Source organism: Leyella stercorea, from assembly GCF_019052365.1.
GTDB lineage: Bacteria > Bacteroidota > Bacteroidia > Bacteroidales > Bacteroidaceae > Prevotella.
Map to the genome: position 1 here is coordinate 1 of NZ_JAHQUY010000010.1, position 55,056 is coordinate 55,056.

Below are 55,056 nucleotides of genomic sequence, written 5' to 3' on the forward strand. Positions count from 1 at the left end.
AAAGGACTTCGGGCAGGTTTTTTATGCTCTTTGGAGTTTTAGCGGACAGCAATATATAAAAGTTAAGAATCGTGCAAACGTTCTTCTTTCAGCGCATTTAGATGAACTTTAGAACAATTTGGAATGTTCTGCAAATATTTGGCGTGTTCTGCAATATCGGTGTACATCATGCAAAAACATAGTATGATGTACACTTATTAATGCAAATTAAAATAATGTTAAAATAAAAGACAACCGTTGGAAGATTTTTTCGCATACGCTATATTAATAACAAAAAAGGGTGCAGCAAACTATTGTCTGCTACACCCCCCATAAAGTTTATGGATGTGGAAATTGGTTTAGAATTCAGCACTCTTCGGAGTACGCGGGAACGGAATCACGTCGCGGATGTTCTGCATACCTGTTACGAAGAGTATGAGGCGCTCGAAGCCGAGGCCGAAGCCAGCGTGCGGACATGAACCGTACTTGCGTGTGTCGAGGTACCATGTCATATCCTTCATCGGGATGTTGCGCTCCTCAATCTCGTTCATTAGCTTGTCGTAGCTCTCCTCGCGTACAGAACCGCCGATGATCTCGCCGATCTGCGGGAAGAGAACGTCGGTGCCCTGAACGGTCTGACCGCTCTTGCCGCCGAAGCCGCTCTCCTCAGCGTCTATCTTCATGTAGAACGCCTTGATAGCCTTCGGATAGTTGGTCATGATAACCGGCTTCTTGAAGTGCTCCTCAACGAGGAAACGCTCGTGCTCAGAAGCCAAGTCGTCGCCCCACTCGCATGGGAACTCGAACTTCTTGCCGTTCTGTATAGCCTCCTGCAGGATGCGGATGCCCTCGGTGTAAGGCAGACGAACGAACTCGGAGTTGAGCACGCCCTCAAGACGTGCGATGAGGCCCTTGTCGATCATCTTGTTGAGGAACTCGAGGTCGTCCTTGCAGTGGTCGAGCGCCCAACGGATGCAATACTTGATGAAGTCTTCCTCAAGGTCCATGAGTCCGGCGAGGTCGAGGAATGCCACCTCAGGCTCTACCATCCAGAACTCAGCCAAGTGGCGCGGAGTGTTAGAGTTCTCTGCACGGAATGTCGGACCGAAGGTATAGATGGCTCCGAGCGCTGTGGCTCCGAGCTCGCCTTCGAGCTGTCCAGACACGGTGAGCGAAGTCTGCTTGCCGAAGAAATCGTCAGAGTAGTCGATCTTGCCGTCCTCTGTCTTCTTCAGGTTGTAGAGGTTCTTGGTCGTAACCTGGAACATCTGACCTGCACCCTCGCAGTCGCTTGCGGTGATGAGCGGAGTGTTGAAGTAGAAGTAACCGTGCTCGTGGAAGTAGGTGTGGATAGCCATCGCCATGTTGTGGCGTATGCGCATCACTGCACCGAATGTGTTGGTGCGCAGACGCAGGTGAGCGTACTGACGCATGTATTCGAACGACTGTCCCTTCTTCTGCATCGGGTAGTCGCTGCCGCAGAGTCCGTACACTTCGAGGCTCTCGCACTGTATCTCAGATGTCTGACCCGCACCCTGGCTCTCTACGAGCGTACCTACTGCGCTGATGCAGGCACCGGTGGTGATCTGCTTCAGCATCTCGGCGTCGAACTTGGTGGGGTCTACCACGATCTGTATGTTCTTGATTGTAGAACCGTCGTTGAGCGCGATGAAGTCGACAGCCTTTGAACTGCGGTGAGTGCGCACCCAACCCTTTACGTTGATTTGGCTTCCGAAGTCGGTGCTACGGAGAGCGTCAATAACTTTTGTTCTTTCCATTATATTGTTTAAGTTAAAAGGGTTGACATGGTGGGATGTTGTGTACACCATCTCAACACCTCACCACTTCAACCTGTTTATGTTTTACTCGAATGCTCCCATGCGCAGCATCTCCACTTCCTTCTCTGTGAGGAAACGCCAGTCGCCGCGGCGGAGGTTCTTCTTGGTGAGTCCTGCGAACTGCACGCGGTCGAGCTTAACGACGCGGTAGCCGAGGTGCTCGAAGATGCGGCGTACGATGCGGTTCTTGCCGCTGTGGATCTCGATGCCTACCTGGCTCTTGTCTGTGTCGCTTGCGTACTCGATAGCGTCTGCATGTATCTCGCCGTCCTCCAGCTCGATGCCCTGAGCAATTTGCTGCATGTCGTGAGCCGTTACGTTCTTGTCGAGGTATACGTGGTATACCTTCTTCTTCAGGAACTTCGGGTGTGTGAGCTTAGAAGCGAGGTCGCCGTCGTTGGTGAGCAGGAGCACGCCGGTTGTGTTGCGGTCGAGGCGTCCTACCGGGTAGATGCGCTCCGGGCACACGTTCTTCACGAGGTCCATCACGGTCTTACGCTGCTGCGGGTCGTCGCTTGTTGTCACGCAGTCCTTCGGTTTGTTGAGCAGCACGTACACCTTCTTCTCGAGTGTTACGGGCTGGTCGTGGAATTTTATCTCGTCTGTGCGCTTGATCTTGGTGCCGAGCTCGGTCACTACCTCTCCGTTCACAGTAACCACGCCTGCCTGGATGAACTCGTCAGCCTCACGGCGCGAGCAGATACCTGCGTTGGCGAGGAACTTGTTCAGACGAAGCGGTTCGTTCGGATCGTAGTTCTCCTCCTTGTACTCAATGCGCTTTTTCATGCTATACTTTGCGTTGGGGTCGTAGCCCGGTGTGCGCTGACGCTGCTGGTAGCCACCCTGATTGTAGCCGCCCTGCTGTCCGTAGCCGCCGCGGTTGTAGCCGCCGCGCTGCTGACCGTAGCCGCCCTGCTGTCCGTAACCGCCGCGCTGCTGGTAGCCGCCCTGCTGTCCGTAGCCGCCGCGCTGCTGATAGCCGCCCTGCTGGCGCTGTCCGTAGCCGCCGCGCTGCTGGTAGCCGCCCTGCTGACGTGGCTGATAGCCACCCTGCTGCTGTTCGCCGTCCTGGTTGTAGCGCGGACGATAGCCGCCATGCTGACGTGGCTGGTAGCCGCCCTGCTGCTGCTCGCCGTCCTGGTTGTAGCGCGGACGATAGCCGCCCTGCTGACGTGGCTGGTAGCCGCCTTGCTGCTGCTCGCCGTCCTGATTGTAGCGCGGACGATAGCCGCCCTGCTGACGTGGCTGATAGCCGCCGCGCTGCTGATAACCGCCCTGACGTGGCTGGTATCCGCCCTGACGTGGCTGGTAGCCACCCTGCTGCTGAGCGCCGAGGCCAGATCCGAAACCTTCCGGACGGAAACCGCCGTCCTCGCTCTGTGTTGAAGCCGAAGCCGAGTGCTGTGTGTGAATACGCGGGCGACGTCCCGTCACGCTGCGATACTCTTTCTGATAGTTTCCTGCGGCACGGCCGTAGCTCTCGCTATTGCCAGTAGTCTGATCCGCTGTGTTCTGTTCCTGATTCTTTACGTTTTCTGAATCCATAATTGCTTATTTGGTTTTATTGTTTATGTATATAGCCTCACGGCTAATGTCTAATTATATCTTGTTGTATCTTGCTTAGATGCCGGTGTAGTTCATCGGCGTGATAGCCATCAGTTCCGCCTTCACAGCGTCGCTCACGTTGAGAGTCTGGATGAACTCGTGGATGGTCTCCTCGGTCATGTGCTTGTTGGTGCGTGTGAGCGCCTTCAGAGCCTCGTACGGATGCGGGTATGCCTCACGACGGAGGATGGTCTGGATGGCTTCTGCCACTACTGCCCATGTGTCGTTGAGGTCTTCCTTGAGCTTCTCCTCGTTGAGGATGAGCTTGCGCAGACCCTTGAGTGTGCTCTCGATAGCAATTACGCCGTGGCCGAACGGTACGCCTACGTTGCGCAGAACGGTAGAGTCGGTGAGGTCGCGCTGCAGACGGCTCACGGGGAGCTTCTGTGCGAGGAACTGCAGAACGGCGTTAGCCATGCCGAGGTTGCCCTCAGAGTTCTCGAAGTCGATGGGGTTCACCTTGTGCGGCATTGCCGACGAGCCTACTTCGCCTGCCTTGATCTTCTGCTTGAAGTACTCCATAGAGATGTACATCCAGAAGTCGCGGTCGAGGTCGATGATGATTGTGTTGATGCGGCGCATTGCGTCGAACACAGAACCGAGGCAGTCGTAGTTGGAGATCTGTGTAGTGAACTGCTCGCGCTCCAGTCCGAGCTTCTCGCTCACGAAGCGGTTGCCGAACGCCTTCCAGTCGTACTCGGGGTAGGCTACGTGGTGAGCGTTGTAGTTGCCGGTAGCACCGCCGAACTTAGCGGTGAGGCGGCACTCCTTCAGCTGGCGCAGCTGCTCCTCAAGACGGTATACGAACACCATCACCTCCTTGCCCAAACGTGTAGGCGAAGCGGGCTGTCCGTGTGTCTTTGCGAGCATAGGCACTGCTGCCCACTCCTCTGCATACTGGCGGAGCTGTGCGATGAGCTCCTCGCAGAGCGGGTAGTAGAACTGCTCGAGCGCCTCCTTGATAGAGAGGGGCACTGATGTATTGTTGATGTCCTGCGAAGTGAGTCCGAAGTGGATGAACTCCTTGTAAGCGTCGAGTCCGCCGATGCGGTCGAACTCCTCCTTTATGAAGTATTCCACAGCCTTCACGTCGTGGTTAGTTACTTTCTCGATGTCCTTCACGCGCTGTGCTTCCTCTTCGCCGAAGTTGCGGTAGATGTCGCGCAGCTGGTCGAAGAGCTGATGGTCGAACGAAGCGAGCTGCGGCAATGGCAACTCACAAAGCGTGATGAAGTATTCGATTTCCACACGTACGCGGTAGCGTATCAGTGCATACTCTGAGAAGTAGTCGGCAAGGCGCTCGGTCTTGCCACGATAACGGCCGTCAATCGGCGAGATGGCTGTCAGCAAATCAAGTTTCATAATTGGCTATTATATATAATTATGTGTAATTACGGGTGCAAAATTACAAATAAGTTTTTATTTGTGTGTTGTTTTTATGTGAAATTATGTGATTTTGTTTTCGCGTGTATACGATTTTTGTGTATAAACAAAAAAGCGAACAAGTTGAAAACCTGTTCGCTTTATGTGGGCGTTGACGGATTCGAACCGCCGACCCTCTGCTTGTAAGGCAGATGCTCTAAACCAGCTGAGCTAAACGCCCTTGCTTTGCAATTGCTTTGTTCTTGAAAGCGAGTGCAAAGTTATTGCATTTTTCTGTAACCGCAAAATGTTTTGCGGAGATTTTTTCGTTTTTGGTCGAAAAACGCTTGTTTTTAACGTTCTGTAACTAAAATCGGCGCTTTTAGTTGCGTTTCGAGGTGATGCCGCCGTTCTTGGTGAGCGTGAGCGTCGACTTCTGCAGCTGTCGCGAGTTATGGTCGAAGATGAGATTCGGGTTGAATCGGCGTCCTTTGAACACGGTTTCGAAGTGGAGGTGTTCGGTTGTGGCGCGTCCGGTGCGTCCGGTGAGACCTATCACCTGACCGGCTTTCACCTTGTCGCCCACCTTCACGAGGTTTTTCGACTGGTGAGAGTAGAGCGTCTCCAGTCCGTTGGCGTGCTTGACGACGATGCAGAGTCCGTAGCCGTAGTGAGAGTTGGAGCGTGTCACCACGCCGTCGAATGCTGCCACTATCTCGTCGTTCGGTTTCGTCTTTAGGTCTACGCCGCTGTGTCGGCGCTTGCCTCCGTAGGGGCTTATCACCTTGGCTCCAGGCAACGGATACGCCCAGCTGCCTTTCTTCATCTTCTCGAGGTTCCACTTGTAGGTTTGCTTCTTCTCGAACACGTCCTCGGTTGTGAAGTTGGGGTTCTCGTCGAGGTCTACCTTCTCGCCCACGGTCGACACGTTGATGTACGAGCTGTGCTTCTCGCAGAGCAGTGTGTGGCGGTGCAGTCGGTGGCTGTTTATGCTGAACACGGCAGCGGGGTTGATGCGCTTGCCGTCGATCATGATAGAGAAGTCGCAGTAGAACTTGCCGTCGCGGTGTCCGACGATGGCGATGGTCTGTCCGGCGCGTACGTGCTGTCCCACCTCAACCATGTTCTCGGCGTTGTTGGCGTATACGGTCTCCAGTCCGTTGCGGTGGCGTATCACTATCACGTAGCCCATGTCCTGGTGCTTGCGTGCGAGACGCACCGTTCCGTCGAACATCGCCTTTACGTTGTCGCCGTCCTTGGTGTCTATCTGCACTACGTCGTTCTTGCGCATCGTGGCTTTGCCCACGGGCAGCGGAAACGAGTATTCGTTGGGTTTGAGCAGACCGAGGTCGATGCTGAACGCATCGGAGCGGTTGAAGAGTCCGGGTGTTGATATGCTGATCTGCTGCTGTTCGGCAGCAGTGAACTGATGCTTTACGGGTGTTGCCGACACGAGGGTGAGTGTGGCTATGGCTAATAGTAGTTTCTTTATTCGCATTATTGTTTGTTTGATTAGTCTTCTTCAAAAGTTGCGTGCGCCGACCGGTGCGGATGTCCGTATCGTTCGGCGCGCGTGTCCGTATTGTTCGGCGCGGACTATAATATAATGCCCGAATAGATGCGTCCCGACTCGGTGCCGAGGCGTCGTGCCGAGAAGTATTCGTCTACGCTGTCGTATGTGCAGACGTCGCTTTCGAGGATATTCTCATCAGCCACGCCGGCGTGCTCGAGCAGCTGTCGGTTGGCGAGTTTCAGGTCGATGTGCCATTTCTTCTCGAACAGCTTAGACGGGTCTGCGGCGTCGGGGTTGCGCTTTATCTCCTGCTGTGCGAGCGTCGGCATGTCGAAGGCAGCCTCTTCGAAAGCGGCGTACACCTCGTCGCCAACTTCGAAGTTCTTCCTGGATATGCCCGGTCCGATTACGGCTTTCAGCTTCTTCGGGTCGGTCTTGTAGGCGATGCTCATGTCGGCTATCGCCTTGCCCACGATGCGTGCCAGCGTACCGCGCCATCCGGCGTGAACGGCTGCTGCGGCGTGGTGCTCCTCGTCGTAGAGCAGTACGGGTATGCAGTCGGCTGTCGACACTCCGATGCACACGCCCTTTACGTCGGTGAGCAGCGCGTCGACGCCTTCGAGCAGCTTCTGGCGTATCTGCTCGGGCTGGATGCAGAACTCCTTGCCTATGATGCGTGTCTCGGTGCCGTGTGTCTGGTGGGGCAGAATGATGCGGTCGGCGTCTACGCCCAGCTCCTCAGCCAGCAGCGTGCGGTTGGCAGCCACGTGCTCGGGCTTGTCGCCGCAGTAGGGGTTGATGTTCAGCGAGGCGTGGTTGCCCTCGCTGGTTCCGCCGTGGCGTGTGGTTGAAAAAGCGCACACGCCGTCGGCTATATTATAATATGTAAGGCGCAGCGCGGTGTTACTCATTGTCTGCCTCCTCTTCGTATTCAAAGTCGTCGAGGTCTTCCACGTCGTCAACGTCCTCGATGTCGTCGTCGTCGATGTAGATAATATCGTCCTCGCCCTCCGCCTTCATTTCTGCCATGAAGCGTGTCATGTCCTTGTCGCGGTGTACGAGTGTGTCCTCGGCTGTGATGTTCTGCAGCTTGTTGCTCTCCGAGTTGAGTTCCTGCCACAACGTGTCCTTCAGTTCCTGGATGCCGAGTCCGGTAACAGAGGAGATGAACACTACGGGGAGGTCGTCTGGCAGCGTCTCGCGCAGCATGTCCATGAGTTCGTCGTCGAGCAGGTCGCACTTCGTCACGGCCAATACGCGGTGCTTGTCGAGCATCTCGGGGTTGAACTTCTCAAGCTCGTTCTTCAGCAGTTCGTATTCGCGCTTGATGTCGTCGGTGTCGCCCGGCACCATGAAGAGCAGCAGCGAGTTGCGCTCGATGTGGCGCAGGAAGCGCAGACCGAGTCCCTTGCCTTCGCTTGCTCCCTCGATGATTCCCGGGATGTCTGCCATCACGAACGACTTGTGGTCGCGGTAGTCGACGATGCCGAGCGACGGTTCGAGTGTGGTGAACGGGTAGTTGGCAATCTTCGGGCGTGCGCTCGACACGGCTGAGAGCAGTGTCGACTTGCCTGCGTTTGGAAGGCCCACAAGACCTACGTCGGCGAGCAGCTTCAGCTCGAGGATGATGGTCATCTCCTCCATCGGTTCGCCCGGCTGAGCATAGCGCGGGCACTGGTTGGTAGCTGAGCGGAACTGGAAGTTGCCGAGTCCGCCTCTGCCGCCCTTGAGCAGCAGCACTTCCTGTCCGTCGTGCATCACGTCGCATACGTACTTGCCCGTCTCGGCGTCGTATACCACCGTTCCGCACGGCACGTCGATGTATATGTCCTGACCGTCCTTGCCGTGACACTTGTCGCGACCGCCGTTGCCTCCGTGCTCGGCGAAGACGTGGCGCTGGAACTTAAGGTGGAGCAGCGTCCAGTAGTTGTGGTTGCCGCGCAGGTAGATGCTGCCGCCGTGTCCGCCGTCGCCGCCGTCGGGTCCGCCGTTGGGGTTATACTTCACGTGACGGAGGTGCATAGAGCCTCTGCCGCCCTTGCCCGAGCGACAATATATCTTTACATAGTCTACGAAATTAGATTCTGCCATTGTCTGTATTTATGCTTTATAGATGAATAAAAAGGACAACTATCAATCAATCAATAGATTGACAACTTGCAAAGTTACGGAAAATATCGCAGAATAAGGCATACCTGCACCAAGTTTTTGCAGGTACGGCTGTATATAAATGAAGTTTTTATGAGTTTGGGGGCGAAATAGTAGCAACTTGTCAGCTTGAATCAATGGCAAGCTGACAAGTTGCAGAATGTCTTAAGCCGCACGCTTCATGGTATAGCGCAGAGCGTATACGAGCACGAAGGCGAAGCCTGCGAGCGGTATGAAGAACGGCAGCGTGAAGTTGTCGGTAGAGTCGGCGATGATGCCCATCAGAAGGAAACCGCAGCCGCCTACCGGTGTCATCATCAGTATCGACGAAGCGCTCTTGGTGAGTCCGCCGAGTCCGCGCAGCGTTAGGGCGAAGATGGTCGGGAACATGATAGCCTCGAAGAAATAGTTGGCTATGAGCGCCAGAACAGACACGTCGCGACCGAAGTCGAGCAGTAGAACGGCGATGCAGATCACGGTGCCGAGAGCGCATACGGCGAGATACTTCTCTGCCGCAATGTTGCTCATCACAGCCGCACCGATGAAGCGCGCCAGCATGAATACGCCCAGACCGATGGTGAGTATCGTAGAGCCCGTGGCTGCCTTCATCCAGCCCTGACCTGTCACGAAGTTGATGAAGTAGGAGTTTATCGAAATCTCCGCCACCTCGTATGCGAGTAGCGCAAGTAGTCCGAACACGAACCAGCGGTTGCGGAAGAGCATCTTCAGGTTGTGTGCGCCCTGCTTTGTGTCGTTGTCGTTGTCGTGAACTATCTCCGGCAGTTTCACTCGTGCGAAAACCACGGCTATAAGTAGCACGAACGCGCCCATTATGGTGTAAGGTATCACGGCGTCGCCGCCTGCGCTGCCGTCGGCGCCCTGAAAGAGGAAGCTTCCCACGACGAGTGTGGCGAACATTGAGCCTACGCCGTTGAACGACTGAGAGAAGTTAAGGCGCGACGTGGCTGTCTCCTTCGGACCGAGCTCCGTTACGTACGGATTGGCTGACGTCTCGAGGAACACGAGTCCGCAACCGATGATGAACAGCGCCACGAGATAGGTGTAGAACGTGCCCAGCATTGAGCAGGGAATGAACGCCAGCGAGCCTAAGCCGAACAGCAGGAGTCCGCTTACCACGCCGCGGCGGTAGCCCTGACGGTTGATGAACAGACCGGCGGGTATCGCCATGAGAAAGTAGCCGAGATAAGTGGTCACCTGAATCAGTGCCGACTGTGTGATGCTGATGTCGAGCGCATTCTGGAAATGCTTGTTGAGCACGTCGAGGATGGCGCGCGCAAAGCCCCACATGAAGAAGAGTGAGGTGATGAGGATGAACGGCACAGCATACTGCTTGCTGCTCAAAGATGCTTGATTTTGTTTCATGTGTGCAAAGTTACTGCAAACCGAAGACAATACAAAATATGCTCGCATATTTTTATTGTTGAGGTGCAGCGTAACTTATTTAAAGTTACTGCAAACCGAAGACAATACAAAATATGCTCGCAAATTTTTGTCATAGCTAAGCTACTTGCACTAACTTTCTGACACTTAACGATGCGTCTCGACAAAAAAAATCTGCAAGCAGTTTTTTTATGTGCAAGACTTTCAGTAACTTTGCACCTAATTATAAATATTGTACCCTATGAGCGTGATAAAAATAAAGGACAAGACCTTCAAGGTGTCAATCCCCGAAGCTGAGATTCTTCAAAAAGTAAAGGTCGTAGCCGATCGTATCAACAAGGACATGGCAGGCAAGAACCCGTTGTTGCTCGCCATGCTTAACGGATCGTTCGTGTTTGCTGCCGACCTCATGCGTATGATCAACGTGCCGTGCGAGATTTCGTTCGTCAAGATGTCGTCGTACGAGGGCACTGCGTCTACCGGAAAGGTGAAGCAGCTCATCGGTTTGAACGATGATATCAAGGGCCGCACCGTGATCATCGTTGAGGACATCATCGAGTCGGGACTCACTATGCAGACTCTGCTCGAGCAACTCAAGGAGAAGGAGCCGGAGTCGGTGCACATCTGTACTCTGCTGCTCAAGCCGGAGTGTCTGAAGGTGCCTCTCGACACAGAGTATGTAGCCATCGAGATACCAAACGACTTCATCCTCGGCTACGGACTCGACTACGACCAGCAGGGACGCAACCTGCGCGATATCTATACAGTGGTGGAGTAGGAGTAAACAATAACATTACATAATAAAGAATTCAGATGAAAAACATCGTAATTTTCGGTGCTCCTGGTTCAGGCAAGGGCACTCAGAGCGACCTGATGATTGAGAAGTATGGTTTCAACCACATCTCTACAGGCGACGTTCTTCGCAACGAGATCAAGAACGGAACAGAACTTGGCAAGACTGCCAAGGGTTTTATCGACAACGGACAGCTCATCCCCGACGAGTTGATGGTAAACATCCTCGCAAGTGTGTATGACAGCTTCGGCAAGGAGCACAAGGGCGTAATCTTCGACGGCTTCCCGCGCACAATCCCGCAGGCTGAGGCTCTGAAGAAGATGCTCGCAGAGCGCGGACACAAGGTGGCTGCCATGATTGAGCTCGACGTTCCGGAGGACGAGCTGATGACTCGTCTTATCAAGCGCGGTCAGGAGAGCGGACGCTCTGACGACAACGCTGAGACTATCAAGAAGCGCCTCGACGTTTATCACAACCAGACAGCTCCGCTTATCGAGTGGTACAAGGGCGAAGGCATTCACCACCACATCAACGGACTCGGCGAGTTGCCACGCATCTTCGGCGATATCTGCAGCGTGATCGACGCACTCTAATATATAAAAAAGTCCTCGAAAAATTTTTCGAGGACTTTTTTTTATTCGTTGCTTTCGATGAACACCGTGCTGTCCATTTCGTCGAGCGACTTCTTCTTCTTGTTCTCCTTCGCTCCAGCCTTCAGCAGACTCTTTGCAGCGGTGATGATGCTTCTGCCGCTTTCCGCCGTCGACACCTTCAGCTTAGCCATCTTCTCCACCGTGCTGTTCATGCTCGTCTCCACGTCGATGAAGCGCATGCCGAAGTCCTGCACACGCTCCACGACGATGTTCGCGGCGTCTATCATCGCCTGCTGGTTCTTCAGCTGGCGCACCTGCGTCCACATCATCTCCAGCACGCGAAGGTTCATGTACATGGTCTGCGGACCGAGAATCATGACGCCTTCGTCGTAAGCCTCGCGCCATAGCGTGGTGTCGTTAAGCAGCGCGAGGTTCAATGCGCCTTCTATAGGCACGTACATAATGGCGAAGTTGAGACGGTTGTAGCCCTCGGGCAGATACTTCGTATACTCCTTGCGCGCCAGTCGCTTCACCTGAGCACGCACGCTTGCTACGTGTGCCTTCAGATATTCCGACTTCTCGGGCGTGCCGTCTTCAGCGTTCATGTAGCGCTCGTAGTCGGTGAGCGACATCTTCGAGTCGACCACCACGTGGCGGTTGTTCGGGAAGTGTAGGATGAAATCGGGTATGAGTCCGCGTCCGTCGTCGCCCTTCGCCTGCTTGCCCGCCTTGTCGCGCAGCGTCTCCTGCGTGTCAAACTGCTCGCCCTCCTTCAGCTCGAGGTCTTCGAGCAGCTGCTTCAGCTTCAGCTCGCCGAAGTTGCCCTGCACCTTCACCTCTCCGGTGAGCGCACGTGTCAGCCGGTCGGCAGTTTCGCCCAGCGCCGCGCTTTTCTCCATGTTCACCTTTATCGTAGCGTCGAGACGCGTGAGCGCTTCGTTCTGCTGTTCCTTCGATTTGTCGAACGCCTCGCGCATGCTCTTCAGGCTTTGTGTGAGCGGGTCAATTATCTTCGACACCTGCTCCTTGTTGCGCTCGCCCAGCTCGTCCTGACGTCGCTTCAGAATCTCCTCCGACGTGGTCTGCATCTGCTCACGTATGAGCTTCATCTGACTCTCCACCTGCTCGCGGTTCATCTCTCTGAGTGCCTCTATCTGCTTCTGTTGACCCTCCTTCACCTGCTCGAGTTGCGCCGTCTGCGCCGCCTTCAGCTGTTCGAGCTGTGCTGTCTGCGCCTCTTTCAGTTCAGCAATCTGCTTCTCGTGCGCCTCTTTCAGTTCAGCGATTTGCTTGTTGTGCACATCCTTAAGGTCTGCTATTCTCTTGCTGTAAGAATACGCCACCACGCCGATGATGATGGCTGCCACTATTGCTACTATGATGCTTTCTATCATTATTATATAATTATATAGATTTCTTGTGTTTACGTTTCTTGCAAAAATAATAAAAGTATGAAGCATACTCAACACTTTCTTTCGAAAAGTTGAAAGTGTTGAGTATAATTAACAGAGACATTGACGTTAATCATGACCGTCGTTTTAAGAAGCAGTTCATGTTTCTCATCGTTTAAGAGCTTAAAATATATTGTTATTCTGTGTTGTTCGATAGTCGTTACGTTCTGCCGATGTCGTTTTACACTATGCAAAATAAAAAAAGAGGTATGCCTATTGTGGTCATACCTCTTGTGAAATGATGTTTTTTTGTTTTGAATTTGTACGATTCTGCTTTGTTGTGCGGCGTGTCTGTCCGCCTCACGCAGTTTTATCTAAGTGTGAAGCGTGCTTTTAAAGGTGTGTTGTCAGAGGCGTTTCCTATGAGAGCCTCAAACACGCCGTTCTCCGATTTCCATGCACTTGACGTTTCGTCGTAGAAAGAGAGAGCTGCATTGTCGATGGTGATGTCTACGTCCTGCTGTTCGCCGGGGTTGAGCCATACCTTCTTGAAGCCTTTCAGCTCCTTTACAGGACGGTCTACCGATGCTTTCACGTCCTTTATGTAGAGCTGTACGGTCTCTGCGCCACGCTTCGTGCCGGTGTTCTTGACGGTTACGGTGAACGTCAATTTGCCGTCGCGAGTCATTTCTTTTGCCGACTGTCGCAGGGCGCTGATGCTGAATGATGTGTAACTCAGTCCGTGTCCGAAAGCAAATGTCGGTTTGATGTGTTTCTTCTCCGTCCAGCGGTAGCCCACATATATGCCTTCCTTATATTCTTCGTCGATTACCTTGTCGAAACCAACTGTCTTGTCGTCGGTGGTTCGCCACGTGCCAGGATATGTTTTCAGAGCGTGAGCGCCACAGTCGTTGAGGCTTCCATACCATGTGAACGGCAGCTTGCCGCTCGGATTGGCGTCGCCTGTCAGCACGTCGGCGATGGCGTTGCCAGCTTCCGAACCTATGAACCAGCTCTGTACGATGGCTGCCACCTTGTCTCGCCAAGGCATTGCCACGGCGTTGCCCGACACGTTTACGTAGATGAGTCGGTCGGTTACCTTGGCAAGTGCTTCGATGAGGCGGTTCTGCGCGTATGGCAACTCATACTGCTTGCGGTCGTGTCCTTCGCAGTCCTGATAGTCCGACTTGTTCAGTCCGCCCACCATAATGACATAGTCGGCATCCTTAGCTTTCTCCACAGCCTCGGCAATGAGTTGGTCGGCGGAGCGGTCGTCCTTCAGGTTTTGTCCCGTTTCCACTCCGTTGTATTCGCCCGTCACGTCTCCGACGTATCCGCGTGCATAGTCAATCTCTGCCGTACCTCCAAGTTTTGCTCGCAGTCCGTCGAGTGGAAGTGTCTCGCGCTGCACCTTCAGCGATGACGAACCGCCGCCGACGGTCATCATCTTGATGGCATTCTCGCCCACAACGAGTATGCGCTTCGCCTTGTTGCGGTCGATAGGCAGCACGTTGTTGCGGTTCTGTAGTAGCACGATGCCCTCGTCAGCAATCTGGCGGGCAGCCTCGTAGTGCGATTCTGAACAGAGGAAGCCGTGCGGACGGTGACGGTTCATCGTCGTGCGGAAGAAGAGTCGCAGCACACGGCGCACCTTGTCGTCGAGTTCTCGGGTGGTGTATTTGCCGCTCTTTATACCATTGATATATGGTGTGGCAAGATAATAGTTGTCATAAGCGTTGCTTGTTCCTGCTGAAAGGCCGTTGGTCCATGTTCCGAACTCTATGTCCAGCCCGTTCTTCACCGCCTGGTCGGTGTCGTGACATCCGCCCCAGTCGCTCACCACCACGCCGTCAAACGCCCATTCGCCCTTCAGTATGCGGTTGAGCGTGTACTGGTTGTGGCAGTTGTGCTCGTTCTTGTAAAGGTTGTATGCACCCATAATGGCCCAAACCTTGCCTTGCTCCACGGCAGCCTTGAACGCCGGCAGATAGATCTCATGCAGAGCGCGGTCGCTTACTACGACGTTCACCTGGTTACGATATTCCTCTTCATTGTTCAGACAGTAATGCTTCACGCATGCCGAAACACCGTTCGACTGCAGACCCTGTATGTAAGGCACCACCATCGTAGCCGCCAGGTAAGGGTCTTCGCCCATATACTCGAAGTTGCGTCCGCCGAGCGGGGTGCGATAGATGTTGACGCCCGGTCCGAGAATCATGTCCTTGCCACGATAGAGGGCTTCTTCGCCAAGACTCTTGCCGTAGAGTGTGGCGAGGTCTGGGTTCCATGTGGCAGCGAGACAGGTCAACGCAGGGAACGCCACGCATGAGTCGTTGGTCTGTCCTGCCTGCTCCCATTCGTCCCACAATACGTCAGGGCGCACACCGTGAGGGCCGTCGTCTGTCCAGAAGTCGGGAAATCCCAATCGCGGTATTCCGGCAGATGAGAATTTGCTCTGTGCATGTATGACGCGTATCTTTTCCTGAAGAGTCATACGCGAGAGGGCGTCGTCAATGCGCAGCTCCATTGGCTGTGTCTCGTCCAGATAAACTGGAGTGTGCTGAGCGTAAGCGGTCATGGCGCTTATCGCAATCAAGCATGATGTTATGATATGTTTCATAATCATATAAATGGTTTTTTGTTTTTATAAAACCTGACTTTTTATTACTCCGCAAGCATATCCTTCACTTCCTCCAGACTTCCATCCGACGGCGAGGGTGTGATGCCGAGCAGATGGGCGAGGAGAGGGTAGACGTTCACGTTGCGGAAGGTAGACTCGCGGGTGTAGCCCTTGCGGAAGTCGGGACCACAGGCGCGGAACAGCACGTGCATGTCGCTGTACGTAGGGTCAAAGCCGTGCGCGCCGGCTATGGTGCGGTCGTGCTCGCTCGTGACGAATCCGATGTCGCTGAGCACCACGATGTCGCCGATGTTCTCGTTCGTGCCGAAGTGCAGATATTCCGGCACCTCAGCCTTGCGGTACGCCCTGAGGTGAGGCACGGCGTTGAGCGCCTTCAGAATCTTACCCTCGCAGCCCTTCTTGGCGAACACCATTGTGGGGAAGCCCGTCGCGAGGCGCTCGTACCACGACTTGTCGAGCACCTTGTCGAGACGTATGATGCGCTCGTTAGAGAGACGCGCCATGCCGTGGTCGGCAGTCACGATAAGGTCGATGTCGGCAGCGTCGGGCATGCGCTGTATGTCGTTCCAGAGCTGGTTGAGCAGACCGTCGAGCGCCTCCACCTGCTTTCGCGTCTCAGGACTCTCCGGTCCGAAGGCGTGTCCGCTGTGGTCGGGCTCGTCGAAGTAAGCCATGATGAGCTGCGGACGCTTGTCGGCAGGCATCTTCAGCATCTCCTCAATCTTCGCCACTCGCTCCACATACGTCAGCAGCGGCTTCTTGGCGTAGCTGTGCCAGTAGTCGGGATATTCGCCCTTGATAGCCACGTCGGAGCCAGGCCAGTAGACCACGCCCACGCGCTTGCCCTGACGTTTTGCGGTGAGCCATATCGGGTCGCCGCCCCAGTAGGCAGGGTCGTTCTGGTTCTTGCCCAGAGCGAAGGTGGTGTTGGTAGCCTTGTGGTAGAACACGTTGGCGATGATGCCGTGGTGGTCGGGCACGAGGCCGGTGGCGAGCGTGTAGTGGTTGGGGAAGGTAGACGAGGGAAACGAGGGCTGCATCACAGCTTGCACGCCGTCATGTCCAAGCTTGTCGAGGAACGGCGTGTGGTACATCTGCGGATAGTCCCAGCGGCAACCGTCGAGAGAGACTATCACAATACGATGTTCGCCGGCAAGCGAGCTTGCCAGCGAACAAAGTAATAGCGAAAGGACAACAATTATCCTTCTCATATCTGTCTGTTATGAATTAGTTGAATGTGTACTTGATACCGATCTGCATCTTCCAGCACTGGTCGTAGTTGTGGTTGAAGTTCCAGGTCTTTGTAGCATACTCGCCGTTCACCTTCATCATGCTGAACACCGGTGTGTTGTTCTCCACCTTGTTCACCTTCAGAATCTGGCCGTTGTTGCAGCTGCCCATGTTCTTGGCTACGCCCCACTTCGAGTTGAAGAGGTTGCCTACGTTCATGATGTCGAGGCTGAGCTGCAGGCGGTTGCGTGTGTTGCCTATCTTCACGTCGAAGTCGTGTGCCCAACGGAAGTCGAAGCGGTGTATGAACGGAGCACGAGCGCTGTAAGCCTCTGCGTACTCGCCCTTATGGTTCTTCAGATACTTGTCCTGCTCTACGAACTTCCAGAATGCCTCGCGGTCGGCGTCGCTTACGAAGTTGATTTCAGAGTCGTTTCTCGGTATGTACATCAAGTCGTTCTTGATGCCGTCGCCGTTGATATCGCCGTTGTAGAGGAAGCTGTAGCCCGACGGAGAGTAGCCTGTGTAGAAGAGGCTGAAGTGATCCTTGGCATACTTGTAGCTTACGTTAGCGATGATGCGGTCTGGGATGACGTACTGTGAGTTCTGCACCTTAGAGAAGTTAGGACCGTTGATGGTGTACAGACCCGACCATGCAGAAGAAGCGTTGCTACCCGGCATACCCGATACCTCCTTCATCACGGTGTGTGTGTAGGCAGCCATCACGTTGAGGTTCTTCAGCGGCTCGGCTGTAGCTGTGATGTTGAAGGTGTAGCCGTATCCCTTGTGAGTGTTGGTGAGCACGCACGCATCGTTGATGTTCGAGTAGTATGTGAAGTTCTTCGGATAAACGAGGCGGTTGTCAGCTCCGTTGAGGTGACCCCATTCAGAAGTGTCGTCCTTGATGTTGTAGTTCTTCAGCATCACGTCGGTGATCTTCTTTGTGTAGATGAACTCGGCTGTGAGTGTCATCGGGAAGCTAACCGGCACCTGATAGTCTACAGCGAGTGACGACTTCCATACCTGCGGCATCTTGAAGTTGCGGTCTACGCCGCCGATGGTTCTTGCCAGAGTGCCGTCGTCAGGAGTGATGTTTGCCGGCGCACCGAGCAGTTCGCGAATCTTGTCGCGGTCGGTTACGAGTCCGCCCTTGAAGTTGTTGAGCAGCGGGTCAGATGACTTCACAGTGCCGTCGCTGTTGTACTTTGTAACAGCGTTGAACGGGTTCTGCTGAATCATACCCGAGTTGCTCGGCATGTTGGTGAAGAATACCAACGGCAGACGGCCTGCGAACAGACCAGTACCGCCACGCACCTTGAGGCTCTTGTTGCCCAGCACGTCCCATACGAAGCCTACGCGCGGCGAAATCTGAATGTTGCTCTTCGGCCACATACCGGTGTCGATATGCTTTCCGCCGAAGTCGAGTGCCTTGATGGCGTTGTTGGTCATGATGTCGTCGTCGTCGAAGGCGATGTTATCGAAGCGGATACCGCCGGTGAGCTTCAGGCGGTCGTTCACGTTCCACTCGTCCTGCAGGTAGATGCCATACTGGTTGAACTTAACCTCTGATGTAGGGCTTGTAGCTCCGTTGTAGCCGTAAGCGAGGCCCACGGTCTCAGGCGCAGCGCCAGTGAGGAAGTCGTCGAGCGAGCGGTAGCGGTAGTAGCCTGTGCCGCCGCGCATGTATGCGTTGTTAGCAAGCTGATGCTCGAAGTTGAAGCCCGCTGTCACCTTGTGGTTGCCAGCATACCATGTGAAGTTGTCGGTAAGGCTGAGCACCTTGTTCTTCACCTGGTTGTTGTAAGAGAAGAGCTCGTAGCCGAAGCTCATATACGGCGAGAGGTCCTGCTTAACGGTACCGTCGGCGAGAGTCTCGTAGCCGTTCATGATGTCGACGAACGGGAAGATAGAAGAGTCAGAACCGCGTCCGTCCTTCATGTCTGTATATGTGAAGAGCAACTGGTTGGCGAACTTTTCGCCGAAGCGGCTGTTGAGGTCGGCAGTTACAGATGTCACGTTGTTCTCCATTGAGTACATAGAGTTTGAGAACGACATCGAGTACTGCGAGAGGCGGTCCATGTTGCGCAGACGGTAGCCCGTGTCAGACGAGTTGCCGTTAGGCGCGTTCCACATCTTGTTGGCTGTGTGGTTGAAGCGCACTGCAAGATGGTGGTCGTTGGTGATGTTCCAGTCGATGCGGCCGAGCAACTTGAGGTTGTGCTCGTCGGCGCCCCAGTTGGTGTAAGAACCCGGGTTGTAGCCGTACTTCTCCTTAAGGAACTGAGCGACGCGGTCGAGGTCGCTCTTCTTTGTACGAGAGATGTACTTGTCGATGTCAGCCTTGCCGTTCTCAGACGGAGCCCAGCGGTTAGCTACGCCCGGTACCTTTGTATATTCGGCGTTGGCGAAGAAGAAGAGCTTGTCCTTCACGATCGGGCCGCCGAGGGTGAAGCCGTAGGTCGTTGTGCGGTTCTTGCCGCGCTCGCCGAGGTCGGCGTCGTCAACGCGGTTGCCGTGCATGTTCTCGTTGTTGTAGTAGATGTATGCCGAACCCTTGAAGGTGTTCGTACCCGACTTTGTAACGGCGTTGATGCCGCCGCCGATGAAGTTGGTCTGGCGCACATCATACGGCGAAACCACTACCTGCACCTCGTCGATGGCGTCCATAGAGATAGGATTGCCGCCGCCCGGGAGCTTGGATGTCAGACCGAAGTTGTTGTTGAGGTTCGCACCGTCGAGTGTGAAGTTTGTAGAACGTCCGTCACCGCCTGCGAAGCTCATGCCGTTAGCGTACGGCGAGAGGCGTGCGATGTCAGAGATGCTGCGGTTGATGGTCGGAATGTTCTGCATCTGGGTCTGCGAGATGTTGGTTGTTGCACCGGTCTTCTCGCCTGCGAACTTCGAACCCTTTGCGCTTACTACTACCTCGCCCAGCTCGTTCTGGTCTTCGCTCATGTTCACGTTGAGGTTGTAGGTCTCACCGAGCTGCAGCGTGATGCCCGTAATGTTCTTCTTGGTGTAGCCGATGTAGCTAACAGTTACCTTGTACGGACCGCCGACACGCATACCCTGGATGGTATAGCGTCCGTCGATGTTAGTCGCTGTGGCGTAGCGTGTGCCCGAAGGCTCATGCACAGCCTGCACAACAGCGCCGATAAGCGACTCGCCGTTGCTCTGAAGCGAAACTTTTCCTGATAACGCAGAGGTCGTAACCTGTGCCAATGCCGAGCTGACAGCTACTATCAGCATAGCAAAAGTAAGGAGGAACTTTTTCATATTACACAAAAATTTAGTTAGATGGTTGTTATTTCCTTTCGTTTTGCAAAATTAAACTAAATAAATGAGAAAGTTAATAAAAAAGCATTAATATTTTGTTTCATGCCCATTATTAGTTAAAAAGAAAGCCCCGGCAAACGTTTTTATTTGCTGGGGCTTTCTGTTTTTAGCCCAATAATCCCTTACGTTACAAGAAGGCGATGGTCAGACCAGCCATCACGATGCTCACCATAGACATGAGCTTGATGAGGATGTTGAGCGACGGTCCTGAGGTGTCCTTGAACGGATCGCCCACGGTGTCGCCTACGATGGTGGCCTTGTGGTTGTCGCTGCCCTTGCCTTCGAAGTGGCCTTCCTCAATCATCTTCTTCGCGTTGTCCCATGCGCCGCCCGAGTTGGACATGAACACGGCGAGCGTGAAGCCTGCCGCCAAGCCGCCCGTGAGCAGACCGAGCACACCGGCTACGCCGAGCACCAAGCCCACGACGATAGGTATGACGATGGCGAGCAGCGACGGCACAATCATCTCGCGCTGTGCGCTGCGTGTGCTTATCTCCACGCAACGACCGTAGTCGGGCGTTGCCTTGCCTTCGAGTATGCCCTTAATCTCGCGGAACTGACGGCGCACCTCCTGCACCATCGACTCCGCAGCTCTGCCTACTGCGCCCATCGTGAGGCCGCAGAACAGGAAGGCTGCCATGGCTCCGAGGAATGCTCCGACGAGCACCTTCGGATTGATGAGGTTCACCTGGAAGAACTCTATGAAGTCTATCGTGCTTGCGTCGGTCGGGTCGAACACGTTGCCCACTGCGTCGAGATACTGCTTGCCGTTGTCCACGGCGCGTATCATCGCTATCTTTATCTCCTCTATGTACGAAGCAAGCAGAGCCAGCGCCGTGAGCGCCGCCGAACCGATGGCGAAGCCCTTGCCCGTAGCCGCTGTGGTGTTGCCGAGAGCGTCGAGAGCGTCGGTGCGCTCGCGCACTTCCTTGCCCAGTCCGCTCATCTCCGCGTTGCCGCCGGCGTTGTCGGCGATAGGTCCGTAGGCGTCGGTGGCGAGAGTGATGCCGAGTGTCGAGAGCATGCCCACGGCAGCGATGCCGATGCCGTAGAGACCGGTGCTTATCGACTTAGCCGAGAGCGACATGTCGAAGCCGTTGGCGCAGAGATAGCTGAGCATGATGGCTACCGAGATGGTCACTACGGGTATCATTGTCGATATCATGCCCGTTCCTATACCTTTTATAATAACCGTAGCGGGACCGGTCTGCGAAGCCTCCGCAATCTTCTGCGTCGGAGTGTAGCTGTGCGAGGTGTAGTATTCGGTAGCCTGACCGATTACGACGCCTGCCACGAGTCCGCTAATCACCGAGAACGAGAGTCCGAGCCAGTTCTCTATGCCCAGCAGGTATAATATAATAAAGGTGGCAACGGCTATGAGCGCCGCACTCACGTTGGTGCCGAGACCGAGCGAGTGGAGCAGTTCCTTCATCGTTGCGCCCTCCTTGGTGCGCACGAGGAAGATGCCGATGAGCGAGAGGAAGATGCCGATAGCCGCAATCACCATTGGCGCAATCACGGCGCGCAGCTGCATGTCTGCGTTCATGGCGAACGCCGTTGCGCCGAGCGCAGCCGTCGACAGGATAGAGCCGCAGTAGCTCTCGTAGAGGTCGGCGCCCATACCAGCCACGTCGCCCACGTTGTCGCCCACGTTGTCGGCGATGGTGGCGGGGTTGCGCGGGTCGTCCTCGGGTATGTTAGCCTCCACCTTGCCCACGAGGTCGGCTCCTACGTCGGCAGCCTTGGTGTAGATGCCTCCGCCGACGCGGGCGAAGAGAGCCTGCGTAGAAGCACCCATACCGAAGGTGAGCATAGTGGTGGTGATGGTGACGAGGGCGGTAGCCTCTCCGTCGTAAACGGCGTTAAGAACAACAAACCAGATGGCGATGTCGAGCAGTCCGAGGCCCACAACGACGAGACCCATAACGGCGCCGCTGCGGAATGCTATCTTCAGACCTTTGTCCAGACTCGTGCGTGCTCCGTTTGCGGTGCGTGCCGAAGCGTAGGTTGCGGTCTTCATGCCGAAGAAGCCTGCAAGACCCGAGAACAGACCGCCCGTGAGGAATGCGAACGGCACCCACGGGTTCTGCACCTTAAGCACATAAGCCATGAACGCGAACACGATGGCGAGCACCACGAACACGATTGTCACAACCTTGTACTGCTGCTTGAGGTATGCCATTGCGCCCTTGCGCACGTGTTCTGCTATCTCTTTCATTCTGTCTGTGCCTTCGTCTTCGTTCATCATCGAGCGGAAGAAGAACCATGCCATTCCCAATGCTACAACGCTGGCTATCGGGATAAGCCAAAATACTAATGGAATGTTGTTCATAACGTCTTGTTTATTAGGTTGATAATAGATAATAGTAGTTGTCGGTTTGCTTTACGATTGCGCATCGTTGCTTTACGATTGTTATTTCTATAAAAGATTTTGCAAATATATGAAATAAAACAACACGAATGGGAAAAACGATGAATTATTTGCGCAAAAAAAGCAAACCTTGTGGAGCTGCAGCCCATTACCGCGGTGGTGTAACGTCATTACCGCAGTGCTGTAACACCATTACCGCGCAACGGTAACATCGTTACCACGGCGTTGTAATAGCATTGTTGCGGTTCTTTCGCAAGAAAAACGCTCAACTTCTTTTCTTTATTCTTTATGCTTTTCCGTTTTTTGCGTAACTTTGCGTATCTTAACATAAGCGGATGCTCATCCGCAGAGAAAGATACGATTAATATATACCAGAAGAGTTATGTTATATTTGTTACAGTTTGCATGTCTGATATTCATGTTTATCAGCGCATTCTTCATTGCCGTCACGCGTCTTCACGTGAGATGGATAAACCGGCGGTATGAGTGGTCGCGCTGGATGATATTCTCAGCCCTGCTTTTTATGGCGGTACACTTCTTCCTGCAGATGTACTTCGGCTTCCGCGCCACGGACGAAGATGTGGGAGCCGTCATCAACGTGCTGGTCTACCTGCCTTGCTTCACGCTTTTCTCGATGGCTATCTACAACATTGAGGCTACCCACACCAAGCGTCGTAAGATGAACCTTATCTGCGCCGCCGTATACGCCGCCATGCTTGCCGCCTTCGCTGTGGGCTACAGCTTTAGCGGCTCCCTGAACATTGGCGCATGGCTTTACGTGATGCTTGCTCTCTTTTTTGGCAATATTGTCTACTGCATATACATGATAATAATAGAGATGAACAAGCGGAAGAAACTCCTTGAGACGATGACAGCCACGGATATGCTGCCTTTTATAAGATATGCCCGCGCGAGCATCGCGATGCTTTCCCTCATAGCCATATCCATGCCGTTCGCCATTCTCTCCACCAAGTTGTTGTATGTAGTTGGTCCGTTGGGACTCCTTATAACGCTTTTCTTCATCGTGAACTTTGTGGCGTTCGGCAACTGTTACGTACCTACCGAGGAGCTGCTGGATAGGGAAAGAGGCAACGACGAAACCGACGCCGACGACGAACAGACGACGGCAGAGAGCTGCGCCCGGCAGTCGGCGGCTGACTCTGACCGGTCCGCGCAGCGCCTCTCAGCCGAACGCAGCGCCTTCATCCAGGCGGCGCTCGACAAGTGGTGCGCAGACATGGGCTATAAGGACAGTTCGGTCAATATGCTTACATTGTCACATTCGCTGGACATCAACAAAAACGAACTGACGCAGTTCTTCAGCCAGTGCCAGAACACGACGTTCCGTATATGGCTCAGCGAGATACGTTTCAATGCAGCCAAACGCATGATGATGGAGTATCCCGACTACAGCAACGACATCATCTCCTCCGAGTGCGGCTTCTCCTCGCGCTCATATCTATACAGAGTGTTTAAGGAGAAAGAGGGATGCACGCCTTTCGCCTGGCGAGACAAACAAGCATAATAACGAGTTAAGATACACACTGTTAAGGTGTCTACTTCCTACGAAGTGGACACCTTTTTTGTTGGAAGTAGACACAGCGACGCAGCAATCAGACACTTAATTTTAATGAAAAAGTCTAAATTTGTGATGTGAAACGAAATCACATAATTTACATTAATCAATAACTATAAAACATCATTAAAATGAAAAGAAGAAGAGAGAAGCAACCTCCGCCTTATTTGGACGGGCGGGTTGCAGGCAATTCTGTTTCTGCGCGGCGCTCCATGCGGACGCCTGCGGGAAGATTCATGCAGTTCTTCCTTTGCGTCATGATGCTGATGGCGTTCTCAGTGCAGAAGGCGTCGGCGTATGACGATTGGAATAACAAATGGATAAGTCAATGGTATGATCCGATAAATGCCACTATCGTGCTCGACATCCGCGTTTACCAATCGTGGGGTGGAGGAGATGACGGCCATTGCGGATTCATCGGTGACGATGGCTATCTGACAGTCACTGTGGCTGGATATGGTATTAAAATAAACGGTCCGAGCGGAACGTGGAACAATTCTAAAGATTTCAAAAAATATGTCAAGAACGACGATGGTAAAACGCTCAATAAGGACGTATCCGTGGAATGGCTCGGTGACAGGGTTGTCACGAGCAATGGCAAGAGCGCCTATTACCTGAAAATTACCGTTCCGCTGACGCAGGACCGAATCGGTAAAGACCAAGAGGTATACTATAATGGAAAATGGTGGCGCAGAACTAAAACGGCGACAGACCAGAAAGTTGATTTCACTGAAATCGTAGACACCAGATACGGCTGTACGCCGACCATAATCACAAATGCCTATTATGGCGTAAAGCAGAATAAACCCGGATATTTCATTGATTGGAAGAAAAACGGAACGGCAACCAACAAATCTATCGATCGCTACGGATATTACTTCATATGCGACTCGGAGGGAAAGGAAATAAATGGAACAGACTCTTTAGTAGGCAGTCAAACAAGCGGTTCGCTCTTCATCCCGACTGAAAGAATGAGCCTTGACAACTTCTCCGACTATAAGGTGAAGCAGAAGTATACTCCAAGCAATAACAACAAGGTGACCTACTCTACGTTAAGTGACAGCTACACCCGCCCAGCCTATCCGCAGGTGAATGAGATTAGCGCCAACTATGATCAGGTGACGCGCAAGATGAAGGTGAACTGGAATCTCAGTGCGGCACCTACGCAGAACTGCATTGAGGACAATATGGTGCTCACAATCAAGAGTACTGATCGGGCTACAAATGCTGTGGAGACAACCACACAGAATATCAAGTATATGGCTGGTAAGACAGCATATAGCTATGAATTTGACGTGCCTTTAGGCAGGAGTATGAATTATGAATTCAGAGTTAAGCGTTCGCATACAGGCAACTCTGACGTGTGGAACAACGCTTTCAGCAAGCAGACCTCTCTCGATGTTTCTACAAAGCACAGCAATGTTACGGCAGGTTCTGTGCATGCCGTACTGGACGAGGAAGCCAAGACTGCCACTATCACTTGGCAGACAGAGGGCGACACCTGGAGTTCGGGCACCAAGGCGGTGCTTACGCGACTGAACGTTACGACCAATACTACTGACAACATCGAGCTGTCGAAGGAAGAATTCCTCAGCGGCAAGTATGTTGACGACATGATAATGGTGTGCAACGAATATCGTTACCGCCTTACTGTGAAGCCTGCCGAGGCTTACGGCACTCTGCCTACGGTGGCTGCGCCGGAGTCAATCATGCCCACAAGCATAGGCAATCTTGTTGCGTTTACAGCCGGCAAGGGATATTATTCTGACCGCGTAGAACTGGCGTGGAGCAGTAAGGGCAACTTTGAGCGCTTCGTCATCAACCGCAAGGAGCATGGCGCTCCTGATACAGACTATAAGCAGATAGCCGTCACTGAGGGCAACGAGGCTCAGAACGACTATTACTATAACGACGTGAACGCCGTTCCCGGCGTGGTCTACGACTATCAAATCAAGGGTCAGGTGATGTGCTCGGGCAATCTGCTTGAGAGCGATGAGGTGCTCACCGACGTGGGCTTCCGCACACCTACGGGCGACATCTACGGACGCGTGACGTTCGAGAGCGGACAGGCTGTGTCGGGCGCCAAGGTAAGTGCTGAGGCTACGGATGGTTCGGGCGTTCCGGGCAAGTCGTACGTGTTCACAGGTGCGTCTAATCTTACCGTTGACAACGACCAGCTTCTGAATGACGCCACGCAGGCAGCTACGCTTCAGGCATGGGTGAGAGCAGCCAAGGAAGGCACCATCATCGAGAAGTCGGGCATGTACAAGTTGGCGTATAAGGACAAGAAGATTGAGTTCTCGGCAGGCACTCAGACGCTGAAGACACCGAAGAAGCTCAGCGAATTCGTTTCTTCTGACCAGTTTGTACATCTCTCAGCCGTGGCAAGCGCTACACACCTTATTATATATATAAACGGTGAGGCTGTGGCAGAAGCCGAGCGTACGGCTCAGATTACGGGCAATAACAATAAGGTGGTGATGGGCGAAGGCTTCGAAGGAGCCATAGACGAGGTGCGTCTGTGGAACAAGGCGCTCAGCGCTGACACCATCGCAAGCGACTACGACCGCTACCTCGTAGGTAATGAGGACGGTCTGCAGGCTTACTACACCTTCGACTATTCGGTTGACGACGCCTTCTACGACATCTCGTACAAGGGCACTAAGTATAACATGAACCATGGTGTGGCTACGGGCGTAACGATCAGTGCGAAAGACATCCCGACTTCTGCTCAGCTCGGACACAGCAGCTACACTTCTGTAGACGGATCTTATCAGATTCGCTCGCTGCCTTACACCGGCAACGGAACTACGTACATGATTGTGCCGACACTCGGCATCCATCAGTTTGCGTCGGCTAAGGAGCTGCGCCTCATCAACTCGCAGGCACAGAGCCACACCGTGAACTTCACCGACAAGTCGTCGTTCAACATCTCGGGTAAGGTGATGTACAAGGGCGGCAACGTGCCCGTAGAGGGAGTGTCGTTCGCCGTTGACGGCGTAACCGTTATGGACGGCAAGAGCAACATTGTGAAGACCGACGCTCACGGACAGTTCACCATAAGCGTGCCTGTAGGACAGCACGAGGTGAAGGCTGTGCTTGCCAACCATACGTTCGAGAACGGCGGCAAGCTGACCAACAGCGACGGCACCGACCGCAACTATCAGGACGACGACAACGGATTCGAAATCTTTGACGTTACAACCGTACGTTACATCGGACGTGTTGCCGGCGGCACCAAGCAGGAAGCGTTCCCCGTGGGTCACTCGCTCTCGAAGAACAACCTCGCTGACGACGTACGCATCGAGCTTACATATCAGAACGAAGCCTATAAGATGACGACTGAGGCTCGCGAAACTACGCTCAATCATGTTAAGGGCGTGTACGTTAGCAAGCAGCACCAGAACCGCGTAGCTTACGACGGCAACAAGATTACTATCTATCCTGATGCCGAGACGGGTGAGTTCTACGCCGATCTCATTCCTGAGAAGTATAAGATTAATGTAGTTGTGCCCGGCCATGACAACATCCCGGGCAGTGGTGAGGACCTCAACCTGAGCAATGAGTTTGCAAAGCAGAGCGAGGTGAACGAGTATGTAGACTCTATCTCTACGCAGGGCAAGTTTGTCAATTGCAGCGACACAGTCTATTACAACAAGAAGCAGCAGTTCATCAAGCGCTACACTCCGTCTATCCTCGTGAAGGAGAAGGTGAAAGGCAAACTGCAGGACTTCTTCGGAAAGGAAGAACTTACCGTAGCTACCCTCGACCAAACAAAAACTATAAAAGTAAAGACTTACAATCCTGACAATGCTGCACAGCCTTACACACTCGGCGTGCCGGTGTATGAGCAGGGACAATACGTCACTTATCATATCACCACAGCAGAGGTGTACGAGTATAAGGATAAGGACGGCAGACGTAAGGATGGCGTTAAGGAAGACATCGTGCCTACGCCTGAGGCTAAGCTGTCATTCAGTAGAGGCGACATTGCGTACGGAACGCAAGAGGACATCACTACCGACAAGAACGGTGAGGCTGAATGGACATTCCAGGTTAACAATCCGGAAATGACCTCGGCTCTGCGCTCTGCCGCTATGGATATGACCTACAGCGAAAACAGCCAGAGCACATCTTCTACAACAATCAACTGGAAGGGTGGCTTTGACGGCAAGGGCAACACTAAGGCTATCGTAATTGGTGCAAAGACTTTAGGTTCGGACTTCGTTACGAACGGACCGGACAAGGTGCTCTTCGTGCTGCGCGACCCGCCGGGAAGCAACTCGTATGCTTATCTTGAGAAGGGCGTCACTGTGACAAGCACAAGTTCCTATGAGGGCAATGTCACCAACGAGGGAGTGCTTAACAATGAAGCAAAGATTGGTCTTGAACTTATGACATTTGCCGGTGTCGGAGCCGGAAAAATCACAAATAACGAGATAAAGGACGAATACTCTTTCGGCGTATCTCATAGCGAGACGATTGGCGGTACGGACACTGACACTAAGACAATGACCACCACCACGCGCTTCGAGACAAGCAGCGACCCGCAATATGTAGGAGCCGACGGCGACCTCTTCGTCGGATTCTCTACCAACATCGGTGTGGGCAAGACGCAGAACATCGCCGTGGTTTCGCGCGAGATGTATCAGTCTGCACCTAATAAATACGAACTGTTCGGTGATGTTACACCGGCTGCCAACGACTATCTGCTCGTGAAGGCCACTGGTTTGGGACTCTCGCAGAAGTACGGCACGATGTTCATCTATCCGCAGGTACACATCGAGAAGGTATTGCTGCCGAAGCTTGAGGAGGTGCGTAACAGCATGCTGCATCAGCAGTCGGAGGCTTTGGATTTCCAGGCAATGGCTGACAATACCAAGCTTCCGGTCTACGTGTCGAAGCTGGCTACAGACGACCCCAACTATGGCAAGAGCAACAACGACAAGGTGTTCGGTGGTGCAAATGCCGACGATCCGTGTGACGGACCGAGCTATAAGATCTATGCTCCTAAGGGAGTGGTGATGAAGGAAGACACCATCATGTATCTCAACCAGTCTATCGAGAACTGGAAGACACAGCTTCGCAATAACGAGGAACAGAAGGTTAAGGCAGAACTCATGCAGAACCATTCGTTCCAGGGCGGCGCTTCGTACGAATACTCTGAGGAGTATGGAGTGGGACGCTCGGAGACCACGCGTTTCAGCCTGCTGGTCGGAGCACAGTACTCCACCAACGTAGGCTGGGGTTTTGACGGAACTGGTTTCGTGCTGAACATCGACGAGAAAGTTACTACGGAGCATGGCGGCGAGTTTACCAATGAGGAGACTGCACGCCACTGTAAGGGTTATGTGCTTGCGGAGGAAGGCTCCGACTATATCTCTGTAGACGTATGTCGTGAGGCAGGATATAAGAATGGCGACCAGTATATCAAGTACAAGGATATGAAGAATGAGGAGGGACAGACTTTCTCTACGTTCATCTTCAAGACTCGTGGCGGCGCTACGTCGTGTCCTTACGAGGGCGAATACAAGACCAAGTACTACGAGTCGGGACAGCACGTGATAAATGAGGCTACTGTTCAGATGGAGGTGCCGGAGATAACCGTCGAGAAGGACTTCATCGAGAATGTTCCTTCGGGCAAGTCGGCTTACTTCACGCTCTATCTGCGCAACAACTCTGAGTCGCAGGACGACAACTGGTATAACCTTGTCATCGACGACAGCAGCAATCCTAACGGAGCACAGTTGCTCATCGATGGTGCACCGATAGGTAACGGCAGAGCATTGCTCGTGCCGGCTGGCGGAACACTCACCAAGACACTCGAAGTGCGCAAGGGTTCGGTGATGAACTACGACAATCTTCGACTGATGTTGCAGTCGCAGTGTCAGTGCGACCCCACCGACTTCCAGGATGAAATATATGATGACGTGACGTTCAGCGTACACTTCACTCCTTCGGCTACAGACGTGAACCTGAAGAAGCCTACCGACAACTGGACATACAACACCAAGTTGCCAACGGCTGAGGTGAACGGCGTGCAGAAGCATTACATGGACGTAGTGATTGACGGCTTCGATGTGAACTACGACAACTTCCATCGCATCATGCTTCAGTATAAGCCATCGTCGGGCAGCGACAACGACTGGACAACACTCATGAGCTACTACAACGACCAGGCTCTCTACGACCAGGCTGTGAAGAACGGCATGAACGCCGAGATGATAAAGGCTGCAGACGCCGGCACCATCAAGTATAGCTGGTTTATGGACGACTTGCAGGATCAGCGCTACGACCTGCGCACCGTAGGTACGAGCATGATAAACAACGCGGAGGTTTATAACTATTCTGCCGTACACAGCGGCATAAAGGATATGTACAACCCACGCCTCTTCGGTAGTGCGCAGCCGGCGAATGGCGTGCTCACCGTGAACGACGAGGTGAAGCTGACGTTCAACGAGCCGATAGCCGACGGACTCCTCACCGACAACAACTTCTCGGTGACAGGTATACGCAACGGCGCACAGACCGACCACAGCGTGAGCGTGCGTCTGGACGGCAAGAACGACGAACTCGTGTCGGAGTTCCAGCGCAACTGGAGCGGCAAGAACCTCACTGTAGAGATGTGGACCCTCGCCGACAAGGCACAGGACGCCGTACTCTTCAGTCAGGGCAACGCCAACAGCGCGATAGAGCTTGCAACGACGAGCGACAACCGCTTGAAGGTGAAGGTGGCTGACAAGACCATCGTCAGCGACAAGGCGTTCGACTACGAGCAGGGCACATGGGCACACGTGGCTCTTGTATATAATAATGAAGGAAACGTGTCGGCTTACTACAACTACGAGCAGCTTATCAGCGCAGCTGAGGTGGGCGAGTACAACGGCGAGGGCGCTTACGTGTTCGGAGCCAGCGTAGACGGAAGTGGACACTTCGCAGGCAAGATGCACGGCGCTCGCATCTGGGACAAGGTGCTGACACCGGCACGTCTGCAGACCAACTCGCTGACCATGCTCTCTGGCGCCGAAAGCAATCTCATCGCCTACTATCCGATGTCGGAGGCTAAGGGCGACGTGCTTGCAGACAAGGCACACGGCGCAAACCTCGAGATGAGAGGCGCCGAATGGGCTAATCCTGAGGGACGCGCAGTTGCGTTCAACGGCAAGGACCAGTACCTAAAACTCTCTTCGGGCAGTTCGTGTGTGGTGGACAACACTATGGACTACACCATTGAGACTTGGTTTAAGGCTGACGAGGCTCAGCAGACGGCTACCATCATCTCTAACGGACGCGGCGACGGCGAGGACATGGGCGGTTCGCTCAATCTCTTCGCACTCAATCTGGAGGAAGGCCGACTGGTGTTCCACAACAACGGTGTGCGTGTGGCGTGCGACGGTAGCTACGCCGATAACGACTGGCACCATGTGGCTGTGGCTGTGAACCGCACAAGCGGACGCGCACAGATATACGTGGACGGCAAGCTGAACACTTACTTCGAGGCAGCCGACCTTGGTGGCATAGCAGCGGCTTACATACATCTCGGCGCTCGTGTGTGGACTCCTGCCGACAACCTGCAGCAGGAGAAGGCAGACAACTTCTTCAAGGGCGAGATTGACGAGGTGCGTGTATGGAATCTCTACAAGAGCGAAACGCTCGTGGAGAATGGCAACAGCAACCGTCTTGACGGCACTGAGAAGGGACTCTTGGCTTACTATCCGTTCGAGACATACATCGAATGGCAGGGCGTGAAGGAACTGCAGTTCTCTCTGAAAGACCAGAAGCAGCAGGCTGACCCGACACAGAAGGTGCCTGACGCAGTGGTGGTAGGCGGCGACGTCGAGACCAAGACCTCTGCACCCGTCAAGGCTAAAGGTCCGGAGAGCAAGCTGCTCTACGACTTCGTAGTGAACAACGACGCGCTCATCATCAATCTGAAGGAGCCTTACGAGCGCATAGAGAAGACTATCGTGAAGTTCACGGTGGACGGCGTGCGCGACAAGAACGGCAACGAGATTCTCTCGCCGATAACATGGAGCGCTTTCATCGACCGCAACCAGCTGAAGTGGAGCGACCGGGCTCTCACCGTAGTGAAGAAGCTCAACGAGGAGAAGACCATCAGGGTGAAGGCGCTCAACAACGGCGGTTCGATAGAACACTTCACCGTAGAGAACCTTCCTTCATGGCTGGAGGCAGAACCCGCAAGCGGCACTATCGACCCGACAGCGTCGCAGGACATCGTGCTGACTATCGACCCGAGTCTGAACATCGGCACATACGACGAGACGCTCTATCTGCGTGGCGACAACAACGTGGTGGAGGCTCTGCAGCTCACGGTGAAGGTAGAGGGCGAGAAGCCCGACTGGACGGTGAACGCCGCCGACTTCAAGTATAATATGTCTGTCTTCGGCAAGTTGTATATTAATAAGGTATACTCTTCTGACGACGAGGACATGCTTGCTGCGTTCAGCGGCGGAAAGTGCGTAGGCGTATGCAACAACCGCTACTACAAGCAGAACGATATGTACTACGCCATGCTCACGGTTTACTCTAACGAAGTAAGCAGCGACAACCTCGAGTTCCGCATCTGGGACGCAAGCACCGGACAGACCTACATAGCCGAGAGCGAGAAGCCTATAAGCTTCGAGAACAACGCCGTAGTGGGCAGTCCGTCGCAGCCGGTGCTGTTCACGGCGAAGGACTATCGTGTGCAGAACATCACGCTGAACGAGGGATGGACGTGGATATCGACGAACATCGCATCCGACAAGCTCTCCGATCTCAACAAGCTGCTTGCCGACGGCAAGTGGACATCAGACGACCAGGTGAAGAACGAGCAGTACGGCTTCGCATCGTGGACAAAGCGCAACGGATGGATGGGACAGCTCACCGCCATCGACAACGACCAGATGTATCTCGTACACAGTTCGCAGCCGCAGAGCCTGCATATCTCAGGACCGGTTGTTGACCCCACCTCGCACAAGCTCACCATACGCGGAGCAAAGGCAGACGGCACAGCACGCTGGAACTACATCTCGTATCTGCCTTCGGACAACTTCACGCTCAAGGAGGCTCTCGCCGGCTACGACGCCAAGGAGGGCGACATCGTGAAGTCGCAGACGCAGATGGCTATGTACAGCGGCAATCTGGGATGGATAGGCAGTCTGACGTACATGGAGAACGGCAAGGGATACATGCTCCAGCGCCAGTCGCAGGACGATGCTCAGCTGCAGTATCCGTCGAAGACTTCTGTAGGTCGCAAGGCTAAGGCCGTGAAGAGCGCGGACGAGCCAACGGCTTACTTCCCCTACTCAGCCAACATGACGGCTGTTGTAGAAGTAGAGGGCGTAGAGCTGCAGCAGGGCGACCGCCTTGTGAGCTACGTAGCAGGCGAGCCGCGCGGCTATGCCGAGGCTATAGCTCTGCCCGACGGCAGAACCGTCTTCATGCTCACCATCGGTGGCGACAAGCCCGAGGCTGTTGACGTGACTGTAGAGCGCGACGGCGACGTCGTAGCCAAGGCACCGAGCGCCGTAAGCTATGCTGCCAACAGCAATGTGGGCACCCTCAGCGAGCCGATGCGCATCAGCTTCCTCGGCACCGAGGGCGGACTCTACATCTATCCGTCGCCGTTCTACTCGCAGCTGAAGATACGTGCCATTGTCGACCGCGACGCCTATACAGATGTATACGTCAGCGACATGAGCGGCAAGCGTATCGTGGCATGGAACGACTGCAACGCAGGCGGCAATGTGGACATCACATGGAACGCCGGCAACACCGTTCCGGCTGGTGTGTATATCGTCAGCATCGCCGTAGACGGCAACGTTTACTCGATGAAGGCTATCAAGAAGTAATATTTTATAAAGAAAGACTATATGAAATATATAAAGTATTCGTTTCTCGCCGCATTGGGCTTTCTCTTCGCACAATGCACCGAAGAGGGCGACAAGACTTATCCGCAACAACCCGCTCCCCAGTGGAGCGTGGTTGAGGAGGACTTCGTAAGCGAGGCTCCAACATGGCAGGTGGCGTCTGCCACTCCTGCTTCCGCCCCGATGTGGCGAGCCAACTTCAGCGGCAACGATCAGGCGCCGTTGTGGAGCGACCCCGACAAGAGTGTCTATCCGATGAGCATGACTGCCGTAGTGCGTCTCTCGCCGGTGCTCGAAACGCTTGCCGCCGACGGCGACAAGATGGCAGCCTTCATTGGCGGCGAGTGTCGCGGCGTGGCTAAGACGGTGATGAACGACGGCGTGCGCCTCTTCTTCATCCACGTGAAGGCGCCGTCGAGCGAGAACGGCAATGTGGAGTTCCGCTATTACAGTGCTGCCGCCAAGCGCACGTATGTCTCCGTAGCGTCCGACGTCAGATATGAGGTTGACAAGATTTACGGCACAGCCGACGCTCCCGCCTATCCCGACTTCGAGCAGTCGGGACCATTCCCCGTACCTACCAAGGCATGGGTGAAGGTGGATAAGGCGAAGCTGCCGTTCACAGTATCCGCCGGCGACGAGCTGCAGGCGTTTGTGGGCGACGAGTGTCGCGGCATAAAGCACGTGGAGAGCGAGGCTGATATGCTCTACTGGTACGACATCCTCGGACGTGCCGAGGGCGAGCAGGTGATGTTCCGCTATTACAGCGCAGCGAAGAAGCAGGTGTTCGTATCTGAGCAGACCTTCGCCGTAGGAAAGCGCGCATCGGTGGTTGGAGCAGCCGAACAGCCGCTCGCGCTCACCTTCGTGCCGCAGGGCAGCATGACCGCCTATCTCACCCTCGACGCCCTCACAGCCGGCTATGCCGACAAGACGGCCGACCGCTTGGCGGCGTTCATTGGCAATGTCTGCGCCGGCGTGGGCGAACTCGTGGGCGAGCAGGACGGCAGACCGGTATACAAGATGGTAGTCAACGGCGTCAGCTCACAGGCGGCGTCGGTAGACATACGCTATTACAGCCATCGCAACAGCTACGTGTTCACGGCTCCTGCATGCCTCGCCTTCGCCGACGGCAAGGTGGAGGCTTCGCCCGAGCAGCCGCTCACCCTGCCTCTCGTTCTCGCCGGCAAGCATCCGCTCAAGATGACAGCTTGCGTGGCATTGCCTCAGAACATCGTGCGCCAGGCAACGGCAGACGACCTCATGGCTGCATTCGTGGGCGCAGAATGTCGCGGCATGGCAAAGGCAGAACAGGCGGAGAACGGCGAGTATGTCTTCCGCATGGAGATAAACGGCAGCATGGGAGCGGAGGAACCCGTTACGCTGAAGTATTATGCCGCACGCAACAAGTATCTCTATCAGGCTGTCTCGGCTTTCGCGTTTGCCGACGGCACAAGCTACGGCACAGCCGGCGAGCCCAGCAGACCTGCTTTCCTCATTGTTGAATAAGCTTAAAACCTATCTGTATATATGAATAAGAAAACTATAATAAGCATGGTGCTGGGGTGCATGTCGCTGCTCCCGGCATCTGCACAGAACGGATGGTTCGTTGAGGCGGGCGGAGGCGTGCAGACTATCTTCTCGAGCGATGCCGGCAAGCTGCACTTCGGCAAGCGTCTCACTCCTTCATACCGCATCGGCGTCGGCAAGTGGATCACTCCGGCTTACGCCCTGCGCCTGCAGATTGGCGGCTATGCGCTCAACGGCATGTCCACATCCGAAGGACTCTATTTGCGCGACCCGCAGACCGACGGCTCTATATACGGTCCTCACGACCCCGTTATCGACAATGTGACGGTCCGCCCCGACGGCACCTATCGCCATTATCTGCGTTACGTCAACGCTCATGCCGACTTCATGGTGAGCCTCTCGCGTCTGCTCTTCCGCAGCGAGGGCCGCTTCGATGTGCTTCCGGCTGTAGGATTGGGCTACGCCCGCACCTTCGCCTATCGCGGCACGGCGGACGCCAACTCGCTCACAGCCAACTTCTCTATAGCTGCCAAGTACAGCGTACTGAAGTGCATGGATGTAAACCTTGAGATAGCTTCGGCTCTCATGCCCGACCATTTCGACGGTCGCATCACGGGGCGCAAGTACGAGCCGACGCTCGGTGCAACGCTCGGACTGACCTATCGCTTCAACGCCTCAAAGCCTTGCGCCAAGAAGCAGCGTTGCCATAAGCTCCGTCGTGAAGCCGTGGTCGACACGGTGTACGTGAAGGAGCGGATAGTGGAGCGTCCCGTCTTCAAGGACCGCATAGTGGAGAAGTCGGTTGCGAAGAAACAGGAAGCGTTCCGTCTCGCCTCGGTCAGCTTCGCTTGCGCTTCCGCCAAGCCCGAGAAGAAGCAGGACATAGTGTTTGAGAACATCGTCGAATATCTCAAGCAGAACCCTTCTGCACGCATCCGTCTCGACGGCTATGCCGACAAGGCAACTGGCAAGGAGCGCACCAACCTGATGCTTTCCATACGCCGCACCGACAACGTGCGCAATATCCTCATAGAGCGTTACGGCATCGCTCCGTCGCGCATCGAGGCGCAAGGCATCGGCAGCAATGCGCAGCCGTACGAAGATAACGATCTTAATCGCGTAGTGATTGTAACAGCACTGCCCGAGTGATGCGTATTTAGTAAATTGAAAAAGGAAGATATTTCTTCAGAAAAAGGAAGAACTTCTTTAAGAGAAAGGGGCGATTTCTTAAGCCCCAAGCACATTACCGCAGCGTGGTACTTCTGTTACCGCAATGCGGTAATGTTATTTTCGCTACGCGGTAATGATATTTTCGCTACGCGGTAATCTTGTTTCCAGTCTGCGTTAATCGCATTGACAGGCTGGCAGATGGTTTGTTAAGGCTGGAGGATAGCTTGTTAAGGCTGGCAGATAGGCTGGTAGATAACCCGATTATCGAGTTATCTGCCAGCCTTTATTTTGCTTATATACAATGAGTTATGCCGAAACTGGGAGATATGGCAGATTTTTTCACGTACAAGTGACTCTTCAGATAAAATGTCATTACAATTATATCTGAAGAATCACTTCAAACTTATCCTTTATTATAGATAAGAGAATAGCATCTTTTTTATTGCTTTTATGGCTCACATAGTTATATGCTATAAACATGGCTATGAATACACCTATTAGAACTCTTGAACAGATCCCTTTAACCCAAAAGTAGTCTATAATGCCTGGATCAGTACTATGAGGATTGCTGAGAAAAAACACAAGACACTTTTATATGAGTCTCCTTCCCCAAAAGAAACATAAATTTCCGTTATCGTTGATCCATGTCGTTTTCTTCATCTTGCTACAAGTCTAAATTATTAATATCTGTATTAGTTATTTATTTACTTTTCAAGACCACTAAATGTTCTTATTCTACTTGGAATATGCTTGGTTTTACAATTCAGCATTGATATACTTGCAATATTCTTCAATACTGCGTTGTATAACGCTGCCAACTTTCAATTGCTCTTTGTATTGCATGATCATCATTGGGCTCATGCTGCGATTGAGAGCAAATCTGACAGTTTCCATATCAGATTCTTTGCACAGGATAATGCCAATGGTTGGGTTCTCATTAGATCTGCGCTCTTCTTGGTCAAGTGCCTCGAGGTAAAATTCTAACTGTCCTTGGTAAGAGGGGTGAAATTCTGTTGTCTTTAACTCAAATGCAACCATACACTGCAATTGCCTGTGATAGAAAAGCAAGTCAATTTTGTACGTTTTCCCTCCAACTTTTATAGGATGCTCTTCATCAATAAATAGGAAGTCCTTACCCATTTCAAGAATAAATTCCTTCATGTGCTCAACAATTCCTTTGCGTAATCTTGTCTCTTTATATCTTTGTGGTAATCCAAGAAAGTCAAGGTATGCAGTGTCTTTGAAAAGGGCTGGCGATTTTGTATAAGTGGTATGCAGAGCTTCTGATTGAATATCTTTAGCTCTTAAAATTGATGCCATAGTGTCTGTCTTGATAGCCCGCTCTAATTGTTTGTTTTGCAAATGTTCTTTTTGAGCAAACAAAATATAGAACAGACGCTCATCATCGCTTTTGCAGCGATTCATTATGATTTGATGGTTAGTCCAACCAGTAGAAAATAGAATAGTAGGAATTTGTGCCGTTTCAAATGGCACAAAATCATCTTTCCCAATTTGTGCCGTTTCAAATGGCACAAAATCTTTTGATGGTAATTCTAATTTTGTAAACTGAACTAATTTTGTGGTTTGCAACAGATTCTTAAATGATGTTGAGCTATATACCTCATAAAATTGCACCATTTTATATATAGTACGATAACTCCAACCTTTAATAGTTGGGTCTTGAGTTCTTATGTATTCTGATAGTTGACGTACAATATTAGATCCCCATTCTGATGCTTTTAGTTTTTTGCTAACATAGCCTCCAACTTCCCATATCATACGCAGGGATTCGTCATCAACAGTTTTTGAAACCCGTTGACGATGATAATTGATGATTTCAAAAATTTGATTGAAATCATTGTGTACTTGGACGTTTATACTATTTTCTACCATTGTAATTGCTCGTTTTAATTGTCAAATCCAAATTTGTTCCATGCTTCAAGGACGAGGCGCTTGGTACGGTATTCTCCGTACTGGCGTATCTCGTTGTCTTTCAGCATATGGAAGACTTCGTTTAAACTGCCTTTCACCTGCAAATGTAATGCTTTTCTTTGAGGTGTCACAATAAAATGCAAACTGAATTGTTTAAAAATGTGCTCACTTGTAAAGAACTACCATGTCAGATAGATTGTTGAGGCTGTCAGAAGGATTATTGAGGCTGGAGGATAGCTTGTTAAGGCTGGTAGATAGGCTGGTAGATAACCCGATTTTCGAGCTATCTGCCAGCCTTTATTTTGCTTATATACAACGAGTTATGCAGAAGCTGGGAGATATGGCAGATTTTTTCACGTACAGTGTTATTTATGCTTCGTACTATGTTATTATATGAGATGATGGGCATAGGCGGCGGAGGTCTTTGCTGTAACAACTGCGATGATGCGACTTTTGAACATTTGGGTTCACAAACCAAAATCAATTATTTTGAAACAACTATCCAATGTCCTGTTTTAAGGCTGCCGACACGCTCCAAATAACCAGCCTTTTTGAGAAATGCTATTTCACGCTTGGCGGTGGCATCCGACAATCCAGTTTTCTCACAAAGCCTTTCTCTGCTTAGATTCTTTTCTTCTGAGAACATCTGCAAAATCATCTTCTGCCTCTCGGTCAAGTTTATTGGGTCATTTATTGGGTCATTTATTGGGTCATTCAATGAACCAGATGCAACATTGTTCTGAATATGCAGAGTCAATTTCACTTGCATAAGTTCAGGCTGTTCTAATAACTCAGGCTTTATCCAATGCTTTTCATTCCATGCGTTTAGAATGAGTGGGAAACCCGAGCCAAGGTTCTCGCCATAGCCTATCATGCGGAACATATTCTGCATACGCTGATTACGTGCCTTTGACTCGCCACCTTTGTAAATCTGCTCAATAGGCAGTTTCAGAAGTCCTGGATTGGTCAGAACAAAACAATCGTCATACTTTTCAACTTTCAGCACTCCATTCACCATAAAATCGGAATGAATAACCATATTTGTAACGGCTTCACGCACAGCCTTGGCTTGAAGCGTATCGTCTTTGCGCACCACGCCGTCCATACTGAAAGGGTGAGGCAAATCACGTGTCAGTTTCGGAATGGCCATGCGAATAAAGTTGAACAGGTTGTTTTCCCAAGTCCCATCGTATGTCAATCGGTCGCTATAGCGTTGGTCGCCTATCAAATTGGATTTATCAATGTAGTCCATTCGCAGATTGTCGAAACGCTCACGGACTGTCAATCCTTTGCCAAACATTAAAAGTCCAGCCATAGTCAGTCCTTCTTTTCCTGTCCTTCGGTCTCGTGTATAACCTCCAAAGTTCGTTAGAAACTCCTTATTTTCTGCCGAGTTCCATTGATGCTCTGGATGCAAGTTCTGAAACATCTGACGGAAGCGTTCCAATGTTGCGATGTCAATGTCGTCCATTGTATAGTATTCCAACAACAATCCATCATTGCCAGCTTCATTAGCATCACGGAGCATCATCTTCAGTTCTTGCTCCGTACAATGATAGTCTCCTTCATGGTTGCGTTTGAAAGTTCCTCTTGACAGATTGTTGTTGATATAGACAGGACGGACTGTATAATCGGCATGAGGTACGTTGATGGCAATAATCTTCTTGCCGTCAACATCTATCGTCTGAATGTCATCGTCTTGCAGAAGATTGATATTCACCTTCTCACGACTATTTACAGTATTCCACAAGTCCTTGCGGATTTTGTCTGCATCCTCAACACCAACGATTTCAAACCGCTTGGCATTGTCTTGCTCGTCCATGTGCTCTACTACACCCAACAGAATGGTTCCGCCGTATGTGTTGGCAAAAGCGGAATAAGTGTCCCAAAGCGAATTTGGCACACCCTTCGTAGCTTTCTTGCATTCGAGCGTTACACGCTCACCATCAGACAGAAGTTTGTATATGTCATTTATTTTACTCATCACAATCATTCTTCTAAATCCATACATTGCAAAAACAAAGTATAAGATTTGGTTATTTATGCTGTATCCAAGGAGATTGCGTTAATATCCTTAAAACTTTCTCGAAATTTTGTTTCTGCTTTTTTGCATTGAAATCATAGTAATCAGAACTATCTTTGAGGTGTTCTTCGAATAATTTTACAAAAAACTTAACATCAGCAATACATGCTTCCCCCCATGTGCAAGAAGGCGTAAGAAACAGTCCAGATGGTTTTTGCTGATATAATTCTATGGCTCTATAAATATCTCCATTCAAAACATGAAAATCAGCCAAATTTACTTGAGTGATCGGAGAGTCGAGTTCACGCTTTGGCATATATTCAAGGATTTTATCTACATTTTCAAAAAAAGCATTTCCATTACAATTGTCATATATCGACATGATTAGTTTGGCAAAGCTACGTTCATATACTTCTGTAGCAATATATACATGTTCGCAGTTCAGTACTTTAAGTTCTCTTATTCTTCCATCTGCAGCAAACATTCTGAACTCCTTTCGATTAGAACAATATGCATAAAAGTGTGATAATGAGTTCATGCCATGTTTTGTACAAAGGCCTAATCCAATATGCGGGGCATCGTAAGTCGCTCCCATCCTGCAAAATACTAAGTTGGACAAGAAACGGGTACTATACCCCGAGTTGTTTGAATCGTATGCAATCCGTATTGGGTTGCCATTAGCAATAGCATTAAAGAGAATTTCTCTCATCGTATAAAAGTCTTCACTTTGCATACAAGGATTATACTCCCATTGTTTCTCAGAGAACAAGTTTTCCATTGGAACTATATCTTTAATTTCGTCTACTGGAATTTCAAGTTCGTATTCAAGGGGGCTTTTTCCTGTTATGAACTCGTTACCGCTGTGAGAAACAATTTTTATTTGTTTATTTTTATAGACCCATTGATAACCGTCATTTTTAAGCACTTTGCAATAATCACAATTTATTTGGGCAATTTTATCAATGACAGAAACCCATTTAGATTGTTCTATTGGAGGCAAAACATCTTCATCAGGCTTAATAAATCCCAAACGCTCTGTATCATAGGTAGCAGAAACATGGTTCGTTTGTGTATCGTCTGTGGAAACATAATCTGGCAAGTTTAGATAATGCTCCCTTGCGTTGTCAGAGGCCATTTGCTCAGCTTGCTCGTAAGTCCACCTTTCTACGGATTCTAATGTATCCTCATCATATTTAATACTCTCATCATTAGTCAGCCATCTTAGCATACGTTTAATATAGTTGGTTACACCTTCTATATTTTTATGTATTTGCGACTCCGCAAAACGTATTACGCACCATCCATTTCTAATAAAATATCTATCACGTAGATTGTCGCCATTGCCTTTGTAATGAATTGGTTTGCGACTTACAATATCATAAGGTTCATCTACTTCTATGTCTACATATATGTTTCGTTCTTTCCAATAAAGGCACACGTCAGGCCGATATGAATAATTTCTATTCAATATCGGTAATTTCACATTGTCAAGAACTATAATATTATTAAGTTCCTGACACATTTTGCGTATGCTACTTAACAACACTGGTTCCATAACACCAACTGTTGTTCCTGTTTTATCAGGTTTAGGAATCAGAATAGAAGTATCATGCTGCGGAACCTTTACCGACGGAAAACTGTCATGATCCAATTCTCCTTGGAACTTGTCATATAGAAATTTTCCTTCAAAAGCAAGATAATGTTTAGCTACATCCTGCTTACGTTTACATCTCTTTCCTATATTCTGCTTTCCGGACAGAGGACTTGAATTGTTAGGATTAAGTTTTTTGGGGGTTGGCGCTGGATTGATGAATACACGAGGTTCTAATGTTATTATATTCTCTATCGAACCATCATTTTCATCATGAACATCAACGACATTGGTACTAAGTTGTTTCTTAAATTTCTTGTATGGAACAAATTTTACAATATTTTTTGCTGATGATTTTTTTATTTCTTTTTTTTGAATATCAAAATAAGTTCTTCCCAAGCTTTTAACGATATGAAATGCTCCAAAATCCTTCAAAGATATTCTATGTCCTTGTTGCAATTCTGAAAGTATAGTCTTTATGCAACAGTTTACAATTATTTTGGAAAGACAATTCCAAAATCCTGTTCTTCCTGCCACCTCCCTTATTAATTGTTTCTTATTCATATGCTAATTATTATATATTATCACTGTTAGTAAAATAAAAAAACACTGAAATTTTTAATTTATATACTGCTTGATATTTATTCAATAGTAATATTCTCAATTGGCCAAAACAAATCCTGTATCTCAACATTCAGACATTTGGCGATCTCCACCAGTGTCTCGACATTCGGCTGTATGGTGTTGGTACACCACTTTGAGACGGTTGCAGGATCTTTGCCCAATTGTTCAGCGAGCCATTTGTTGGTTCGTTTCTTTTCAGCCAGGACAACCTTTAGTCTGTTTATATCTTTACTCATATTTGCGTATAATTATTTGGAAAGTACAAAAGTAGTGATTTCCTGTTAGAATAACGAATAAAGGTGTTGAGTTATTATGTTAGATAGTGATATTTGTATTATATAGATGATATATACATCAATTTATAGAATATGTGAGCTAATCTATCTGACTATAGTTTGTCATTTGGTGACTCATAAAATTGGCGATGTCAAGTGAAAAGCAATGAAATTATGAGAAATACGGATGAAAACAACATGAACTTTGCCGACCACAACAAATTAGCGACGAATTATGTTGGCAAAAACTCGGCAATTTATAAAAACAAAAAATCCTAACTGCTCATATTCAAGCAGTTAGGATTTTCTTGGGTGCGCCTGAAAGGACTCGAACCTTCACGTCCTAAAACACCAGATCCTAAGTCTGGCGCGTCTACCAATTCCGCCACAAGCGCGTTAGTGGCTGCAAAGATAGTGAAAAATGGCGAGACTGGCAAAATAATATTAGACTTTTATGATACGCGCCGACTGATGCGGATGCTCGTAACGGTCGGCGCGGATGTCCGTATCGTTCGGTGCGGATGAGAAAACTCCACACATTCTACTTCTTCAGTTCTTCGATGAATTGCTTCATCTCTGCCTCGTGTGCCTTTGCCTTCAGGAAGAGGTGCCACTGGTTGCGGGCGCGTGTGAGGTTGTGGTCGGCATACTGGCACTTCCAGTAGTGGTCGCCCGAGAGATAGTCCCAGAGGAAGCGCACGCACTGCATGTAGGGGAAGAGTTCGGCGGCGTAGGGCAGGAGCGACACTTCGAGCGGTGTGAGGAAGCGCTGTGCCGATTCGAGGTAGCCGCGTGTGAACGCCTCGAAGATGTCCATGCGGAAGTCAATCTTGTCGTATTCGGGCGAGTCTTCGGCGATGGTGTTTGCGGCTGTACGCAGGAAGTCGCCGTAGTCGCTGACGAAGAGTGATGGCATCACGGTGTCGAGGTCTATCACGCAGAGCACTTTACCTTGCTTGTCGAACATCATATTGTTCACTTTTGTGTCGCAGTGGCACACGCGTTTCTGCAGCTTGCCCTCGGCGAGCAGTCGTTCGCCCAGGCACATCTCGTCCATGTACGCCTCAATCTCTTCTACGAACTGCTTCACGCTCTCGGCGCGTCCCACGGGGTCTTCTGCGTACACCTTGCGCAGTTGGTCGCGTCGGAGGCACATGTTGTGGAAGTCGGGGATTGTCTCGCCCAACTGGTCGGCGATGTCAGCCAGTCGAGCCTCGAAGTCGCCGAACGCCTTGCCTGCGTCGTACGACGATTCGGGCGTCACGGCGTCCATCGTCACGGCGTCGCTGATGAATATCGACACGCGCCAGTAGCTCTTGCCGTCGAAGTAGTAGGTCTTTCCGTCGGTGGTTGGCACGAAGCGCAGCACGCGGCGGTCGATGTCGTCGGCTCCTTCTGCCTTCAGCTGCTCGCGTATGTGGTTGGTCACGGTCTCCACGTTGTGCTGCAGCAGGTCAACATCGGTGAAGATGTGGTGGTTGATGCGTTGCAGGACGTAGTCGGGGCGGTCGTTTTCTGCGGTCTGTATGCGGTATGTGTCGTTGATGAGTCCGTTGCCGAGCGGCTTGATGTCGCTGACGGTGCCTTCGATGAGAAACTTGCTGGTAATGTTGTTTAGATTGTTCATAGTTTTATTTTAATTTGATTTGTATTTGTAGTTAGGGGTGCAGTTCTTGCTTGGTTGGTGCACTTGAGACAAGTGCACCCCCTAAATTGCAAATTTACGGCTTTTTTATTATAATAGGTGTCTTTATTGCTGCTTATTTCGCTTTTTTGCAGTAACTTTGTGGTGATAGACTAAAAATTAAAAACTAATCATAATGCAAGCAAAAAGACAACTCCTTGCGCTTCTTGCGCTCTGCGCCTTTGGTTCTGCCAACGGCTTCGCGCAGCAGAAGACGCCCTTGAAGTATTGGTTCGACCGCCCAACGACGATGCGCGGACAGGCTGTGTGGCTCGCTTCGAGCCCCGACCGCAAGCCTACTGAGCGTCAGCTGGTGCGTGCCGGCGACTTAGTGAACAACCCCGATCCCGAATGGGAGTCGCAGTCGCTGCCCATCGGCAATGGCAATATCGGCGGCAACGTGCTCGGTTCTGTTGAGGCTGAGCGCATCACGTTCAACGAGAAGACGCTCTGGCGCGGCGGTCCCAACACTGCGCGCGGCGCCGCTTACTACTGGGATGTGAACAAGCAGTCGGCTAATGTTGTGGGCGAGATACGCGACGCCTTCACCAAGGGCGACTGGGCGAAAGCCGAACAGCTCACACGCAAGAACTTCAACAGCGTAGTGCCTTACGAGGCTGACGCCGAGGAGCCGTTCCGCTTCGGCAGCTTCACAACAGCCGGCGAGTTCTATATAGAAACCGGACTGAGTTCGGTGGGTATGACCGGCTATCGCCGTGAGCTCTCGCTCGACTCAGCCCTTGCTAAGGTGAGTTTCTGCAAGGACGGCGTGCAGTACGAGCGCGAGTATTTCGTGTCGCATCCTGCCAATGTGATGGCTGTGCGCTTCGCTGCGTCGCAGCGCGGCAAGCAGAACCTCGTGTTCTCTTACGCTCCCAACCCTGTTTCGACGGGCGAGATGAAGGCCGACGGCGCCGATGCGCTCTGCTGGCTGGCGCGTCTCGACAACAACGCCATGCAGTACGCCGTGCGCATCAAGGCTGTGGCTAAGGGCGGCGAGGTTTCTAACGCTGGCGGCAAGCTCACGGTAAAGGATGCCGACGAGGTGGTGTTCCTCATCACTGCCGACACCGACTACAAGCCCAACTACGATCCCGACTTCAACGACCCGAAGGCTTATGTGGGCGTCGACCCGGCAAAGACTACCGCCGACTGGCTCGCAAAGGCTGCGGCTAAGGACTACGCTTACCTGCTCAACGAGCATTACGCCGACTATTCGGAGCTCTTCAACCGCGTGCGTCTGAACATCAACAACGCTACGGTTGAGACCGCCGACCTGCCCGTGAACCGACGTCTTGAGGCTTACCGCCAGGGCAAGCCCGACTACTATCTGGAGCAGCTCTACTATCAGTTTGGCCGCTACCTGCTCATCTCGTCGTCGCGTGCAGACAATATGCCGGCTAACCTGCAGGGCTTGTGGCATAACAACGTGGACGGACCGTGGCGCATCGACTATCATAATAACATCAACCTGCAGATGAACTACTGGCTGGCTTGCCCGACGGGACTTCCGGAGTGCGAGTTGCCGCTCTTCAACTTCATGCGCACGCTCGTTAAGCCGGGTCGCGTAACGGCTAAGTCGTACTTCGGCACACGTGGCTGGACAACGTCCGTTTCGGGCAATATATTCGGCTTCACATCGCCGCTTTCCAGCGAGGATATGTCGTGGAACTTCTCGCCGTTCGCCGGTCCGTGGCTCGCCACTCACCTCTGGAACTACTACGACTTCACCCGCGACCGCCACTTCCTCGCCGACAACTACGACATGCTGAAGGAGTCTGCCGACTTCGCTGCCGACTATCTCTGGCATCGCGCCGACGGCGTATACACCGCAGCTCCGTCTACATCGCCCGAGCACGGACCGGTTGACGAGGGCGCAACGTTCGCTCACGCCGTGATACGCGAAGTGCTCTTGGATGCTATTGAGGCAAGTCGCGTGCTGGGCAAGAGCGTAAAGGAACGCCGCCAGTGGAAGGACGCTCTGAAGCATCTCGCTCCGTATAAGATAGGTCGCTACGGACAGCTCATGGAGTGGTCGACGGATATCGACGACCCGAAGGACGAGCATCGCCACGTGAACCATCTCTTTGGTCTGCATCCGGGTCACACCGTGTCGCCCGTTACGACGCCCGAACTGGCTAAGGCTTCGCGCGTGGTGCTCGAACATCGCGGCGACGGCGCCACAGGATGGTCAATGGGCTGGAAACTTAACCAGTGGGCGCGCCTGCACGACGGCAACCATGCCTACACGCTCTACGGCAACCTGCTGAAGAACGGCACGCTCGACAACCTTTGGGACACACACGCTCCGTTCCAGATTGACGGCAACTTCGGCGGAACAGCCGGCGTTACCGAGATGCTCATGCAGAGCCACATGGGATTCGTGCATCTGCTGCCTGCATTGCCCGACGCTTGGAAAGAGGGCGCTGTGAGCGGTCTGCGCGCAAAGGGCAACTTCACCGTGTCTATCAGCTGGAAGAACGGCAAACTCGTTGAGGCTACGCTGCTCTCGGGTGCGGGTGCTCCATGCGAGGTGCGCTACGGCGACTCGGTGCTGAAGTTCAAGACGAAGCGAGGCGCACGCTATACGGTTGTGTTCTGCGAGAACAAGCTGAAGCTGAAGTAGAAAGTGCACCAACCCAGACAACAAAGGTCGAGCGATTTCGCTCGACCTTTGTTGTCTTTGTATTATTGATAATCGTACTCTTCGCTGCTCTCGTCGTCGTTCGTCCACGAGTTGAAGTAGTCGCGCGACGGTGCGTAATGACCGCCTGAACCCGTGCCCGGCTTAGGCTTGTTGTAGTCGCCCGACGTGCCGGGTTTGTTCAGACCGGGCGATCCTGCCATTATTCTTGTTGCTTCTATCTCTATCGCTGTTGTTGCAGGTGCTATATATTGCTTCTTTTTCATTGTGCTTTAGTATGTTATTACCGATTAATGTTGTGTATATGTTTACTTAACAACGACCTTCTTGCCGTTCTTGATGTATATGCCGCTCTTCAGCGAACCGAGTGCACTGCCTACACGCTGACCTTGCAGGTTGTATACCGGCGCATTGTTCTCCTCAGTGTTGAAGATAGCGCCGAGCGAAGTAGCCGTTCCGTCGATATTGGCACGCAGCTTGTTGATGTCGGTATTTTCAGGCACGATGAAGTATGCGCGCAAGCCGTTCATCTCGCAAGCCTCTGCATCTGCAGGGTAGTAGAAAAGATTGCCTTCGCCGAGATAGAGGTTGGTTTCGTTCTGCGCCAGTGTGACATGGTTGTAGATGCCCTTCATCTGGAACACGGCAGCGTCGCCTACGGCCTGCGGGTTCTTGTCGGCGTCGAGGTTGGTAGCCACAACGCTCACCTCCTCGAATGTCGGGTTCTCCACAACAGCGTTGCCCGGCTTCAGCAGATACGGCTTGCCTGCCTCGATGTTGTCTACAACCTTAAAGTTTGCGATGTTGTTATTGAAGTCGCCTTCGTATGTGCGGAGCATAGTTCCCTCGCCGAAGTACTTCGCAACCTGATCGGCTGTGAGTGAGAACGGCACGCAGAATGTGTTCCAGTGGCTCGATTCTACCGTTCGCTTCAGTGTTACGTTGGCGTATGAACAGTTCTCGATGACGTTCTGTGTGCTTGTCTCGTCGAGGGTATAGCTCTTCGGCATAACGATTGTTACGATTATCTGCACGGCGCGAACCTGGGCAGAAGCGTTGAACACCACTTCTTTTGCAGAGCCAGTCCAAACGCCGTAGTCATCTTGTGTAGAAGTGTAGTTGTTGTCTGTAGAAGAGAGATTCGTCAGAGAGTATCTATCCTTGTTGCCGCTGCCAACGAAGTATATCTCCGTAATCTTGCCAACCTTGGTAGAGATGGTTGTCTGGCTTCGCATGTAAAATCTGTATGTGTACTCGTCTAATGTTGATTTTGCGGCGAGAGCAGCATTCGTAGAGAGTACAGTAACACCGTCCTGCGACATCTCGTCTTTCTTGCCGTTTGCGTCCTGTGTTCCCATTTGCTTACCGGCAATGAATGTTACCGACTTGGTCTCAGCAGAACTCGAATCTACGATTACGAGCTTGTATGAAGCGGTGCCTGCTGCATACTTGTCGGTCTCGGCAGATGTCGCTGTGATTGTAACAGTGCCGGTCTTGTACATGTATATATTGCCGCCATCCACCTCTGCGGTCTCGTTGTCCGAACTTTTATATGTGATAGCAGAGGCATCGAGGTCTGCAGGTTTTGAGATGGTCTGAAGGCTTATGATTCCTTTGCTTTCATTAAGGTTCTTTGTTACAGTCGGCTCGGCGAAAGAGAGGGCAGGAGCTGGCTTTTTCTCTGCTGTTGTGACGATGATTTGGGTTATATTGTTGATTTGTTTGGAATCAGTATTCGTGAATGTCACAGAATATTCTGATCCAGTCCAAGTGCCATTTTTTTTGTTGTAATTGGACTTATCTGCTTCGAATTTACCATATGTAGAACCACCTACAAACTTAATGCTTGTAATTACTCGTGTAGGATCAGTAAGTGAGAAGGTAGTAGTGCTACGACCATAGAAGCGGTAGTCGGCTGAAGCACCTAATGAGCCGTTGCTTGTATGTATCTGAGCAATTGACTTTGTAAGAGTCTTATCGCCGGTGCCGCTTACTTTGTCTTCAGAAGATTTGAACACAATCTCCGACAAATCAACAGCCTTCTTGTTCGTAATCTGATACGTAGCTGTTGAGCCTGAGTATTGTGTTGGGTCTGCAGGTGTGAATGTGGCGGTGATGGTTGTTGTGCCGTATGTTGTGGCGTTGACGGTTACAGCGCCAGTGGTTTCGTTGACGGTAGCCACGGCGTCTCCTGATGCTGCGTATGTGATAGTGCCGGCTATATTGTCGGTTACGGTAGCGGTGTAGCCCGTGAAGTCTGCGCCAGCGTCGGTCTTGCCTTCGGTAAGAGTGACGTCAGTGCCATTGAAAGAAAGAGAGGTTGGGGTGGTTGATGTACTTGCTGCTACGAACTTTATTTGAGAGATGTAGTAAGAAGCAGTGTTTGTCGTGAAGATGTATTTGCAACCAGCGACCTGGGCTTCTGTAGGTACCTTAACGGTGTATTCTTTCCACGAAGTCTTTGCTACTTCTGTTGCGTTGAATGTCTTGAAGACAACAGCGTCAGCTTCGCCAATCTGATAAGCAACGTTCATTGTAGTACCGTTATTACTTCTTGTCGTTGAGATTACAAGTTCGGTTGACGCTTCTGTCATTGCTGGACTTGAAATGGAAGCGCCTTTCTGTAACTGTATGGCAGTCTTTCCTTCGTAGTTTTGTTCTGCAACTGTGCCTGTAATTTTTGTCCAGTTGCTTGGAAGGCCGTTTGAGAAGTCGACCGTCGTTTGCGCCATAACCGCCGCGCTAATTAGCACGAGCAGCGTGAGCATAAAAATGCGTAAATGTTTTGTCATAAATGTATTAATGTTATAAATGTGTGTTTTCGTCGATTTGTCTTTAACTCTCTATAGATATGTGTATCCTGTGCAAGGGCGTGCAAATATATATAAGGTGTTTTACATTTGTATTAAGACCGTGTTTTGATGACGTAAAAAGGGCATGGCATCCGAAAAAATGCCATGCCCTTATAGAGTGATTACTCGTAAACCCAGTATCCCGTAGTCTGCTGCTGTGCTGCGCCGTCCTTTGAGGGAGCGGCTGCTGTAGACGTCTTGCGGAAGTAGCCGACGAGGGTTATGTCGAAGATGAGGGTGGAGTAGGCTGCGCCCGGCGTGTCAGACGAGCCGTATGCCAGCTGGTGAGGCATGTATACCTGCCATCTGTCGCCGATGTGCATGTTCTGCAGCGCTGTAGCGAAACCTTTCACCACGCCGCTCACGGCGAACGTGCGCGGTTTCATCGTGCTGAGGTTGTATTCGCCCTGCCACGACTGGTCGAAGATGTAGCCTTCGGCGTAGCTTGTCGACGGCAGCAGTCGGCCGCTGTAGTGCACCTTCACCGAGTCGGTGTAGAGCGGACAGCCCGAACCCGTACCGGCGTTGAGCACGTTGGCGAGCACGTAGTCGTAGCTGTGTGTAGCCAGCTTGTCGTCGAGGCTCCAAGAGCGCAGCACCTTCCAGTCGGCAGCGCCGCCATTGACGAGCTGCTTCACCTCGGCGTACTTCTTGTCGTAGTAAGCCTCGTTGGTCTTCTGCCAGTTGGGGTACTCTTCCACCTCGTTGTCGGTCTCTTTGCACGACGACTGGCTTGCTGCGAAGACTGTCGTCATGGCGAAGAGTATGAATAAATAGTATTTTCTCATTTATCGAGTGTGTTATTACTGCAATTTCTTGAGCAGGCTTGTGATGCTCACCTTGTCCTCGATGATGCTGAGGAGCTGGTCGATGCTCACGCGCTCCTGTTCCATAGTGTCGCGGAAGCGGAGTGTTACGGTGTTGTCCTTCAGCGTGTCGTAGTCGACGGTGACGCAGTAAGGTGTGCCCACGGCGTCCTGACGGCGGTAGCGCTTGCCGATGGTGTCCTTCTCGTCGTAAGTTGTGTTGAAGTGGAACTTCAGGTTGTTCACAATCTCGCGAGCCTTCTCGGGCAGACCGTCCTTCTTAACGAGCGGCAGCACGGCGAGCTTTGTCGGAGCGAGTGCCGGCGGGAGCATGAGCACGACGCGTGTCTCGCCGTTCTCGAGCTTCTCCTCCTTGTAAGAGTGGCACATCACGCTGAGGAACATACGGTCTACGCCGATAGATGTCTCGATGACGTACGGAGTGTACGACTCCTTTGTCTGCGGGTCGAAGTACTTGATAGAGCGGCCCGAGAACTTCTCGTGCTGCGAGAGGTCGAAGTTGGTGCGGCTGTGTATGCCTTCCACCTCCTTGAAGCCGAACGGCATGTGGAACTCGATGTCGGTAGCGGCGTTGGCGTAGTGAGCCAGCTTCTCGTGGTCGTGGAAGCGGTAGTTCTCGGCGCCGAAGCCCAGAGCCTGGTGCCACTTCATGCGCAGCTCCTTCCACTTCTGGAAGTACTCGAGCTCGGTGCCCGGCTGTACGAAGAACTGCATCTCCATCTGCTCGAACTCGCGCATACGGAAGATGAACTGGCGTGCTACGATCTCGTTGCGGAACGCCTTGCCGATCTGTGCGATGCCGAACGGAATCTTCATGCGGCCTGTCTTCTGCACGTTAAGGTAGTTGACGAAGATGCCCTGCGCTGTCTCCGGGCGGAGGTATACCTTGTTAGAGCCGTCGGCTACCGAGCCCATCTCTGTAGAGAACATGAGGTTGAACTGGCGCACGTCGGTCCAGTTCTTTGTGCCGCTGATCGGGTCTACGATCTCCTCGTCGAGGATGATCTGCTTCAGCTCAGCGAGGTCAGGTCCCTGCATAGCCGCTGTGTAGCGTGCGTGGAGAGCGTCGCGCTTCTGCTGGTGCTCGATTACGCGAGCGTTGGTAGCGCGGAACTGAGCCTCGTCGAAGCTCTCGCCGAAGCGCTTGCGAGCCTTGGCAATCTCCTTCTCTATCTTCTCGTCGTACTTTGCAATCTGGTCCTCGATGAGAACGTCGGCACGGTAGCGCTTCTTAGAGTCGCGGTTGTCGATGAGCGGGTCGTTGAAAGCGTCTACGTGTCCGCTTGCCTTCCAGATAGTAGGGTGCATGAAGATGGCAGAGTCGATGCCCACGATGTTGTCGTGCAGCAGCACCATGCTCTTCCACCAGTATTGTTTGATGTTGTTCTTCAGTTCTACACCGTTCTGTCCGTAGTCGTACACTGCAGCCAGTCCGTCATAAATTTCGCTGCTCGGGAACACGAAACCATACTCCTTGCAGTGACTCACGATTTTCTTGAAAACGTCTTCTTGTGCCATTTTATATGTGTTTTATTGTTAATTTACTGATATGTAGTGCGCTGTGTGCTATAATAATAATGTGCAGACAGCCACCTTTAAAGTGCAAAGTTACGCTTTTTTGATTGATTATGTAGCGTCCGAGGCGTTAAATGTTATGAAACAATAGGGTTGCGGCGGTCGGTTTGTTGTGTTGCGGCGGTCGTTAAGTCATCGGACGGCGAACGGAATCCGATCGGGCGGCGTACGGAATCCGATCGGACGGCGGACGGAATCTGATCGGACGGCGTACGGAATCTGATCGGGCGGCGGACGGAATCCGATTGGACGGCGTACGCAATCCGACGATTGTCTCTAAGCTGTTTAGGGATTTTCCCACAAGCGTTTAGGGAAAATCCCTTTGACGTGCTCTGATAAAGTTCTAACTTTGCAAGCGAAAGGAAACCTCAAGGGGGTGCAGTTAAGGGGGTGCAGTTGTCTCAACTGCACCAACATAGCAGTAGTTGCACCAACAGAGCATTCTGCTTGGTTGTTGCACTTGAGACAAGTGCACCCCCTGAGAAACATAGCAGTAGTTGCACCAACAGAGCATTCTACTTGGTTGGTGCACTTGAGACAAGTGCACCCCCTAGAAAGCACCTCCTATAGAGCCCCTGAGAGGGCACCTAAAGATAATGTATAACTTTTAAAACAGAAATATTATGAAAAGGTTTTTCGCAACAATAGTAATGGTGCTCGGCTTCATGGTGACAGCCGGCGCAATGAGCTACAGTCAGGCGCGCGAACAGGCTCTGTTCCTCACCGACAAGATGGCTTACGAGCTGAACCTCACTGACGACCAGTATGAGGCGGCTTACGAGATAAACCTCGATTATCTGCTCAGCGTCAACTCGTACGACGAGCTGTACGGCGACTACTGGCGCTGGCGTAACCTCGACTTCAGCTACGTGCTGCTCGACTGGCAGTATCGCATGTTCTGCGACGCGGCTTACTTCTACCGTCCGCTCTACTTCCACTCAGGCTGCTGGCACTTCGCCATCTACGCCCGCTATCCGCACCGCGACTACTTCTACTTCCATCGTCCGACGGTGTACGTGAGCTATCGTGGCGGACACTCGTGGCGTCAGAACAACGGACGCTCGTGGTATAGCGGCAGAACGTTCGGCTCGCGCAGCGGCGACAATTACTTCGGTATGCGCGACGGATTCCAGCGTGGCGACTACGGACGCGGCAACCGCCAGTCGTTCGGCGTGCGCGGCAACCGTCAGGTGGAGCAGAAGAACAACAACTCGGGCTTCGGCTCGCGCCGCGACAACAATGCCATCCGTCGCAACGTCAACGGCGTAGCTTCGGGCTCAAACCGCGATGTCAACGGATTCGGCTCTGGCTCACGCCGCGACAACAGCAGCTTCGGCTCAAGCCGCGGCTCGTCGGGCTTCGGCAGTCGCGAGAGCAGCACACGCACCACCGTGCGCCAGTCGGATAGCGGCAGCAGCTCTTCAAGCCGCAGCTTCGGCTCTGGTCGCAGCAACCGCAGCTTCGGCTCGCCCATGCAGTCGACACCGCGCTCTACGTTCAAGCCCGTAGACAGCTTATCGAGAGGCAGCAGCATGTCGTTCGGCTCGTCAAGAAGCTCTTCTTCGTTCGGCTCTTCAAGAAGCAGCGGCTCATCGTTCGGCTCGTCAAGAAGCAGCAGTCCGTCGAGAAGTTCGTCTTCGTTCGGTGGCGGCAGCTCGTCGAGAGGCTCCTCATCGTCAAGAGGCGGTGGCTTCGGCAGCCGCAGATAACAATAGTAGCGGAGGTCTCCGGCCTCCGCAGCACCAAGTCTGATACAAATTGTATGTCTATTTTAGGGTGCTGCGGAGGCCAGAGACCTCCGCTACTGTTAATTGTATGTCCGACTTGGTGCTGCGGAGGCCGGAGACCTCCGCTACTTATGTTGCTCTTACTATTCCTAATTACTAATTAATAATTACTAATTACGAATTACTAATTACCTCCAGTCTCACCACCTCCGCATTCGCCATGCGTGGCGTTTCGTTCATCGGCGTGCCGCGATGCACGCTTCTTATTGCCTTGTTCATTATTCCGTGTCCCACGGCAAGCACGGTCTTTCCATCATAATTCTCTCTCACGAACTGCAGGAATGCTGCGGCACGCGCCCTGAGAGCGTCGAGCGACTCGATGTCGTCGGTCCACACCGCATCCTTTAGGTCGGGGATATATCTGCCCGTGAAGCTGCCCCAGTCGCGCTCGCGCAGCAGCTTTGTCTGCACGATAGCGTTGGGCGCCACGCCGTGTGCAGCCGCCAGTATCACACACGTGTCGAAAGCGCGCTTAAGGTCGCTCGACACGAACACGTCGATGGGCGTGTCTTTCAGCTCGGCAGCGAGGGCGCGTGCCTGCTCGATGCCGTTCGGGGTCAGCTTGCCTTGAGTCTGCCCCTGCATAATCTGGCGCACATTGTCGACGGTCTCGCCGTGGCGCACAAGAAGAAGTGTTGTCATATCGTTGTTTTTTGGAGTTGTTTCTTGTTTATCCTTATAAATAACAAAGATATACCCGTTGGCGGAATTAATTTAAGTTGATAAATATGAGTAAAAAGTTGCACATATCGCTGATTTTTAGTAACTTAGTGGTGTTCAAAACATTAAGTCCAAACCATCGTATGTACAACCTTTATACAAAATTCGTCAAAATACTCGAGATATGCAAGCAATTCTCTGAAAATCTCGTCAATGAATCGGGTAATGTTCCA

At 52.0% G+C, this 55,056-nt stretch carries 30 protein-coding genes, 2 tRNA genes and 1 pseudogene; 9 read left to right on the forward strand and 24 right to left on the reverse strand.

Annotation, left to right across the window (positions count from 1 at the left end; translation table 11 throughout):
- Nucleotides 1-338: 338 nt before the first annotated feature.
- The 8 genes from asnS to KTQ90_RS03215 form a co-directional block, all read right to left on the reverse strand.
- Complete coding sequence (gene asnS, locus KTQ90_RS03180) at nt 339-1,757, reverse strand: asparagine--tRNA ligase (RefSeq protein WP_022158571.1); 1,419 nt, start codon at nt 1,755-1,757, stop codon at nt 339-341.
- A gap of 84 nt (nt 1,758-1,841) precedes the next feature.
- Nucleotides 1,842-3,362, reverse strand: coding sequence for a pseudouridine synthase (locus tag KTQ90_RS03185; protein ID WP_217317167.1), 1,521 nt, complete (start codon nt 3,360-3,362; stop codon nt 1,842-1,844).
- Nucleotides 3,363-3,437: 75 nt separating this feature from the next.
- A complete protein-coding gene (gene purB / locus KTQ90_RS03190; RefSeq protein ID WP_217317168.1) occupies nt 3,438-4,784 on the reverse strand; it encodes an adenylosuccinate lyase in 1,347 nt (448 codons plus the stop codon).
- Nucleotides 4,785-4,950: 166 nt separating this feature from the next.
- Nucleotides 4,951-5,025 (reverse strand) — tRNA-Val (locus KTQ90_RS03195).
- Nucleotides 5,026-5,166: 141 nt separating this feature from the next.
- Complete coding sequence (locus KTQ90_RS03200; RefSeq protein WP_022157976.1) at nt 5,167-6,282, reverse strand: M23 family metallopeptidase; 1,116 nt, start codon at nt 6,280-6,282, stop codon at nt 5,167-5,169.
- 98 nt (nt 6,283-6,380) lie between these two features.
- Nucleotides 6,381-7,208 (reverse strand): peptidoglycan editing factor PgeF, encoded by an 828-nt coding sequence (gene pgeF, locus KTQ90_RS03205; protein ID WP_217317169.1) that lies wholly within the window; start codon nt 7,206-7,208, stop codon nt 6,381-6,383.
- The gene (obgE, locus tag KTQ90_RS03210) at nt 7,201-8,388 is read right to left on the reverse strand and encodes a GTPase ObgE (RefSeq protein ID WP_022157974.1); all 1,188 of its coding nucleotides are present in this window, start codon (nt 8,386-8,388) and stop codon (nt 7,201-7,203) included. The genes pgeF and obgE overlap by 8 nt, the downstream gene beginning before the upstream one ends.
- A gap of 222 nt (nt 8,389-8,610) precedes the next feature.
- Complete coding sequence (locus tag KTQ90_RS03215) at nt 8,611-9,828, reverse strand: MFS transporter (protein WP_217317170.1); 1,218 nt, start codon at nt 9,826-9,828, stop codon at nt 8,611-8,613.
- Between the two features lie 259 nt (nt 9,829-10,087).
- Between KTQ90_RS03215 and hpt the strand changes: the two genes are divergently transcribed.
- The gene (gene hpt, locus KTQ90_RS03220) at nt 10,088-10,624 is read left to right on the forward strand and encodes a hypoxanthine phosphoribosyltransferase (protein WP_022157972.1); all 537 of its coding nucleotides are present in this window, start codon (nt 10,088-10,090) and stop codon (nt 10,622-10,624) included.
- 35 nt (nt 10,625-10,659) lie between these two features.
- Complete coding sequence (locus tag KTQ90_RS03225; protein WP_022157971.1) at nt 10,660-11,232, forward strand: adenylate kinase; 573 nt, start codon at nt 10,660-10,662, stop codon at nt 11,230-11,232.
- Between the two features lie 41 nt (nt 11,233-11,273).
- On the opposite strand, the gene KTQ90_RS03230 is transcribed toward KTQ90_RS03225, so the two are convergent.
- The 5 genes from KTQ90_RS03230 to KTQ90_RS03250 form a co-directional block, all read right to left on the reverse strand.
- Nucleotides 11,274-12,626, reverse strand: coding sequence for a DNA recombination protein RmuC (locus KTQ90_RS03230; RefSeq protein WP_217317171.1), 1,353 nt, complete (start codon nt 12,624-12,626; stop codon nt 11,274-11,276).
- Between the two features lie 367 nt (nt 12,627-12,993).
- Complete coding sequence (locus tag KTQ90_RS03235; RefSeq protein WP_217317172.1) at nt 12,994-15,243, reverse strand: glycoside hydrolase family 3 C-terminal domain-containing protein; 2,250 nt, start codon at nt 15,241-15,243, stop codon at nt 12,994-12,996.
- Between the two features lie 44 nt (nt 15,244-15,287).
- Nucleotides 15,288-16,475 (reverse strand): alkaline phosphatase family protein, encoded by a 1,188-nt coding sequence (locus tag KTQ90_RS03240; RefSeq protein WP_217317173.1) that lies wholly within the window; start codon nt 16,473-16,475, stop codon nt 15,288-15,290.
- Between the two features lie 16 nt (nt 16,476-16,491).
- Nucleotides 16,492-19,770 carry a TonB-dependent receptor gene (locus KTQ90_RS03245; protein ID WP_217317174.1) on the reverse strand — a complete coding sequence of 1,093 codons (3,279 nt, stop codon included), beginning with the start codon at nt 19,768-19,770 and terminating at the stop codon, nt 16,492-16,494.
- A gap of 187 nt (nt 19,771-19,957) precedes the next feature.
- Nucleotides 19,958-22,162 (reverse strand): sodium-translocating pyrophosphatase, encoded by a 2,205-nt coding sequence (locus tag KTQ90_RS03250; RefSeq protein ID WP_217317175.1) that lies wholly within the window; start codon nt 22,160-22,162, stop codon nt 19,958-19,960.
- Nucleotides 22,163-22,583: 421 nt separating this feature from the next.
- Between KTQ90_RS03250 and KTQ90_RS13650 the strand changes: the two genes are divergently transcribed.
- The 4 genes from KTQ90_RS13650 (at nt 22,584) to KTQ90_RS03270 (ending at nt 36,328) form a co-directional block, all read left to right on the forward strand.
- The gene (locus tag KTQ90_RS13650) at nt 22,584-23,726 is read left to right on the forward strand and encodes an AraC family transcriptional regulator (RefSeq protein ID WP_254359448.1); all 1,143 of its coding nucleotides are present in this window, start codon (nt 22,584-22,586) and stop codon (nt 23,724-23,726) included.
- A gap of 182 nt (nt 23,727-23,908) precedes the next feature.
- A complete protein-coding gene (locus tag KTQ90_RS03260) occupies nt 23,909-33,631 on the forward strand; it encodes a LamG-like jellyroll fold domain-containing protein (RefSeq protein ID WP_217317176.1) in 9,723 nt (3,240 codons plus the stop codon).
- 21 nt (nt 33,632-33,652) lie between these two features.
- Nucleotides 33,653-35,158 (forward strand): hypothetical protein, encoded by a 1,506-nt coding sequence (locus tag KTQ90_RS03265; RefSeq protein WP_217317177.1) that lies wholly within the window; start codon nt 33,653-33,655, stop codon nt 35,156-35,158.
- A 21-nt stretch (nt 35,159-35,179) separates the two neighbouring features.
- Nucleotides 35,180-36,328, forward strand: coding sequence for an OmpA family protein (locus tag KTQ90_RS03270; RefSeq protein ID WP_217317178.1), 1,149 nt, complete (start codon nt 35,180-35,182; stop codon nt 36,326-36,328).
- Between the two features lie 777 nt (nt 36,329-37,105).
- Here KTQ90_RS03270 and KTQ90_RS03275 read toward each other — a convergent pair.
- The 6 genes from KTQ90_RS03275 to KTQ90_RS03300 form a co-directional block, all read right to left on the reverse strand.
- Nucleotides 37,106-38,242 carry a PDDEXK nuclease domain-containing protein gene (locus KTQ90_RS03275; protein WP_217317179.1) on the reverse strand — a complete coding sequence of 379 codons (1,137 nt, stop codon included), beginning with the start codon at nt 38,240-38,242 and terminating at the stop codon, nt 37,106-37,108.
- Between the two features lie 523 nt (nt 38,243-38,765).
- Entirely contained in the window at nt 38,766-40,265 is a 1,500-nt protein-coding gene (locus tag KTQ90_RS03280; protein WP_217317180.1) for an RNA-binding domain-containing protein, read from the reverse strand.
- A gap of 52 nt (nt 40,266-40,317) precedes the next feature.
- On the reverse strand, nt 40,318-42,459 hold the full coding sequence (locus tag KTQ90_RS03285) for an HU family DNA-binding protein (RefSeq protein ID WP_217317181.1): 2,142 nt from the start codon (nt 42,457-42,459) through the stop codon (nt 40,318-40,320).
- Nucleotides 42,460-42,536: 77 nt separating this feature from the next.
- Entirely contained in the window at nt 42,537-42,755 is a 219-nt protein-coding gene (locus KTQ90_RS03290; RefSeq protein ID WP_042517367.1) for a helix-turn-helix transcriptional regulator, read from the reverse strand.
- Nucleotides 42,756-43,107: 352 nt separating this feature from the next.
- Nucleotides 43,108-43,189, reverse strand: a tRNA-Leu gene (locus KTQ90_RS03295).
- A gap of 146 nt (nt 43,190-43,335) precedes the next feature.
- A complete protein-coding gene (locus KTQ90_RS03300) occupies nt 43,336-44,421 on the reverse strand; it encodes a phosphotransferase enzyme family protein (RefSeq protein ID WP_217317182.1) in 1,086 nt (361 codons plus the stop codon).
- A 193-nt stretch (nt 44,422-44,614) separates the two neighbouring features.
- On the opposite strand from KTQ90_RS03300, the gene KTQ90_RS03305 reads away from it, so the two are divergent.
- Nucleotides 44,615-47,104 carry a glycoside hydrolase family 95 protein gene (locus KTQ90_RS03305; protein WP_217317183.1) on the forward strand — a complete coding sequence of 830 codons (2,490 nt, stop codon included), beginning with the start codon at nt 44,615-44,617 and terminating at the stop codon, nt 47,102-47,104.
- A gap of 62 nt (nt 47,105-47,166) precedes the next feature.
- Here the strand turns inward: KTQ90_RS03305 and KTQ90_RS03310 are convergent, their stop codons facing one another.
- The 4 genes from KTQ90_RS03310 to KTQ90_RS03325 form a co-directional block, all read right to left on the reverse strand.
- Nucleotides 47,167-47,388: a hypothetical protein gene (locus KTQ90_RS03310; RefSeq protein ID WP_217317184.1), complete on the reverse strand. Its 222-nt coding sequence runs from the start codon at nt 47,386-47,388 to the stop codon at nt 47,167-47,169.
- Between the two features lie 42 nt (nt 47,389-47,430).
- Nucleotides 47,431-49,914 (reverse strand): hypothetical protein, encoded by a 2,484-nt coding sequence (locus tag KTQ90_RS03315; protein WP_217317185.1) that lies wholly within the window; start codon nt 49,912-49,914, stop codon nt 47,431-47,433.
- A gap of 182 nt (nt 49,915-50,096) precedes the next feature.
- Entirely contained in the window at nt 50,097-50,762 is a 666-nt protein-coding gene (locus KTQ90_RS03320; protein WP_217317186.1) for a BamJ family beta-barrel-assembly machinery protein, read from the reverse strand.
- 15 nt (nt 50,763-50,777) lie between these two features.
- A complete protein-coding gene (locus KTQ90_RS03325; RefSeq protein ID WP_217317187.1) occupies nt 50,778-52,319 on the reverse strand; it encodes a glycine--tRNA ligase in 1,542 nt (513 codons plus the stop codon).
- A 680-nt stretch (nt 52,320-52,999) separates the two neighbouring features.
- On the opposite strand from KTQ90_RS03325, the gene KTQ90_RS03330 reads away from it, so the two are divergent.
- A complete protein-coding gene (locus tag KTQ90_RS03330; RefSeq protein ID WP_217317188.1) occupies nt 53,000-54,085 on the forward strand; it encodes a hypothetical protein in 1,086 nt (361 codons plus the stop codon).
- A gap of 192 nt (nt 54,086-54,277) precedes the next feature.
- On the opposite strand, the gene KTQ90_RS03335 is transcribed toward KTQ90_RS03330, so the two are convergent.
- Complete coding sequence (locus KTQ90_RS03335) at nt 54,278-54,805, reverse strand: histidine phosphatase family protein (protein WP_217317189.1); 528 nt, start codon at nt 54,803-54,805, stop codon at nt 54,278-54,280.
- 86 nt (nt 54,806-54,891) lie between these two features.
- Between KTQ90_RS03335 and KTQ90_RS03340 the strand changes: the two are divergent.
- Nucleotides 54,892-55,056: pseudogene (locus KTQ90_RS03340) on the forward strand (IS982 family transposase); the annotation flags it as partial.

Coding starts and splice junctions, on each gene's coding strand:
- asnS (WP_022158571.1), bottom strand. CDS start 1,757: ATGGAAAGAACAAAAGTTATTGACGCTCTCCGTAGCACCGACTTCGGA.
- KTQ90_RS03185 (WP_217317167.1), bottom strand. CDS start 3,362: ATGGATTCAGAAAACGTAAAGAATCAGGAACAGAACACAGCGGATCAG.
- purB (WP_217317168.1), bottom strand. CDS start 4,784: ATGAAACTTGATTTGCTGACAGCCATCTCGCCGATTGACGGCCGTTAT.
- KTQ90_RS03200 (WP_022157976.1), bottom strand. CDS start 6,282: ATGCGAATAAAGAAACTACTATTAGCCATAGCCACACTCACCCTCGTG.
- pgeF (WP_217317169.1), bottom strand. CDS start 7,208: ATGAGTAACACCGCGCTGCGCCTTACATATTATAATATAGCCGACGGC.
- obgE (WP_022157974.1), bottom strand. CDS start 8,388: ATGGCAGAATCTAATTTCGTAGACTATGTAAAGATATATTGTCGCTCG.
- KTQ90_RS03215 (WP_217317170.1), bottom strand. CDS start 9,828: ATGAAACAAAATCAAGCATCTTTGAGCAGCAAGCAGTATGCTGTGCCG.
- hpt (WP_022157972.1), top strand. CDS start 10,088: ATGAGCGTGATAAAAATAAAGGACAAGACCTTCAAGGTGTCAATCCCC.
- KTQ90_RS03225 (WP_022157971.1), top strand. CDS start 10,660: ATGAAAAACATCGTAATTTTCGGTGCTCCTGGTTCAGGCAAGGGCACT.
- KTQ90_RS03230 (WP_217317171.1), bottom strand. CDS start 12,626: ATGATAGAAAGCATCATAGTAGCAATAGTGGCAGCCATCATCATCGGC.
- KTQ90_RS03235 (WP_217317172.1), bottom strand. CDS start 15,243: ATGAAACATATCATAACATCATGCTTGATTGCGATAAGCGCCATGACC.
- KTQ90_RS03240 (WP_217317173.1), bottom strand. CDS start 16,475: ATGAGAAGGATAATTGTTGTCCTTTCGCTATTACTTTGTTCGCTGGCA.
- KTQ90_RS03245 (WP_217317174.1), bottom strand. CDS start 19,770: ATGAAAAAGTTCCTCCTTACTTTTGCTATGCTGATAGTAGCTGTCAGC.
- KTQ90_RS03250 (WP_217317175.1), bottom strand. CDS start 22,162: ATGAACAACATTCCATTAGTATTTTGGCTTATCCCGATAGCCAGCGTT.
- KTQ90_RS13650 (WP_254359448.1), top strand. CDS start 22,584: ATGTTATATTTGTTACAGTTTGCATGTCTGATATTCATGTTTATCAGC.
- KTQ90_RS03260 (WP_217317176.1), top strand. CDS start 23,909: ATGAAAAGAAGAAGAGAGAAGCAACCTCCGCCTTATTTGGACGGGCGG.
- KTQ90_RS03265 (WP_217317177.1), top strand. CDS start 33,653: ATGAAATATATAAAGTATTCGTTTCTCGCCGCATTGGGCTTTCTCTTC.
- KTQ90_RS03270 (WP_217317178.1), top strand. CDS start 35,180: ATGAATAAGAAAACTATAATAAGCATGGTGCTGGGGTGCATGTCGCTG.
- KTQ90_RS03275 (WP_217317179.1), bottom strand. CDS start 38,242: ATGGTAGAAAATAGTATAAACGTCCAAGTACACAATGATTTCAATCAA.
- KTQ90_RS03280 (WP_217317180.1), bottom strand. CDS start 40,265: ATGAGTAAAATAAATGACATATACAAACTTCTGTCTGATGGTGAGCGT.
- KTQ90_RS03285 (WP_217317181.1), bottom strand. CDS start 42,459: ATGAATAAGAAACAATTAATAAGGGAGGTGGCAGGAAGAACAGGATTT.
- KTQ90_RS03290 (WP_042517367.1), bottom strand. CDS start 42,755: ATGAGTAAAGATATAAACAGACTAAAGGTTGTCCTGGCTGAAAAGAAA.
- KTQ90_RS03300 (WP_217317182.1), bottom strand. CDS start 44,421: ATGAACAATCTAAACAACATTACCAGCAAGTTTCTCATCGAAGGCACC.
- KTQ90_RS03305 (WP_217317183.1), top strand. CDS start 44,615: ATGCAAGCAAAAAGACAACTCCTTGCGCTTCTTGCGCTCTGCGCCTTT.
- KTQ90_RS03310 (WP_217317184.1), bottom strand. CDS start 47,388: ATGAAAAAGAAGCAATATATAGCACCTGCAACAACAGCGATAGAGATA.
- KTQ90_RS03315 (WP_217317185.1), bottom strand. CDS start 49,914: ATGACAAAACATTTACGCATTTTTATGCTCACGCTGCTCGTGCTAATT.
- KTQ90_RS03320 (WP_217317186.1), bottom strand. CDS start 50,762: ATGAGAAAATACTATTTATTCATACTCTTCGCCATGACGACAGTCTTC.
- KTQ90_RS03325 (WP_217317187.1), bottom strand. CDS start 52,319: ATGGCACAAGAAGACGTTTTCAAGAAAATCGTGAGTCACTGCAAGGAG.
- KTQ90_RS03330 (WP_217317188.1), top strand. CDS start 53,000: ATGAAAAGGTTTTTCGCAACAATAGTAATGGTGCTCGGCTTCATGGTG.
- KTQ90_RS03335 (WP_217317189.1), bottom strand. CDS start 54,805: ATGACAACACTTCTTCTTGTGCGCCACGGCGAGACCGTCGACAATGTG.